The sequence below is a fragment of the Mesorhizobium sp. M4B.F.Ca.ET.143.01.1.1 genome, from assembly GCF_004792275.1.
Lineage (GTDB): Bacteria > Pseudomonadota > Alphaproteobacteria > Rhizobiales > Rhizobiaceae > Mesorhizobium > Mesorhizobium abyssinicae.
This window is the reverse complement of the sequence record NZ_SRSR01000009.1, coordinates 191,470-248,198: the sequence shown is the minus strand read 5'-3', so window position 1 is coordinate 248,198 and position 56,729 is coordinate 191,470. Positions and strand designations below refer to the sequence as shown.

Sequence of the window (56,729 nt, the reverse complement as noted above, 5' to 3'; positions counted from 1 at the left end):
CCTTATGCGCCTTCATCTCTTCCGGCGACCAATAGGCGAAGGGCGGCATGATATAACCGAAGGAGCGGATGAAGGCGTCGGCTTCGCGGATGATGTCGTTGATTTTGGAGCGCTTCATGGGTTCCCTTCCTTCCGGCCGCTGACTGCTGCAATCTGCCAATCCGAATAGCTCAATGCCGGTCGGCTGTCGACGCAAACCGACGGCTCTGGCCTCGTGACATCCGGCCGGATCGGGGCCATAACGCGACCGGTTTTTGTGGTGGTGACAATCTCATGCCAAGCATAGACGACCTCGATACGCCGGCGATCCTGATCGACGCCGCACGCGCCGAAGCCAACATCAGGAAGGCGCAGGCGCATGCCGATCGTCATGGCCTGAAGCTCAGGCCGCACATCAAGACCCACAAGCTGCCCTATTGGGCGAAGAAGCAGGTGGCGGCCGGGGCGGTCGGCATCACCTGCCAGAAGATCGGCGAGGCCGAGGTGATGGCCGATGCCGGCCTGACCGACATTTTTCTCCCCTACAACATTCTCGGGCGCACCAAGCTGGAGCGGCTGAAGGCGCTGCATGGCCGGGTGACGCTTTCGGTGACGGCGGACAGCAAGGAGACGCTGGAAGGTCTTGCCGCGACCTTTGCCGATGCCGGTCACCCGCTTCAGGTGCTGGTTGAGTGCGATACCGGCATGGGCCGCTGCGGCGTCCAGACGGCGGCCGAAGCCTTGGCGCTGGCGAAGGCGATCGACAGCGCCAAGGGACTGACCTTCGGCGGGCTGATGACCTATCCGGCTGCCGGCAAACAGGCGGAGGCGGAGGCATGGCTGGCAGGGGCCAAGCAGGCCCTTGCCGCGGCGGGGCTCGAGTGCCAGCGCATCTCCAGCGGCGGCACGCCGGACATGTGGCGCTCGGGCGACGATAGCGTCGTCACCGAATACCGGCCTGGCACCTACATTTACCTGGACCGCTACCAGGTCGCCAAAGGCGTCGGCAGCCTCGACGATTGCGCGCTGACGGTGCTCGCCACCGTGGTCAGCCACCCGACGCCGACCCGCGCCATCCTCGATAGCGGCAGCAAGGCGCTGTCCAGCGACACGCTGGGGCTGGCCGATTTCGGCGAGTTGCTGGGAATGCCGGGCGCGAGGGTGACGGGCCTCAGCGAGGAACACGGCAACGTCACGCTTTCCGGCGATGCAAAGCTTCGCATCGGCGAGCGCGTTCGCGTGGTGCCGGACCATTGCTGCGTGGTGACGAACCTGTTCGACCAGGTGCATCTGATCGACGGCGACAAGGTGCTGGAAACGCTGCCGGTGGCGGCGCGGGGACGGATGGGTTGATCAGTTAGCCTGGCGCGCCGCGACCCTGCGCATCGCGATCACCCGGCGCCGGAAAATCTCCGTGCGCATCGCCATCAAATGCAGGGCGAAGAATAGCACGGTGAAGCCGAGCGCCATCACCAGCAGCGGCCTCAGCATAGAGGCGTCGATGGTCGAGCCGCCCATGCGGAACACCGAGGCCGGCTGGTGCAGCGTGTTCCACCAGTCGACCGAGAATTTGATGATCGGGATGTTGATGAAGCCGACCAGGGTGATGATGGCGGCGGCCCAGGCGGCGCGGCTGACGTCATCCAGCGCGCGGGTCAGCGCGATGATGCCGAGATACATCAAGAACAGCACGAAGACCGAGGTGAGCCTTGCGTCCCACACCCACCAGGTGCCCCACATCGGCTTGCCCCAGATCGAGCCGGTGACCAGTGCAAGCGCGGTGAAGGTGGCGCCGATGGGGGCCGCCGATTTCAGGGCTACGTCGGCCAGCGGATGGCGCCAGACCAGCGTGCCGAGCGCAGAAACCGCCATCAGCGAGTAGCACATCATGGCGAGCCAGGCGAAAGGCACGTGGATGTACATGATGCGCACCGTGATGCCCTGCTGGAAATCCTCTGGCGCGGTGAAACTCATATAGAGTCCGGCGGCAAGAAGGAGCGCCGCGGCCGCGGCCAGCCAAGGCACCAGCCTGTCGGCCAGCCCGACGAAGCGCGTCGGGTTGGCGAGGTCGGCCCAGCCGCTCAGGCGTGAAGTGGTGTCGCTCATGCGGCTTTAAATAGACCGGCGGCGTGTGTTGGGCAATCGAGCGGTTGTCGCAGCCTCCCCTTCTCCCCTTGTGGGAGAAGGTGGATCGGCGCGCAGCGCCGAGACGGATGAGGGGTGTTGGAGGAAATGAGGCGGTTTGCCGCAAGGCTATGCCAAGCTGGAGCACCCCTCATCCGGCCGCTCCGCGGCCACCTTCTCCCACAACAAGGGAGAAGGGTAAGGCGCTTGGTTACGCCGCTTCCGTCACCGTGCGGCTGAGGCGGCGGACTTCCTCGTCGTTGAGCAGGCCGCCGGCGCGCAGCAGGCTGGCGAAGCGGCCGTTGCGGAGCGACAGCTCGGCGAAGCCTCCCTGCTCGACCACCCTGCCCTTGTCCATGAACACGACCAAGTCGGCGTCGCGAACGGTGGTGAGGCGGTGGGCGATGATGAAGGTGGTGCGGTTGCGGCGCAGCTCGTCGATCGCTTCCTTGACGCGGTCCTCGGTCTCGACGTCGAGCGCACTGGTCGCCTCGTCGAGCACCAGGATCGGCGCATCCTTGAGCACGGCGCGGGCAATGGCGATGCGCTGGCGCTCGCCGCCCGAAAGCTGGCCGCCACGCTCGCCGACGACGGTGTCGTAGCCGCTGCTCTTCGACAGGATGAAATCCTGCGCGGCGGCGGCGTTGGCGGCGGCGTGCACCTCATCGTAGGTCGCTTCGGCGCGGCCGACGCGGATGTTGTCCTCGATCGAGCGGTTGAGCAGGCCGGCATCCTGGAACACGGTGGCGATCGAGTGGCGCAGCGACTTGCGGGTCACCGAGCGGGTGTCGATGCCGTCGATCAGGATACGGCCGTCGGACGGCGTGAAGACGCGCTGCAAGAGGTTGATGAGCGTCGTCTTGCCGGCGCCGGTCGGACCGACGATGGCGACCGTCTGACCGGCCTGGACCTCGAAGGAGACGTCGTCGACGCCCTGGCCCGAATTGGCGAACTCGAAGCCGACATTCTCGAAGCGGACGTGGCCGGTGACGTTGGCCAACTCGCGCAGGCCGTCCGGCTCGGCGGTGTCAGCGGCAGAGTCCTCGAGACGGTAGAAGTCCTCGAGCTTGGCGCGCGCCTCGGAGATCTGACTGGAGAAAGCCGACACCTGATCGAGGCGGGCGATCAGCATCCCTGCAAAGCCGATGAAGGCAACGACGTCGCCGACGCGGAGCTGACCACGGGTGACGAGGTAGGCGCCGATCGAGAGCACGATCATCATCGAGATGGTCGACGACAGCCGGTTCAGCGCACTGGCGATCGCCCACCAGTCGAGCACAGGCTTCTGGGCGTCCAGCAGATCCTTGACGTAGCGCTTCAGCGTCGCGGTCTCATGGCCGATGCGGTTGTAGCTCTGCAGCACGGCGACATTGCTGACGCTGTCGGTCACATGGGCAAACACGGTGTGGTAATGGCGCTCGACGGCGGTCTGCCCGGACTTGGTGCGACGCATGACGATGCGGCCGATGGCGACATAGAGCACGCCAAGGCCAAGCAGCACGAGCGACATGCGAATGTCCATGGCAAGCGCGGTCGGCACCAAAAGCACCAGCGCGATAGCCGTCGAGAGATGCACGCGCATGAATTCGAGCCACAGGCTGAACAGGGTCTCGATGGCGCGCAACAGCGTTTGCAGGGAATTGGACGTGCCGCGCTGGTGATGCCAAGCGAGCGGCATAGTGATGACGCGCTCGAAGGACTGGCACAGCACCTCCGAGCGGCGGGCATGGGCGAAGCGGTCGGCGCCGCGCGCCACCAGCACGACAGCGATGACGTTGAACGCGCCGAGAGCAGCCCAGACGGCGAGCGTCGAAAACACCGGGCCGTTTTCAGAGATGGCACCGATCACCCGGCCCAACAGGATCGGTTCGAGGATCGCGATCGCGGCGAGGGCGACGTTGGCGGCGCAAATCAGCGCGACGCGCTTCTTGTCGGCAGCCAGATAACCCAGGGCTCTCCAGTAGATCTGCAGAAGTGACACTTCAGCTACTCCGCCAAACTTTCATTGTGCAGTGCACCATTTCTTGACACGTACCGGTTAACGGGTCGCAAAACAATGCCCGTCTAGCTCTTCCGTTCCCATTCTGCGAACAAAAGATGACGACGCTGCGAAATCTGCCGTGATCACCTAACGGTTTGAGATAAAAGGTGAAATGTCAGCCTTGCGGCGAAATCATGGCAGCAGCCGGGAGCTGCCACATTTTTAATCACCAAGAGCTTGCGTAGCGGAAGCTAATGCGCCCGCCCGCATGCCGGCAAAGCGCATGCGCAAATAACGGCGCAAAAAGAACGCGCGCCCCGAAGGGCGCGCGCTTCTAGCATCAAGTCATTGATTTTACGCAGGTATCTTGACGACAACCTCACTCGCCTCGCCGGCCTTCGGCTCGAAAGACGAGGATTTTGTCTTGGTTCCATTGACTTCGAGCGAGATGGATTTGGTCTTTTTGTCGCGGATGACGCGAACCTTGACTTCCGCCCCCAGCATCTTGAGCGTCGCCGCATAGCCGTCCCAGTGGCCAGGCAGCTTCGGCCGGAATGTGATGTGCTTGCCGCGCCGCTCGATGCCGAGAATGCCCTCGACCGCCGCGCGGTACAGCCAGCCGGCGGAACCCGTGTACCAGGTCCAGCCGCCGCGACCGCCCTTGCCTTCGCCGGCATAGATGTCGGCCGCCACGACATAGGGCTCGACCCTGTAGTGCTCGGCCGCCGCCTCGTCCGAGGCGTGATTGACCGGGTTCAGCATCGAGAAGCAGCGATAGGCGTCGTCGGTGCGGCCCATCTCGGCCAGCGCGATGACGAACCAGGTGGCCGCGTGGGTGTACTGGCCGCCATTCTCGCGCACGCCGGGCGGATAGCTCTTGATGTAGCCGGGATCCTTCTCGGTCTTCGAGAAGGGCGGCGTGAACAGCTTGACGATCTTGAGCTCGTCGTCGACCAGCATCTTGGTCGCCTGGTGCATGGCCGTGGTCGAACGCGCCGGGTCGCCCTCGCCTGAAAGCACGCTCCACGACTGGGCGATGGAGTCGATCTTGCATTCCTTGGAGTCATGCGAGCCGAGCGGCGTGCCGTCGTCGAAGCTGCCGCGCCGGTACCACTGCCCGTCCCAGGCTGTGGTCTCCAGCGCCCGTTTCAGCACGTCGGCATGCTTGTTCCAGGCCTGCGCCCGCTTGGCGTCACCTTGCGCCTTGGCCACCGGGGCAAAGTCGCCCAGCGTCTTCAGCAGGAACCAGCCCAGCCACACGCTCTCGCCCTTGCCGCCCTCGCCGACGCGGTTCATGCCGTCGTTCCAGTCGCCGCCGAGGATCAGCGGCAGGCCGGCGGGGCTGCTGCGCTTGATGGCGAGATCCAGCGCCCGCGCGCAGTGATCATAGAGCGAGGCGGTGGTCTTGGAGACCTCCGGCGTGAAGAAGGCATCGTGCTCGTCCTCGCCGAGCGGCTGCCCGTCGATGAAGGGAAGCTGCTCCTTGAGGATGGCGGCATCGCCGGTCACGTCGATGTAGCGCGCCGTGGCGTGGGCGAGCCAGACGACGTCGTCCGAGATCATGGTGCGCACGCCAGCGTCGGTGCGTGGCAACCACCAGTGCTGCACGTCGCCCTCGGGGAATTGCCGGCGCGCCGCGTTGAGGATCTGGTCGCGCGCCAGTTTCGGATCGTGCGCCAGCAAGGCCAGCGTGTCCTGCAACTGGTCGCGGAAGCCGAAGGCGCCGCTCGCCTGGTAGAAGGCGGAACGGGCGCGGATGCGACAGGCAAGACTCTGATAGGGCAGCCAGTGGTTGACCATGGCGTCGAGCGCCTTGTCGGGCGTCTCGACCTGGATGGTGTCGAGGAAGCTGCGCCAGACGCGTTCGTTGTCGGCCAGCCGCTGGTCGAAATCCTTGCCGCGATGGGCCTGAACCAGCGCGCTCGCCTCGGCGGGCGTGGCCGCGTCGCCGAGCAGCCAGATGAGCGTGACGTCGCCACCGGCGGGGATGTCGATGTCGCTGGCAATCGCCGCGCAGGGATCGTCGCCGGCCTCGACGCGGTCGGACAGGACAGCGCCGGCAAGCACGGCCTGCGGATATTCGCTGCTGCCGTGCCGGCCGATGAACTCACCACGGTCGGTTGTCACCGACTGGACGGCGCCGGCAGCGGCGAGGAACGCCACCCGCTCGCTGAAGTCGAGCCCATACGGGTTCTGCGCCAGGAGGGCGCCGGTCGTCGCATCCCTGGTCGGCACGATGGTCGCCGCCGTCCGCGAGCGATGGCCGCCCAGCACCCATTCGGCATAGGCATAGACGCGCAGTCTGGCCGGCACGGGCCCCGCATTCTGGATGCGCAGCCGGGTGATCTTGACCGGGTCGACCGGGTCGACCACCTGGGTCAGGTCCATCGACAGCGGTCCGCGTTTCGAGCGGAACGTCGAGAAGCCCTGGCCATGCCATGTCTCGTAGGTCATCGCCGGATCGCGCACGATCGCCGCCATCGGCGAGAACGCCTTGCCGCTGGCCTGGTCGTAAATGTAGATGCCCTCGCCCGGCCGATTGGTGACCGGGTCGTTCGACCATGGCGTCAGCTGGTAGTCGCGGCTGTTGCGGCTCCAGGTGAAGCCGGCGCCCTCGGCCGAGACGTGGAAGCCGAACGAGGCGTTGGAGATGACGTTGATCCAGGGCTGCGGCGTCGTACGCCGGCCGGTGAGACGCGTCACATAGTGGCGGCCGTCGCCGTCGAAGCCGCCAAAACCGTTCCAGAGGCTCAACCCGCCGCCATCGGCGCTGGCGCTCGCCGGCCCTGGCGCCGCGAATGGCGGCGGCGCAATGGCCGGCAAGGTCGATGCAGCTCCGACGCCACCGGCCTGCTGCAGGGCGTCGCGCGCCTGCAGTGCCGCCGCCTCGGCGCGCTCGATCTGGTCGAAGATGGTGCCGTTACGCGTGTGTAGAACGACGCGGGCGACCGCCAGCAGGGTCTTGTAGGTGGCCTCGTCCATCAGGTCGCGGCGCACGGCGAAGATGTGCTGGCGCGGGCCGAGCTCCTTGCCGCGCAGGCGGCTGTTCTCGCACAGCGTCTCGACCGCGCGCTGCAGGTCCTGCACGTAGGACGATGCCTGCTCGTTGACTACGACGAAGTCGATCATCATGCCGCGCGCCCGCATGTATTCCTGGAAGCGCAGCGCCTGGGCGACGATCTCAAGGTCGGCGACGTCGCCGATGCGGACCAGGAAGATCGGGAAGTCGCCGGAGATGCTGGTCGGCCACAGGCTCGACTGCTTGCCGAGCCCGGAGGCGATGGAATCCGCCGGCAGGCGCAGGAACGGATCGGGATAGAGCAGATAGCGCGCCAGCTTCTGCACATTGGCGGCATCGGTCAGACTGAGGCCGAGATGGCGGGTCTGCACCTGGCTGCGGGTCCAGGCCAGCATCGCCTGACGGGCGAAACTTTCCGGATGGTCCAGCCGAGTGACGGCTTCATCGAGTTCCGCGCGGCTGGTGCCGACGATGGTCCAGAAAGTCAGCGAGATCTTCTTGTTGGCGGGCACGCGCACCTGGCGGCGAAGCGAGGCGACCGGGTCCAGCGTGAAGCCGGAATGGCCGCCGAGCTTGGCGCCCGGATCGAAAGCGGCCGCGTCGACGATGGTGCGGCCGCGGCCGATGAAGGCGCGCCGGTCGGTCTCGGCCTCGGCATCGCGCGACGGCCCCGAAGGATCGGTGACGAAATGCGCCATGGCGATGTCGGGGTCGTTCTTGTCGCGCTTGCGACGGATGGCAAAGATCGCGCCATTGTTGGGCGCAATCTCGGTCTCGACGAACATCTTCGAGAAAGCTGGATGGGCGTTGTCGGAGGCTTCGTTGCCCAGCACCAGCTCGGCAAAGGAGGTCACTTCGATGTGCCGGTCGGTTGCGCCGTCATTGTAGAGCGTGACGCGCCGGCCCTCGCCGTTGCCTTCCGAGATGACGATGCATTCGACCTCGGAGCGCAGCGATCCGACCGATTTGACGAAGCTCGCCTTGTCGTCGGAGAACAGGGTCTGGACGCGCTCGTGGTCGGCGCGCCGCGGCTCCGACGTCGCCGACCACCAGTCGCCGGTGCCGGCATCGCGCAGGAAGATGTAGGAGCCCAGCCGGTCCTCGCTCGGATCCGGCTGCCAGCGGGTGACGGCAAGCTCGCCGAAGCGGCTGTAGCCGGAACCGGTGGCGGTGACCATGACCGAATAGCGGCCGTTGGACATGACATTGGTGGCGCGCAGTGCCTTGGCCGGGTCGAGGATGACGCGCGTGTCCGGGCTCTCGGTCTCGGTCTCGTCCTTGGCGCGCTCGTCGGCCTCGGTCCTGACGGTGGCGGCCGGAATGTCGCGCGGCGCCTTCTCCTGCAGCAGCAGTTCGGCCGACTCGATCACCGGATCGCTGTGGAAGCGATCGCGCAGGCGGCCCTCGAAGATGGCGTCGGCGACGGCAGCGATCGACATGCCGGAATGGTGCGCCATGTAGTTGAGCACCACGGCATGGTCGGTGCCCTCCGGCACGCGCTGCGGGGTGAAATCGACCGCGTCGTAGTAACCGTGCCGGCCGAGCGCGCCGATCGCCTTCAGCCGGGCGAGATTGTGCACCGCCTCGCGCGGATTGAACTGCGCCGCCAGGATCGTCGCGTAGGGTGCGATCACCGTGTTCTGGCCAAGGCCGCGCTTGAGGCCGAGACCGGGCACGCCGAAATTGGTGTACTGGTAGGTGAGCTCGCGGTCGCGGGCGTTGTAGGCCGCTTCCGAAATGCCCCACGGCACGTTCTTGGAGCGCGCGTACTGGATCTGGCGCCTGATGATCAGCTTGCTGGTCTGGTTGAGGATCGAGCCATGCGGCTCCTTCATCACCAGCGGCGGCATCAGGTACTCGAACATCGAGCCCGACCAGGACATCAGCGCGCCCTGGAAGCCGATCTCGACGATCGGCCGGCCAAGCCGGAACCAGTGCTCGGTCGGGAGGTCGCCCTTGGCGATGGCGAACAGGCTGGTCAGCCGCGCCTCCGAGGCGAGCAGGTCGTAGCAGCTCTCGTCGAGCTGATGCTCCTCGACCCTGTAGCCGATCGACAGCAGCTTGCGCTCCTGCCGCATCAGGAAGGAGAAATCCATCTCGAAGGCGTAGCGACGGGTGCGCTCGCGCAACGCGAGCAGCTTGGCGCGCAAGGCTTCGACCGCGTTCTCGTCATTGTGCGAGTCGTGCACATGCGCCTCGCAGGTGGCTTCCAGCCTTGCCGCCCAGTCGGCGATGACGTCGCTCTTCGGCGACGCCGCCTCGGTGTGGATGGCGGCAGCGAGCTTGCGGATTTCGCCTGCCAGCACCGCCAGGTTGATGGTGCGGATCGACGCCATCTCGGGCTGTGCCTTGATGGTCATGACGGCGCGGCGCATGCCGTCGAGACGGTCGGCCAGCCGCTGGCGCAGCGGCCGGAGCTGCCGGCGGTCGTCGGGCAGTTCCTCGAGGCTCTCGTCGAGGATGGTCACCGTGTCGAGGATGCCCTCGAAATCGCCCTGCAGGTGGACGGAGGGCGCTTCCGCCCATTCGGCGCAAGCCGCCGCCACGGCCACCAGGTGGCCGGCGAGATTGCCGCTGTCGACCGCCGAGATGTAGAGCGGATAGAGCGGCTTCAGCGTTGTCGTATCGTACCAGTTGAAGAGATGGCCGCGGTCGCGCGGCATGCTCTCGATGGTCGTCATCGTCGCGTCGATGCGGGTGATCGCGTCGGACAGGCTGATCCAGCCGAAGTCGCGCGCCGAAACCACCGACAGCAGATAGACGCCGATATTGGTCGGCGAGGTGCGCGGCGCCACCACCGGCGCCGGGCTTTCCTGGAAATTGTCGGGCGGCAGATGGTGATGCTCGGCCGTCACGAAGGTCTCGAAATAGTGCCAGGTGCGGCGCGCGATGGTACGCAGCGTATGGATGTCGGCGGCCGAGATGCGCAGCCGGTCCTCGGTCTCGGCCGAGCGGCTGATCCAGCAGGCGACCGCCGGCGAGCCGATCCAGAACAAGGCGAAGAAGAAGGCGACGAAGGCACCGGTGGAATCGGCAAGTACGGGGATGGCAAGGCCGACGACACCGATGATCACCGCGCCGTACATCATGCCGTAATAGGCGGCGAGGTCGCTGCCGCCGCTCTTGTGCGCCTGCGAAGCGGTGCGCCATTCGAGCAGGTTCTGCCGGCTGACGAACAGTCGGTAGAGCGTGCGCACGATGGCATCGCCCATCATCCAGGCGAGATGCGCCATCAAAAGCACCTTCAACGCCACCAGGGCGGTGCCGAAGATGGTGTCGCGCGCCAGCGCCGAGAAATGGCCGCGCGGCGTCTGGTCGCCGCTCTTGGGCAGGATGCCGTTGACGATGTCGAAGGTCGGCGCCATGAACAGGCTGAGGATCAGCAGCGCCTGCCATTGCGCGGCCTGGGTGAAGGGCAGCAGCGTCCAGCCGGCGATCGCCGCCATCACCCAGAAGATCGGAGTGAGCGAGCGGCGCAGATTGTCGACCATCTTCCAGCGCGACAGCGCCGGCACGCCGGAGCGCGGGTCGAGGATGAAGCCGAGGAGCTGCCAGTCGCCCCGCGCCCAGCGATGGTGGCGCGACGCGTCGACCGAATAGCGGGTCGGATAGTCCTCGACCAGTTCGACGTCGGTGACCAGGGCCGAGCGCGCCAGCGCGCCTTCGAGCAGATCGTGGCTGAGGACGGTGTTTTCCTCGATGCGGTCCTTCAGCGCCGCCTCGAAGGCATCGACATGGTAGAGGCCCTTGCCGGTGAAGGAGCCATCGCCGAAGACGTCCTGGTAGACGTCGGAAACGGCGAACACATAGGGGTCGAGGCCACGGTTGGCGGAGAAGACGCGCTGAAAGAAGGAGGCGTCGTCGCCGCTGGTCAGCGAAGCAGTGATGCGCGGCTGCAGAATGGTGTAGCCGGCGGTGACGACGCGCTTGGCGGCGTCGAAATGCGGGCGGTTGAGCGGATGGCAGAGCTTGCCGGCCAGACTGGCCACGGCATCGCGGGTGGTGCGCGTGTCGGCGTCCAGCGTCATCACATGGACGACGTTTTCCGGCAGCGGCACGTCGAGCGGCAAATAGGTGGTGTCGCTATCGCCGCGCAGCAGAAGGTTCAGCTCGTGCAGCTTGCCACGCTTGCGCTCCCAGCCCATCCAGCAGCCTTGCGCGGCGTTGTAGAGCCGGCGCCGGTGCAGGACATAGAAGAGCGGCGCGCCTTCGGTGGGATAGCGGGCGTTGAGCCTGGCGATCTCGTCACGCGCATATTGCAGAATCTCGATGTCGGCGGCATCGATCTCGGTGTTCGAATCCGGCCAGTCCGAAAGCAGCGCGAAATGGATTTCGCCCGCCGAATTGGCGAGGTGATGCACCTCGATGTTGCGGATGTTTTCCTCGACATCGTCGCGCGAGCCGATCAGCGAGGGCACCACGACCAGCGTGCGCGCCTCGGCTGGCACGCCATGCTTGTAGTCATAGCCGACCAGCCGCGTCGGCTTCAGGAACAGCGACGCGACGGTGTTGAAGAAGGCGAGCGCGCCTTCCGAGGCCGGCACGGCAAAAAGGGCCAGCATCAGGACGATGGACGGCAGCGACAGGCCGAGATGGTCGAGGGCGTTGCCGGCGAGCGCCAGCAGCAGCACCGTCAGCGCGAAGACCGGCACGACGACGCCCAGCCAGCCGGTGCTGGTGAAGGCGCGTTTGGCCGTGACACTGATGGTCGGCCGGTAGCCGATCGCTTTTTCCAGCTCCAGCCGACGCGGGCCGACAAGGAAGAAGCCGACATCGGTATGCACCATGCCGTCGGCGTCGGTCGCTTCGGCCTGGGGGACCTCGGCGCCGGAGGCGTCGGCGATGACGACATGGCCGGCAAGTTCGATGGCCTTTTCGGCAACGCGGAATTCGGAGAGCTCCGAGCGGCGCGCCAGCTCTTCGATGGCCGTGCGGTACTGGTCGCGCGAGAAGAAGTCGAGCGCGGCGAAGTCGGTTTTCTCGCGCAGCAGCGTATCGATGCGGCTGACGCCCTCGAACCAGACCGTCCAGTCGACGTCGTTGATGAGGCGCAGGCCACGGATGATGTTGCCGGTGGTGACATTGCCGCTGGACAGCGTGTGATGCTCGGAGATGATGATCTCCTCGGCATCGGAGCCGCTCTTCTCCAGCTCGCTTTCCAGCCATTCCAGCGCCCGGCCGGCGTTCTGCGAACCGTCGCGCAGACGGTAGAGCAACTGAGTGGCGAAGGTGGTGTCCTGCGCATGGGTGCCGTAATGCGACAGGATCTTCTGCCGGTCGGCATTGTCGTCGGTCGCCAGCACGCGGTCGGCGACCTCGTTGGCGATCTGGCGCATCTGCCTGGTGCGGTTGACGCGCACGGCTATGCGGCGAAGATTCTCGATCAGCACGAAGCGCAGCAGCGACGGCAGCGCCCAGAGCTCGCCGATCTTCAGCGGCTCGACCGACTGGAAGCCCTCGACGATCGCCTTGAACATCGTCGCCGAGACCGAGCTGTCGGAATGCGCGACATAGGTCCAGGCCACAGCCAGCGCGCGCGGGACGCTGGTTCCGTCCGCCAGTTTCAGCGTCGGCAGCTGGCGGTAGAAGCGGCGCGGCAGGTCGCGCTTGACCTGAAAGATCGTCTCCTCGACCAGATAATTGTTGTCGAGCAGCCATTGCGCCGCCGGCGTGATGGTTTCGCCCTTGGCCTGCGCGGCATTGGTCGAGCGGTAGACTTCGAGGATTCGCTTGGCGCTGTCGCGGATGCGGCCCTGGAATTCGAACGGCGCTAGGCCGAACAGATCCTTGACGTCTCCCTTGGCGAGACCCGCGCCAAGCTCACGCAGCCGGTCTTCCGGCATGAAATTGGAGCGTATCGGCGCTTCGGTGATGACCGGGAAGCTGGCGCTCGTGAGTTCGATTTTGGCGGGATTCGTCTGTATGTTCATTTATAATTCCGTATGGCGGGCACGGTGCGGCGTCCCCGCCACGGCAATGGCCCTAAAACCTGCTCAAATGCAATTGGTTGCATGTCAACTTAGGCCGAAAGTTCGTTTTCCGCACCACCCAGGGCGTCATCTCTCAGCAACGCGGTGGACGAGCGCCCCACGCTCCCCGTCCCATATCTGATCGAGGCAAGGAATCCGGCTTTTTCGTGATGCGGGCAAGAGCTTACGCCAATTTTCGCCGGCGTCGCGATCATGTTTGGCAACAGGCGTTAATGGTTGCTGCCAGCCCGATCGATGCGGATCACGAACAGGATCGTGCTGGCGGCCGGCTCCAGGCGCTGTCTCGAGGCGCCTCGATCCAGCACCAGCGCATCGAGCGGGCCGAGGCGCTCGGGAGCGTCGCTGGCGAGCACGATCTCGCCATCGAGGGGCAGCACAAGGGTCGTATCCGCCCTGGCCTCGATTTCCAGAGGCGTCGCGAGCGTCAGGCGCTCGACGGTGTGCGTCATGCGGCCGCGCCGGGTCATGACATTGAGGTCGGTGATCGGGCCGGAGATCAGCGCGGCTGCGGTCGGCACATCGGCGGCAAAGGAAAACGGGGCGGAGGGCCCGATCAGTTCAGCCGGTGGCTCGCCGGCAATATCGAGCACGATGCCCTGCCCTTCCAGCACGCAAAGCGTGCGGTCGATGCCGGCAAAGCTCGAGAACGGCCCGCCCGTCTCGACGCGCGCCATGGAGACGCGCCAGTCGAAATCGTCGAGGCCGGCGCCGTCGGGCGAAACAGTGATTTCGGTCGTCGTGCCGCCGCCGTTCTTCCACGGCATGACGCGGTAGCCGGCGGCACGAAGGATGCGCATGCTCAGCCCAGGATGCCCGGCAGGTTGAGCTGGTGCTCTTTGGCGCACTCGATGGCGATGTCGTAGCCGGCATCAGCATGGCGCATGACGCCGGTCGCCGGATCGTTCCACAAAACCCGCTCCAGGCGCTTGGCGGCGGCCGGCGTGCCGTCGGCGACGATGACCATGCCGGAATGCTGCGAGAAGCCCATGCCGACGCCGCCGCCGTGGTGCAGCGACACCCAGGTCGCGCCCGAGGCGGTGTTGAGCAGCGCGTTGAGCAGCGGCCAGTCGGAAACGGCGTCGGAGCCGTCCTTCATCGCCTCGGTCTCGCGGTTGGGCGACGCGACCGAGCCGGAATCGAGGTGATCGCGGCCGATGACGACCGGCGCCTTGAGCTCGCCCTTGGCCACCATCTCGTTGAAGGCGAGACCCAGCCGATGGCGATCGCCAAGGCCGACCCAGCAGATGCGCGCCGGCAGGCCCTGGAAGGCAATGCGCTCCCGCGCCATGTCCAGCCAGTTGTGCAGATGGGTGTTGCCGGGGGTGAGCTCACGCACCTTGGCGTCGGTCTTGTAGATATCCTCCGGATCGCCCGACAGCGCCGCCCAGCGGAACGGGCCGATGCCGCGGCAGAACAGCGGGCGGATATAGGCCGGCACGAAGCCGGGGAAGGCAAAGGCGTTCTCGAAGCCCTCTTCTTTAGCGACCTGGCGGATGTTGTTGCCGTAGTCCAGCGTCGGCACGCCGGCGTTCCAGAACGCCACCATCGCCTCGACATGCTCGCGCATCGACGCGCGCGCCGCCTTCTCGACCGCCTTCGGATCCGACACGCGCTTCTCGCGCCACTCGGCCATGGTCCAGCCCTTCGGCAGATAACCGTTCACCGGATCGTGCGCCGAGGTCTGGTCTGTGACCATGTCGGGGCGGATGCCGCGCCTGTACATTTCCGGCACGATCTCGGCCGCATTGCCAAGCAGGCCGACCGACTTCGCTTCGCCGGCCTTGGTCCAGCGCTCGATCTTCTCCAGCGCCTCGTCCAGCGTCTCGGCCTTCTCGTCGACATAGCGGGTGCGCAAGCGGAAATCGATCGAGTCCGGGTTGCATTCGATGGCGAGGCAGCAGGCGCCGGCCATGACGGCCGCCAGCGGCTGGGCGCCGCCCATGCCGCCGAGGCCGGCGGTCAGGATCCACTTGCCCTTGAGGTTGCCGCCATAGTGCTGGCGGCCGGCCTCGACGAAGGTCTCGTAGGTGCCCTGGACGATGCCTTGCGTGCCGATATAGATCCAGGAGCCGGCCGTCATCTGGCCGTACATCATCAGCCCCTTCTTATCGAGCTCGTTGAACTTCTCCCAGTTCGCCCAGTGCGGCACGATGTTGGAGTTGGCGATCAGCACGCGCGGCGCATCGGCATGCGTGCGGAACACGCCGACCGGCTTGCCGGACTGCACCAGCAGCGTCTCGTCGTCGCCGAGCGTCTTCAGCGAGGCGGCGATGCGGTCGAAATCGTTCCAGGTGCGCGCGGCACGGCCGATGCCGCCATAGACGACCAGCTCGTTGGGGTTTTCAGCGACGTCGGGATCGAGATTGTTCATCAGCATGCGCAGCGGCGCCTCGGTCAGCCAGCTGCGGGCGTTGAGCTCGGCGCCGCGCGGGCTGCGGATTTCGCGGATATTGTGACGAGGATTGGTCATCATTGTCCCTTTCGAGTAAGGCGGCGCGTCAGCGCCCGGCCCAGTCAATGGCGGTTTCGAGAATGGTCTTCAGCGTGCCGCGGATCGGCGCCGCGTATTCGGGGTCGTAGGGCACCGGCCAGTTGTCCGGCGCGCCTCTGCCTTCGGGCTCATGCATGTAGCCGCGGTTGGAAAGCTCCATCTGCAGCGCATGGACGCCGTTTTGCGGGTGGCCGAAATTGCGCGTGATCCAGCCGCCCTTGAAGCGGCCGTTGACTACCCAGGTCTGACCGGTACCAGCCATGATCTCGGCAACCTTGGCCTGCAGCGCGGGATCGGTGCTTTTGCCGTCATTGGTGCCGAGGTTGAACACCGGCAGCGTGCCCCCGAACAGGCGCGGCAGCACCGAGCGGATCGAGTGGCAGTCGTAGAGGACGATTCTTCCGTGCATGCCGTGCAGCCGGTCGATCTCGGCCTGCAGGGCGGCATGGTAAGGCTTGAAGTAGGTCTCGCGGCGCTCGTCGATTTCCGAAGGCGTCGGCTCCTCGCCCATATGGTAGAGGGGATCGCCGTCGAAGGTCTCGGTCGGGCAAAGGCCAGTCGTCGCCTGGCCGGGATAGAGCGAGACGCCGGACGGGTCGCGATTGACGTCGATGACTGTGCGTGAGATCGCGGTGTGCACCACCGTCGCGCCGAGGTCGGCCGCAAAATCGTAGAGCTTGTCGATCCACCAGTCGCAGTCGCGGCGGCCGAGCCAGGGCGAGACCAGCCGGCTGTCGAGACCGGCAAGGTCGATGCCGGTGTGCGGGATCGAGACCAGCAAGGGTGCGGTGCCTCGGGTTACGCTGAGCCAGGAGGGCGTGGCCATCACGCCGCTCCCGCGATCGCCGGCAACGCCACGGCGCTCGCCGCACTCACCGCGGCGCCGCTGCGCACCATGGCGATGGCCTTTTCCATGTCGGGATGGAAATGGCGGTCATTGTCGAGATGCGGCACTTCGGCCCGGACCAGCTTGCGCACCGCTTCAAGCGCTTCGCTAGACGCCAGCGGCGCATGGAAATCGCAGCCTTGAGCGGCCGCCAGGAGTTCGATGCCGATGACCGCGGTCGCATTCTCGATCATGCCGAGCAGCCGGCGGGCGCCGTGCGCGGCCATCGAGACGTGGTCTTCCTGGTTGGCCGAGGTCGGGATCGAATCGACGCTTGCCGGATAGGCCTTCTGCTTGTTTTCGGAAACCAGCGCCGCCGCCGTCACCTGCGGGATCATGAAGCCGGAATTCAGTCCGGGCTTGGGCGTCAGGAAGGCCGGCATGCCGGACAGCGCCGGATCGACCAGCATGGCGATGCGGCGCTCCGACAGCGAGCCGATCTCGCAGACGGCAAGCGCGATCATGTCGGCGGCAAAGGCCACCGGCTCGGCGTGGAAATTGCCGCCGGAGAGCGCGGTGTCGTCCTCGGCGAAGATCAGCGGGTTGTCGGTGACACCATTGGCCTCGGTCTCAAGCGTGTCGGCCGCCTTGCGCAGCACATCGAGCGCGGCGCCCATCACCTGCGGCTGGCAGCGCAGGCAATACGGGTCCTGCACGCGCTCGTCGCCGACGCGGTGCGATTCACGGATGGCGCTGCCTGCCATCAAATCGCGCAGCGCGTCCGCCGTCTCGATCTGGCCGCGATGCTTCCTGAGCAGATGGATGCGCGGGTCGAAGGGCGCGTCCGAGCCCTTGGCGGCGTCCGTCGACAGCGCGCCGGCGACCAGCGCCGACTGATAGAGCGTCTCGGCCTCGAACAGGCCGGCGAGCGCGAAAGCCGTCGAGAACTGCGTGCCGTTGAGCAGCGCCAGGCCTTCCTTGGCGCCCAACGTCACCGGCTCCAGCCCGTGCGAGACGAAGGCAACCTTGGCCGGGAAGCGGCCATGCGGGGTGAAGCATTCGCCGACGCCGATCATGACCGCCGTCATATGCGACAGCGGCGCGAGATCGCCGGAGGCGCCGACCGAACCTTGCGCCGGCACGACCGGAATGACGTCGTTGGCAAGCATCGCTTCCAGCAGCGCGATGGTCTGCGGGCGCACGCCGGAGGCGCCCTGCGCGAGGCTTGCGAGCTTCAGCGCCATCATCAGCCTGGTGACGGCAACCGGCATCGGCTCGCCGACGCCGGCGGCATGCGACAGCACGATGTTGCGCTGCAGCGTTTCGAGATCGGCGGCGGGGATGCGCACGCTGGCCAGCTTGCCGAAGCCGGTGTTGATGCCATAGACCGGCTCGCCCTTGGCGACGATCCGCTCAACCGCCTCGGCGCTGGCCTTGATCCTGGGCTTGCAGGCGGCGTCCAGCTTCGGCACCGCGCCGCGATAGATGGCGCGCCAGTCGGCCAGCGTTGCGTTGCCGGGCTTCAGAACGAGTTCGGTCATTGTCCTCTCCAGATGCGGGCATGCAGCGGGTTGAAGCCCATGCGGTAAACGAGTTCGGCCAGGCGCTCGATGTTCCAGATGGCGAGGTCGGCGGACTTTCCCGCCTCGAGCGTGCCGGTCTTTTCCTGCAGGCCAAGCGCACGCGCGGCCTCGCGGGTGACGCCGGACAGGCATTCCTCGACGGTCAGGCCGAACAGCGTCGCGGCCATGTTCATGGTGAGCAGCAGGGAGGTGAGCGGCGAGGTGCCTGGATTGCTGTCGGTGGCGACTGCCATCTTCACGCCATGCCGGCGGAACAGCTCGACCGGCGGCTTCTTGGTCTCGCGGATGAAGTAATAGGCGCCGGGCAGGATCGTCGCCACGGTTCCGGCGCCGGCCATCGCCGCCGCGCCCTCGTCGTCGGTGTATTCGAGGTGGTCGGCCGACAGCGCGCCATAGCGCGCGGCAAGCGCCGCGCCATGCAGGTTCGACAACTGGTCGGCGTGGAGTTTTACCGGCAGGCCGAGCGCCTTGGCCTTGTCGAAGACGCGCGCCATCTGCTCCGGCGAGAAGGCGATCCCCTCGCAGAAACCGTCGATCGCATCGGCAAGATTTTCAGCCGCAACCGCCGGCAGTATGTCCTTGGCGACGAGATCGATGAAGGCGTCCTTGTCGCCCCTGGCCTCCGGCGGCAGCGCATGGGCGGCCAGGCATGTGGTCCGGACCGTCACGCTGCGCTGATCGCCCAGGCGGCGCGCGGCGCGCAGCGACTTCTTCTCATTGTCGACATCGAGGCCATAGCCCGACTTCACCTCGATGGTGGTCACGCCTTCAGCCAGCAGCGCATCGAGGCGCGGCAGCGTCTGGGCGACCAGTTCGTCCTCGCTGGCCGCGCGCAGTGATTTCACCGAGGAGACAATGCCGCCGCCGGCCCTGGCGACCTCTTCATAGGTGGCGCCGGCCAGCCGCATCTCGAACTCGTTGGCGCGGTTGCCGGCGTAGACCAGATGGGTGTGGCAGTCGATCAGGCCAGGCGTGATCCAGCGACCCTCGCAGTCGGTGATGTCAGCGCCCTGGACGAGCGCCGCAGGCATGGCGGCTTCGGACCCGGCATAGGCGATCAGGCCGTCGCGCGCGACGATCGCGCCGTTCTCGACGATGCCCAATCCCGGCGCGCCTTCGGCCATGGTCGCCAGGCGCGCATTGCGCCAAAGGTGAAGGCCCCCTGCCCGGCTTTCGATTTCTGCCGCCATCATCTTTTCCGTTTGATTAGATGGCAATTATGTATATACATATTGAGACGCACTGCAAGTGCTATTGTCATCGGAAAGCGGGATTCGGAGAAAATCGTGACGGCGATCTTCGCGGAACAGGCACTTCTGCCGGGCGGCTGGAACAACAATGTCAGGATCACGCTGGCGGGCGGCCGCGTCGCGGCGGTCGAACCGGGCGCCTCATTGCTGCCCGGCGACGAGCGCCATGCCGTCCTTGTCCCCGGCATGCCCAATCTGCACAGCCACGCCTTCCAGCGCGGCATGGCGGGGCTCGCCGAACTGCGCGGTCCCTCGGCCGACAGTTTCTGGAGCTGGCGCGAGGTGATGTACCGGTTCGCGCTGTCGATGACGCCGGACCAGGTCGAGGCGGTGGCGGCGCAGCTCTATATAGAGATGCTGGAGGCCGGCTTTTCGCGAGTCGGCGAGTTTCACTATCTCCACCACGATCGCGACGGAAAGCCCTACGGCAATATCGCCGAGATGGCGGAGCGGATTGCCGCAGCGGCCGGCGCAACCGGCATCGGGCTGACGCTGCTGCCCGTATTCTACGCTCATTCCTCTTTCGGCGGCGCGGCGCCCAATGAGGGCCAGCGGCGATTCATCAACGATGTCGAGCGGTTCGGACGCTTGCTTGAGAAAAGCCGCGAGAGTGTTCGCTGGCTCGATCAGGCCGTTGTCGGCGTCGCCCCACACAGCCTGCGCGCCGCGACGCTGGACGAACTCAATGCGGTGACCGCAATGGCGCCGGACGGCCCGATCCACATTCATATCGCAGAGCAAACAAAGGAAGTGGAAGACTGCATCGCCTGGTCGGGCGCGCGGCCGGTCGAATTCCTGCTTGGCCATGCCGAGGTGGACCGGCGCTGGTGCCTGATTCACGCCACGCACATGACCGAGACAGAGACGTTCCGCATGGGCGAGAGCGGCGCCATCGCCGGCCTCTGTCCGATCACCGAGGCCAATCTCGGCGACGGCACCTTCGCCGCGCCGCTGTTCGTCGAACATGGCGGACGCTTCGGCGTCGGCTCAGACTCCAACGTGCTCATCGGCCTGCCGGACGAGCTCAGGCAACTTGAATATTCGCAACGCCTGGCGCACCGCGCCCGCAACGTGCTGGCAGTGGCGGGCGGCTCGACCGGCCGCGCCTTGTTCGATGCCGCGCTCGATGGCGGCAGCACCGCGCTTGGCACCGGCCCGGCGCGGATCGCTGCCGGTGCCTCGGCCGATTTTGTCTCGCTCGACCAAAACCATCCTTCGCTCGCCGGCAAGACGGGCGACGCCATCCTCGATGCCTGGATCTTCGCCAACGGCACCAGCGTCGATTGCGTCTGGGTGCATGGCAAGAAGCAAGTCAGCCGCGGCAGGCATATCGGGCGCGAGGCGATCGCCGAGCGGTTCCGTGCCGTCATGACCGCGCTGTCGGCAGCCTAGCTCGTTCAACAGGCGAACCGCGACATGAGCATGATCGAGACAATGGAGGCGGAAGGAGGCGAGGCTGTCTCGCTGCACCAGCGCATCCTGTCCGACATCAGCGAGAAGATCCTGTCCGGCGCCTGGGCGCCCGGTCACAGGATCCCGTTCGAGCACGAGCTGACGACCGAGTACAATTGCTCGCGCATGACGGTGAACAAGGCGCTGTCGCAGCTGGCGAAGGCCGGGCTGATCGAACGCCGTCGCCGGTCCGGCAGTTTTGTCCGCCAGCCGCAGTCGCAGGCGGCGGTGCTGGAACTGCACGACATCCGGATCGAGGTCGAGGCGCTCGGCCTGCCCTACCGCTACGAAAGGCTGGCTCGGCTAAAGCGGCGCAGCAGCGCCGACGACCGGGCGCTGCTCGGGCTTTCCGCCCCAGGCTTGGTGCTTTCGCTGGAATGCCTGCATTTCGCCGGCCAGCGGCCCTTCGCGCACGAGCAGCGGCTGATCAACCTCGCCGCCGTCGCGGAAGCCGGCGAGGAGGAATTCCTGGGCATAGCGCCCGGCCCCTGGCTGATTGGCCGCGTGCCGTGGAGCCAAGCCGAGCACCGCATCCGCGCCACGGCCGCGGACGACCATGTCGCCGACGCGCTCGACATCGAAACCGGCGCGCCCTGTCTGGTGGTCGAGCGCCGCACCTGGAGCGCGGAGCACCCGGTGACGCATGTGCGTTTCATCTATCCGGCGGAGAGTCATACGCTGGTGGCGCGGTTCACGCCGTCGCAGGGGTAGTGCCTCTTTACCCTCCCCCATGCGGGGAGGGTCGCTGCGCAGCAGCGGGGCGGGGGTCGGCGCAGCCCCCACCCGGACCTTCGGTCCGACCTCCCCACAAGGGGGAGGTAGAAGGCAGGCGCTAGATCGCCGCCGTAATAATAATCTCGACCAGATATTCCGGGCCGGCCAGCTTGGCCTCGCCGGTGGCGCGGGCGGGCGTGTGGCCCTGCGGCACCCACTTGTCCCACTCCGCGTTCATCTCGGCGAAGGTGCTCATGTCGGCCAGCCAGATGATGGTCTGCAGGATCTTGGTCTTGTCGGTTCCGGCCTTGGCCAGCAATTCGTCGATGGTCTTCAGGATGTCGCGGGTCTGCGAGGCGACATTGCCGCCGGGCTCGCCGACCTGGCCGGCCAGGTAGACGGTGTTGCCGTGGATGACGATCTGGCTCATGCGCGGGCCAACATCGATGCGACGAATGCTCATGGGGCGTTCCTTCCTATTGTCGGTTGCGCCTCTTTAGAGTCCGCGCCGGTTTCGGGCAAGGCCGGCAGGGGCGAAACCAATTGAGCCAATTGTGTGCCCCCTGCCCGTTGCGTACACGGCGAGTTGACCGGCCGCGACCAAATTGCGTCGGGCCATCTTGTTGACTAATGTAATAACATCACATATCGACTTGAGCCGCCCCGCACAATGGGCCGCCGCTCTTACGGACCGCCGATGACCAATGCCTGCCTGACCTTCCGTGACCTGACGCTCGGCTATGGCAGCCACCCGGCGATCCACCATCTCAACGGCACGATCCGCAAGGGATCGCTGACGGCCGTGGTCGGCGCCAACGGCTCGGGCAAGTCGACGCTGATGAAGGGCATTGTCGGCGTGCTGAAGCCGATGGAAGGCGCGGTCACGCGCGCGCCCGACGTACGCACCGCCTATCTGCCGCAGCAGTCGGAGCTCGACCGCTCCTTCCCGGCCCGGGTGGTCGACCTGGTTTCGCTCGGCCTGTGGCCAAAGCGCGGCCTGCTCGGCCGCTACACCAAGGAGGACCGCGAATCCGTCAGCCAGGCGCTGATGGCGGTCGGCCTCGGCGGCTTCGAGAAGCGCCCGATCGACACGCTGTCGGGCGGCCAGTTGCAGCGCACGCTGTTTGCTCGCGTGCTGTTGCAGGATGCCGACCTCATCCTGCTCGACGAGCCGTTCAACGCCGTCGACGCCAAGACCGTCGGCGACCTGATCCAGCTCATCAAGCGCTGGCATGGCGAGGAGCGCACGATCATGGTCGTCGTCCACGATCTCGATCTCGTGCGACAGAATTTCCCCGAGACCTTGCTGCTTGCCCGCCAGCCTGTTGCCTGGGGCGAGACAAAAGAGACACTGCGGCCGGAAAACCTTCTCAAGGCACGGCGCTTCCACGAGGCCTGGGAAGAGAACGCGCCCTGGTGCGAGCCGGACGACCATGACCATCATGGGCACGATCATCACGACCATGCCCACGGCCATGCGCATGATCACGACCACCAGCACGGCTCCGGACCGAGGGCCGCCTGATGGATTTCCTCTACAACCTGTTCATCGCGCCTTTCGCCGATTTCGCCTTCATGCAGCGGGCGCTGTTCGGCTCGCTGCTGCTGTCGCTCGGCGCCTGTCCGGTCGGCGTCTTCCTGATGCTACGGCGCATGAGCCTGTCGGGCGACGCCATGGCGCATGCCATCCTGCCAGGTGCCGCCGCCGGCTTCCTGCTCTACGGCCTGGAAATCCTGCCGATGACCATTGGCGGGCTGATCGCCGGCATCATCGTCGCGCTCGGCGCGGGCGCGGTCTCGCGCTTCACCATCCAGCGCGAGGACGCCTCGATGGCGGCCTTCTATCTGATCTCGCTCGCCGTCGGTGTGCTGATGGTGTCAATTCGGGGCTCCAGCGTCGATCTCATGCATGTGCTGTTCGGCACCGTGCTTGCGCTCAACAACGAGGCGCTGACGCTGATCGGCGGCATCGTGCTGGTAACTTTAGTCAGCCTTACCATCTTCTGGCGGGCGCTGGTCGCAGAATGCCTCGACCCGCTGTTCCTGCGCTCGGTGAGCCGCATGGGCAGCCCGGTGCATTTCATCTTCCTCGGCCTCGTCGTGCTCAACCTCGTCGGCGGGTTCCAGGCGCTGGGCACGCTTTTGTCGGTCGGGCTGATGATGCTGCCGGCCGCCGCTGCCCGCTTCTGGACGGTGCGGGTCGAGCCGATGTGCGTGCTGGCGGTGCTGATCGGCTTTGCCTCCTGCATCGCCGGGCTGCTCTTGTCCTACCACGCCTCGCTGCCGTCCGGCCCGGCCATCATCCTGTCGGCCGGTGTCGTCTACTTCTTCTCGATCGTGTTCGGCTCGCGCGGCGCGTTGCGCGCCCGCATCGTCCACCACCGCCACCGCACCGCCTGATCCCCAAGCAAGGAGACCCGCCCAATGCTGAAATCCTTCCGTGCCGCGCTGACCCTGAGTGTTATAACATTAACCGCTCTCGGAACATCGTCGGCCCTCGCCGCGCCGCTCAAGGTGGTTGCGAGCTTCACGGTGATTGCAGATTTCGCCAAGAATGTCGGCGGTGACCGGGTCAGCATCACCACCATCGTTGGGCCGGATGGCGACGCGCATGTCTACGAACCGAGCCCGGCCGACGCTGTCGCAATGGCCGACGCGGACGTGGTGCTGGTCAACGGCCTGCATTTCGAAGGCTTTTTGCAGCGCCTGGTCGACGCCAGCGCCACCAAGGCCGCGATCGTGACCTTGACCAAGGACGTCACCCCGATCGACTTCAAGCCGGAATTTGCTGACGCGGATGCTGCCGAAGGCGCCGGCAAGACCGTTACCGACCCGCACGCCTTCCAGTCGATCGCCAACGCCAGGATCTATGTGAAGAACATCGCCGAGGCCTTCTGCGCCGCCGACAGCGAGGGCTGCGTCGGCTACCAGACCAATGCCGCGGCTTACACCAAGAAGCTCGATGCACTGGAAGGCGAAGTGAAGGCCGCGATCCAGTCGATCCCCGAGGAGAAGCGCGTCGTCATCACCTCGCACGACGCGTTCGGCTATTTCGAGCACGAATACGGCCTGACCTTCCTGGCGCCGCAGGGCATTTCGACGGACTCCGAGCCGTCGGCCGCCGATGTCGCCAAGCTGGTCAACCAGGTCAAGCAGGACAAGGCGGCGGCGATGTTCATCGAGAACATCACCAATCCGCGGCTGATCGAGCAGATCGCCAGCGAGACCGGCATCAAGGTCGGCGGCACGCTCTATTCGGATGCGCTGTCGCAGCCCGACGGCCCGGCCTCGACCTATATCGACATGATGCACAACAACATCGCCCAGATCAAAGGCGCGATCCTCGGCAGCTGAAGTCGGCTCATCCAGCTGGATCGCGACGATCCGGCTGGATTTTCCGCCGCGAATGTCTATCTGCAAAGACGACGCCGACGGCGTGCGACGATACGCGATCGGCGGGAGCAGTTGCCGGCCGCGTCAGGGGATGGCAAGACTGCCGCCGAAGCAGATTGCGAGGACGACCATGGAATACCGAGAGATCAGCGACGACTATTCCGTCTCGGGCCAGATCCAGCCCAGCGATATCACCGCCATCAAGGAGGCCGGCTTCAAGAGCGTGATCTGCAACCGGCCGGACGACGAGCAGCCCGGCCAGCCCTCGGCCGAAAGCGTCCAGGCGGCGGCCGAGGCGGCGGGCCTCGCCTTCCGCTTCATCCCGGTCATCAGCGGCCAGATCACCTTCGAGAATGTCCAGGACCAGGCCGCGGCGCTCGACGAGCTCGAAGGCCCGGTGTTCGCCTACTGCCGCTCCGGCGCGCGCTGCACCAATCTCTATGGGCTGATTCAACAGTCGAGGGGCTAAATCGGCAGCGCGCCGGTCTCCTTCAGCGTCTCCAGCACGATAGCCGTCTTCACATGCTGGACGGATTCATGCGGCAGGAGCACGCCGTTGACGAACTCCGACAATGATTTGAGGTCGGGCGTCACCACCTTCAATATGTAGTCCATCTCGCCGGTCAGCGCGTGCGCCTCCTGTACTTCGGGCAGCCGCGCCACCAACTCGCCGAAGCGGCGGGCATTGTCGCGATTGTGGGTGGCCAAGGTCACCGAGATGACATTGACCAGCGAAAAGCCCAGCCGATCGCGGTCGAGCACGGCGCGGTAGCCCTTGATGTAGCCGTCCTCTTCCAGCCGCTGGCGGCGGCGCGAGCACTGCGACGCCGACAGGTTCACCCGCTCCGAAAGGTCGTTGTTGGTGAGCCGCGCATCGCCTTGCAGAAGCGCCAGTAACTTGCGATCAAATTGGTCAAGCCGCGCATCATCCACGGATTTTCCTCCATTCATGCACATTCCACGCATGATATGAGCATTTCAGGCGTTCAAATGCAAGCACCGTGCGGCCCTCAGGCGCTATCATGCGCAAAGATGGCCAGGAACGGCCGCAACAGCTTCGGAGAACCGCCATGGGCCCCTTCCCGCACGACGCGCCGCCCGCCAGGATCAGCAAGGCGAACCCCGCCGGCACAGACGGTTTCGAATTCGTCGAGTTCGCGCATCCCGAGCCGGAAAAGCTCGCCGAGCTCTTCACCCGCATGGGTTATGTCGCGGTGGCCAAGCACCGCACCAAGGACATCACGGTCTGGCGGCAGGGCGACATCAACTACGTCGTCAATGCAGAGCCCGGCTCGCATGCGATGAAGTTCGTCGACAAGCACGGACCTTGCGCAGCCTCTATGGCGTGGCGCGTGGTCGACGCGAAACACGCCTTCGACCATGCCGTGTCGAAGGGCGCGACGCCCTATGAGGGCACCGACAAGGCGCTCGACGTGCCGGCCATCGTCGGCATTGGCGGCTCCCTGCTCTATTTCATTGAGGCCTATGGCGAGAAAGGCTCGGCCTATGACGCCGAGTTCGCATGGCTGGGCGAGCGCGATCCAAAGCCCGAGGGCGTCGGCTTCTACTTCCTCGACCACCTCACCCACAATGTCTATCGCGGCAATATGGACAAGTGGTGGGACTTTTATCGCGACCTGTTCGGCTTCAAGCAGATCCACTTCTTCGACATCGACGGCAAGATCACCGGTCTGGTCAGCCGTGCGATCACCTCGCCCTGCGGCAAGATCCGCATTCCGCTGAACGAGTCCAAGGACGAGACCAGCCAGATCGCCGAGTACCTGAAGAAGTACAATGGCGAGGGCATCCAGCACATCGCGGTGGGCACCGACGCGATCTACGAGGCCACCGACAGGCTTGCTGCCAACGGCCTGAAGTTCATGCCCGGCCCGCCCGACACCTACTACGAGATGTCGCACGAGCGTGTGCACGATCACGACGAGCCGGTCGAGCGGATGAAGAAGCACGGCATCCTGATCGACGGCGAAGGCGTCGTCGACGGCGGCATGACCAAGATCCTGCTGCAGATTTTCTCGAAAACAGTGATCGGCCCGATCTTCTTCGAGTTCATTCAGCGGAAGGGCGACGAAGGTTTTGGCGAAGGCAATTTCCGCGCGCTGTTCGAGTCGATCGAGCAGGACCAGATCAAGCGCGGCGTGATCAAGCTGGACGGCAAGGCGGCGTAAGGCCCAGGAGGGCGAGCGGTTCAAAGACCGAGCCGCTCGACCTCGTCCTTCCTGAGCTTCAGATCATAGTCGAGCAGAAACTCATCCAGTTGCGGCGGCGGAGCGGAAGTGCCGGCGAGCATGGCGTGCACCTGGCCACGGTGATGGATGTCGTGCAGGAAAACATGGGCGAGGATGTCGGCGATCTTTTCAGGGATCATGCCGTCCTCGCGTCTATCGGTGATGACGCGACGGTCTAGATCGGCCTCGGACAGGGCATCACAGAAGGCGATAAGTTTGCGGTCGAAGGTGATCTGCGCCACTACCAAATCGGCGACATTGTCGAACGGCACGAAATCATCATAGGCGGCAGCGCCGACACCACCCTCCGTGAGAAAATCGAGATAGAGATGGTCGACAGCGAGGATGTGGTTCAGCGTCTCCTTGATTGACGGAAAGAAGCTGGTGCGCGCGGCCTCAAATTCCCCAGGCTCGAGGGACAGCACGGCGCGGTACAGGCGGTCGTTCGACCAGCGATTGTTGCGCGCCATGCGGCGCAAGTGATCAAGCAGCGTCATGGCGTCCTGTCGACAAGGCCGATGCCGACCGCCATAAGCGCGAAGCCGGCGACAACGACCAGCAGCAGCCGGATCATTTTCCGCCGCAGGCCTTGCGTTTCTTCATCCCGCGCGACGCTGAGATTGGTGATGGTGTGGAACATCATCGCGTTGCGCGGCACGCCGCTGCGGTTGGTAAGATCAGGCGAGCGCGCCTCGATGCGGTAGCTCAGGCGGATCGCCTGGATGAAGACCGCCAGAATGGCCAGCGCCCACACGCCAAACAGCAAATAGACGGCTTCGCCTGGCATCCCCTCACCCCGCGTATTTCTCGACCTTCTGCTCGATGGCGCCGAAGATCGAATGGCCGGCCTTGTCCTTCATCTCGATGCGCACCGTGTCGCCGAAATGCAGGAACGGCGTCTTGGGCTCGCCGCTCTCGATGGTTTCGATCATGCGCAGTTCGGCGATGCAGGAATAGCCGGCGCCGCCGGCCGAGACAGGCTTGCCCGGCCCGCCGTCCAGCTTGTTGGAGACGGTGCCCGAGCCGACGATGCTGCCGGCGGCGAGCGGCCGCGTTTTCGCGGCGTGCACAATCAGCGCCGGGAAATCGAAGGTCATGTCGACCCCTGCGTTCGCACGGCCGAACGGTTTGCCGTTGAGATCGGCGAGCAGCGGCAGGCTGACCTTGCCACCGTCCCAGGCGTCACCCAACTCATCCGGCGTGACCGCAACCGGCGAGAAGGCGGAGGACGGTTTCGACTGGAAGAAGCCAAAACCCTTGGCAAGCTCGGGACCAGTCAGCGCCCTCAGTGTCACGTCGTTGACCAGCATGACCAGCCGGATCGCGTCCCGCGCCTGGTCGGGGCTGGCGCCCATCGGCACGTCGTCAACGATGACGGCGACCTCCGCCTCCATGTCGATGCCGAAGGCCTCGTCGGCCATGCGTATCGGATCGCGCGGCGGAATGAAGCTGTCCGAGCCGCCCTGGTAGATCAGCGGATCGGTCCAGAAGCTTGCTGGCATTTCTGCGCCGCGCGCTTTGCGCACCAGTTCGACGTGGTTCACATAGGCCGAGCCGTCGGCCCACTGATAGGCGCGCGGCAGTGGCGAGTGGGCGTCATGCTCGTGGAAGCGCGCCGAGGGCACGGCATTGTTCTCTAGCGATTCCGCTATTGTCGCCAGATGCGGCGAAATCCGCCGCCAGTCGTCGAGCGCGGCTTGCAGCGTCGGCACCAGGAAGGAGGCGTCGGAGAACCGCGTCAAATCGCGCGAGACGACGACCAGCTTTCCATCGCGGGTCCCGTTCTTCAAAGTTGCAAGCTTCATGCGGTTTCCTCTCCTTGCGCGGCTTGTTCGCCGCTTTGGTCTTTGTCTGTCGCATGATCTTTTCCGAAAACCGGGTCCCACTTTTCGGGATCATGCTCTAACCCCACAACAAGGCCGTCGCGGGCGATCGTCAAGTCGCCGGCCCAAGTTTTCCTGACGGCGGCGATCCAGTCGGCCTCGCCGATCGCGGCATCGTCGGCCGGGATGAGGTGGTTCAACACCAGCCGCCCGACCCCGGCATCGCTGGCGATGCGCCCTGCCTCCTCGGCGAAACTGTGGCTGGCGAGCAGATGTTCGCGCAGCCGCGCGCCGTTGCCGGTCTTCGCCACCAGCCGCTCGATCCCTTCCTCCAGCATGGCTTCGTGGACGAGGATATCGGCACCCTTGGCAAAGTCGGCCAGCGGCGGGAAGAAGGCCGTGTCGGCGGAAAACACGATGCTCCTGCCGCCATGCTCGACGCGCAGCGCAAAGCAGTCGGTCACCGGCGGATGGTCGACGCGCAGCGCCGTCACCTTCAGCCCGCCCTCCTCCACAACCAGTCCCTCGCCGAACTCCTCGACCGAGACCAGATCCCTGATATCCGGCCGGCCTTCGTCGACGATGCGGATTTCGATGTCGAAATCCATCGCCTGGCAGAAGCGCTGCCAGTAGTGGCCGGTGCCGGGCGGACCGAAGATGGTCACCGGCGAGGCGAGGCCCGCCGTCCAGGCGGTGTGGATCAGCGGTCCGAGTTCCAGCAGATGGTCGGAATGGAGATGGGTGATGAAGACCAGGTCGAGCGTCTTCAGGCCGAGCCCGGCATCGGTCAGCGCGCGGGTGACGCCCAGCCCGCAATCGACGACGATAGCGCGGCCGCCGATCTCGAGCAGCGAGGAACTTGGCCACGGCCCACCCGGCCGGATCGCCGGGCCGCCCTTGGACCCGAGCAGGACGAGGCGGTCCAGACTCAAGACCAGTCGCCCTCGGGCCTGCCGTTGAAGCGTTTTTTCAGCCCGGCCCAGCAGTCGATGTAATTGTCCTGCCGGGTTTCGACCTCGGCGGCATAGCGGGTCAGCATCTGCGGGAATCGGGTCTCGAACATGAAGGCCATGGTGTTGTCGAGCTTGACCGGTTTCAGCTCCGTGCGCGAGGCCTTTTCGAAGCCAGTCGCGTCAGGCCCGTGGGCCAGCATCAGATTGTGCAGGCTGATGCCGCCGGGGACGAAGCCTTCCTCCTTGGCGTCGTACTGGCCGTGGATCAGACCCATGAACTCGCTCATGATGTTGCGATGGTACCAGGGCGGACGGAACGTATCCTCGGCCACCAGCCAGCGCGGCGGGAAGATGACGAAGTCGATGTTGGCGGTGCCTTCCTCGCCGCTCGGCGCCGTCAGCACGGTGAAGATCGACGGATCCGGATGGTCGAACAGGATGGCGCCGACGGGCGAAAACGTCGCCAGATCATATTTGTAGGGCGCGTAGTTGCCGTGCCAGGCGACGACGTCGAGCGGCGAATGGCCGATCTCGGTGACATGGAAGGAGCCGCACCATTTGACGATCAGCCGGCACGGTGTCTCCCTGTCCTCGAACCAGGCGCAGGGCGTCTTGAAGTCGCGCGGATTGGCGAGGCAATTGGCGCCGATCGGCCCGCGATCGGGCATGGTCAGCTTGGCGCCGTAGTTCTCGCAGACATAGCCGCGCACCTCGGCATCGGCGAGCTCGACCTTGAAGACGAGGCCGCGCGGCAGCACGGCGATCTCGCCGGGTCTGAGCTCGATGACCCCCATCTCGGTGACGAAGCGCAAGGCGCCGACCTGCGGCACGACAAGCATCTCGGCGTCGGCGTTGAAGAAGTGGTCGTCGGTCATCGAGCGGTTGGCGACATAGATATGCGCCGCCATGCCGGACTGCCCGAGCACGTCGCCGGCGGTGGTGATGGTGCGCATGCCCTCGATGAAGTCGGTCGGCTCCTTCGGCATCGGCACCGGGTTCCAGCGATACTGGCCGAGCGCCAGTTCGTGGTCGCCGAGATTGGGTGCGGTCTTCCAGAGCGGATAGAGGGTGGACTTGAAGCGCCCGGTGTGGCGGACGCTCGGCCGGATCCGGTAGAGCCAGGAGCGCTCGTTGGTGCCGCGCGGCGCGGTGAAGGGCGAGCCCGAAAGCTGCTCGGCATAGAGCCCGTAGGCCGGCCGCTGCGGCGAGTTGCGCCCCTGCGGCAGCGAACCCGGCAGCGTCTCGGTCTCGAAGTCGTTGCCGAAGCCCGGCATGTAGGAAAAGCCCATCCGATCCTCCCTGATCCCGGTTCTCAGCCTCGCTAGGCGCGGCCTGCCGGCGATGTTGACCAACTTGGTTTCATTTGTAACCATCGAAAATGTAACTATCAACGGCGAACGTCGCATCCACGGTGCATCATGGAATCGGAAATCCTCGAACTCGAAAGCTTCCTGCCCTACCGGCTTTACCGGCTGGCCGATGTCGTCAGCCGCGAATTCTCGAAAATCTACCGGGATCGCCACGGCCTGACCCGGCCGGAATGGCGCACACTTTCGGGGCTCGGCCAGCATGGCACGATGACAGCGACGGCGCTCGGCGAGCAGTCGGCCATGCACAAGACCAAGGTTTCGCGAGCGGTGGCCGAACTGGAGCGGCGGCGCTGGCTGACGCGGACGGCGGACGAGCACGACCGGCGGGTGGAGCGCCTGGCGCTGACCAAGGCGGGGCTTGCCGCCTATCGCGAAATGGTGCCGCTGGCGAAGGCGTTTGAGAGGGAGTTGCTGGAGAGGCTGAGCGCGGAGGAACGGGCGGCGATTGCTAGTGGGGTGGCGGCGCTTGAAGCCTGTTTGGGACAAGACAAAGTTGGTGCTATCACGTTGGACTAAAGGGCTGAAATCAGGGCATTTGGATGGCTTGGCTCCCAAAGAGATTTCCTGCCGGGGGGCCACCCGGATCCGGTGACTCTAACAACTTCTATCGAAAATCGGTCTACACCAAAGAGCTTGGTGAGCCCCAAAGCATCTTCCCGCGCAATGGGTCTGACGACGTTGAGGTTCTTGCGTTTCCCAGAGACTTCTCGCTCATCGATCCGGCAGGCAACGGCTTTGTACTCCTAACCAACGGTATGAGCGACCGGCGTATGGCTACCCCGTCAACGGCAGGCGAGAACATTGAGCGGCGAGCCGAACTGATGTGGTATGTTCGCGAGCCTGACTCAAACATCATCAGCAATCTCAAATGGCTGGCGGAGTATCCCTTTATCGACAATACATGGTTGGGCTTTGGTCACCGCATTGAAATGCCTTGGTCGCCCGTCTCGGGCACGGATTTCAGAATTTTCATGTTTTTGACCCCTATCATTGCACCGGATAAACGCATTGCAGAAGCGCTGACCATTGACGACGATGACGTCACCATCCTTTGCGTCCATTTGATCTCCGCTGCCGAGTATGAATTCATCAAGACGGTCGGGTTGGACCCATTCTTGGACATGCTCGACAAGCGTCATTATCCCACCGTTTTAGACCCCAAACGGACTTCCTATGTCTAGCGGCAGGTGCCTGCGGCGCTTTGCTTTCGCTTTCGCCCAGGTAGCGCTCACCAGTCCATCACAACCTTACCCGAATTGCCGCTCCGCATCGCATCGAACCCGACCTGAAAATCGTCGATGCCGATGCGATGGGTAATCAAGCCCGACACGTCGAGCGGACCCTGCACCAGGGCAATCATCTTGTACCAGGTCTCGAACATCTCGCGGCCGTAGATGCCCTTCAGGTGCAGCATCTTGAAGATGACCTTGTTCCAGTCGATCTCGAAGCCGGTCGGCGCGATGCCGAGGATGGCGATCTTGCCGCCATTGTTCATGGTATCGATCATGTCGCGGAAGGCGGGGGCCGCGCCCGACATCTCCAGGCCGACGTCAAAGCCCTCGGTCATGCCGAGCTTCGGCATGACGTCGCGCAGCTTTTCCTTCGAGGCGTCGACGACGTGCTGGACGCCGAGCTTGCGTGCCAGGTCCAGCCGGACCGGATTGATGTCGGTGATGACGACCTTTCGCGCGCCGACGCATTGCGCCACCAGCGCGCCCATGATGCCGATCGGCCCGGCGCCGGTGACCAGCACGTCCTCGCCGACCAGATCGAAGGACAATGCGGTGTGAACCGCATTGCCCAGCGGATCGAAGATCGCCGCGATCTCGTCCGGCACGTCGTCGGGGATCGGCACGACATTGTGCTGCGGGATCGCCACGTACTCGCCGAAGGCGCCGGGGCGATTGACGCCGACGCCGAGCGTGTTGCGGCAGAGATGCCCCCTGCCCGCGCGGCAGTTGCGGCAATGGCCGCAGACGATGTGGCCCTCGCCGGACACGCGCTGGCCGAGCTTGTATTCGGTGACCGCGGCGCCGAAGTCGGCGACGGTGCCGACGAATTCATGGCCGGTCACCATCGGCACCGGTACGGTCTTTTGCGCCCACTGGTCCCAATTGTAGATGTGCACGTCGGTGCCGCAGATCGCGCTTTTCCTGACCTTGATCAGCACGTCGTTGGGGCCGATCTCCGGCACCGGCACCTCTTCCATCCAGATGCCCGGTTCGGCCTTGGCCTTCACCAGCGCTTTCATCATGTTGGACATTCTTTTGTTCCTTGATTCTTTTGATCCGGAATCGTTTTCGGCGCTCAGGAAATCACGCCGAGCTCGCGTCCCACGGCGCCAAATGCCTCAACTGCCCTGTCGATATCGGCGCTGGAATGCGCCGCCGACATCTGGGTGCGGATACGGGCTTGGCCCTTCGGCACCACCGGGAAGGAAAAGCCGATGACATAGATGCCGCGCTTCAGCATGCGTGCCGCCATCTCCTGTGCCAGAGCCGCATCGCCCAGCATCACCGGGATGATCGGATGATCTGCACCAGCCAGCGTGAAGCCAAGCTTGCCCATCTGAGACCGGAAGCGTTGCGCATTGGCATAGAGGCGCTCGCGAAAGGCGCCGCCATTGCGGATCATGTCGAACACCTTGATCGAGGCGCCGGCGATCGCCGGCATCAGCGTGTTGGAGAACAGGTAGGGCCGCGAGCGCTGGCGCAGCCAGTCGACCACCTGGGCTTTGCCTGAGGTGTAGCCGCCGGACGCGCCGCCCAGCGCCTTGCCGAGCGTGCCGGTGATGATATCCACCCTGCCCTCGACGCCACAATGCTCGGCCGAGCCGCGGCCGTTCTTGCCGACGAAGCCGACGGCGTGGCTGTCGTCGACCATGACCATGGCGTCGTATTTCTCGGCGAGATCGCAGACGCCTTTGAGGTTGGCAATGATGCCGTCCATAGAAAACACGCCGTCGGTGGCGATCAGCCGGAAGCGGCAATCCTTCGCCTCCTTCAGCCGCGCTTCGAGATCTGCCATGTCGTTGTTGGCGTAGCGAAAGCGCTTGGCCTTGGACAATCTGACACCGTCGATGATCGAGGCATGGTTCAGCGCGTCGGAGATGATGGCGTCCTCCTCGCCGAGCAGCGTCTCGAACAGGCCGCCATTGGCGTCGAAGCAGGAGCCGTAGAGGATGGTGTCGTCCATGCCGAGGAAGGACGAGATCGTCGCCTCCAGCTGCTTGTGCTCCTCCTGCGTGCCGCAGATGAAGCGCACCGAGGCCATGCCGTAGCCATAGCGGTCGAGCGCCGCTTTGGCCGCCTCGCGCAGTTCGGCGCTGTCGGCGAGGCCGAGATAGTTGTTGGCGCAGAAATTCAGCACCTTGTCGCCGCCAACCTCGATCTCAGCCGACTGCGTCGAGGCGATCACCCGCTCGGATTTGTAGAGGCCGGCCGATTTCAGCCCGGCAAGTTCGTTGTCGATGTGGGAAAGGAATGCTGTGCTCATGATCCAGCCCTGTTCGGTTCGAGCCGGACTGTCGCCCCGCACGACCGAAAAATCCACCGCAAAAGCGACGGCTTCGGTGGCGCGGCGAAAGCCGCATGGCTCTCAATTTCAGCGGTGCGAGCGACGATGCGTTCAAATGCATCGACGCGGTGAAAGAACATGATAACCATCTCCGCAGCTTTCCCTCTCTGCCCGCGCAACCGGCCGGGCCGCTTGCCTGCCTGTTAACCCTTTCAAGTCAATGGTGTTCGCAGAACGAAACCAAGGCGGGATTCCGTCGGCGGGAGGGGTCGCCCTGAAATGTCGCAGCAGCCGGTGCAGAGCGTTTCGCGCAAGCTGATCTTGCTGATCAAGAGCGGCTACTGGCTGGCGCTGCTGATCATCGCCGCCATGGTGATGGGCTCGTTCGTGCTCTTGCAGCAGATGATGGCGGCGCAGCAGAACAACGACACGCTGATCAACATCGTCAGCATGCAGAAGGCGCTGTCGCAGCGCATCGTCTTCCTGGCCGGCGCGACCGGCGCCGCCTCGCGCGACAAGCAGCCGGCCCTCGTTGCCGCGCTCAAGCAGGCGACCGTCGAATTCGAAACCAATTACGACCTGCTCCTGGACAAGACGGGAGCCGATCCGATGTCGCCGGCGCGCTTCGATCCGAAGTCGATCGAGAACGTGCTGTTCGCCAAGCCGTTCCATCTCGACTACTTCTCGGTCGGCCTGATCGCCAATGGCAAACGCCTTATCTCTTCATTCGAGACCAAGCTGACGACGGGCGTCGACGGCTACAAGGGCGGCGCCGACCGGGTCGATCTCGACGCTTCCGTGGCCAATGCGACGCTGTCGGGCTATGCCGCGCTCGGCCAGCGCATCAGTGCCTTCGCCGACGAGCGCTCGGGAAAGCTGCTCGATCTCCACCGCACCCTGTTCTTCGCCACCATCGGCGTCATCGTGCTGGTGGCGCTGTTCATCTTCAGGCCGATGTCGAAGGCCATCCTGCGCAAGACGCATGAGCTGGTCGACGCGCGCAACTCGATGGCCTTCATCGCCGTGCATGACGGGCTGACCGGACTGCACAACCGCACCTTCCTGACCGATCATTTCGACACACTGATCAAGGGCGCGCATCGCCGGCGCGAGCGGCTGGCGGTGATCCAGCTCGACCTCGACCGGTTCAAGCAGATCAACGACACGCTAGGCCACGCGGCCGGCGACTACGTGCTGGTCGTAACCGCGCAGCGCATGCGCGACTCCTGCCGCGCCTCGGATCTGTGCGCCCGGCTCGGCGGCGACGAATTCGTGATGATCCTCAACGGCGCCGGCGGCACCGAGGACATCAACATGCTGGCCAGGCGCATCCTGGAGCAGATCAACGAGCCGATCACCTTCCAGGGCACGACCATCCTGCCTGGCGCCAGCGCCGGCATCGCGGTCTATCCGGTCGACGCCGACAATGCGGAGGACCTGCTTGTCCACGCCGACCTTGCGCTCTACTCGGCCAAGAAGCTCGGCGGCGGCAATTTCTCGTTCTTCTCCGAGGAGCTGCGGCGCGAGCTCGACTACCGCAAGCAGCTCGAGCACGACATCCGCGCGGCCATCGCCGACAAGACGTTCGAGGTCTATTTCCAGCCGCAGGTGTCGCTGACCAGCGGCAAGATCAGCGGCATCGAGGCGCTGGTGCGCTGGAAGCATGCCTCTCGCGGCATGATCTCGCCGGGCGAATTCATCCCGGTCGCCGAGAAATGCGGCTTCATGCCGGAGATCGGCCGGATCGTCATCACCAAGGCGATCAACGAGGCGGCGGAGTGGGACCGGGCCGGCATCGATTTCGGGCGGCTCGCCGTCAATGTCTCCGGCACCGAGCTGCGCGAGCCGGACTTCGACAAATTCCTGTTCGGAACGCTGGAAAAGGCCGGGCTGGCGCCGCAGAAACTGTCGCTGGAAATCGTCGAGTCCGTCATTCTCGACGACGAGAAGACCGGCATCGCGGCCAAGCTCAGGCACATCCGCGCCGCCGGCGTGCATCTCGAACTCGACGATTTCGGCACCGGCTATGCCTCGCTCAGCCATGTCAACCCCAACGAGATCGACCGGCTGAAGATTGACCGCCGCTTCGTCCAGAACATCAACGAGAACGGCGACAACTCCAAGATCGTGCGCGCCATCACCGAGCTTGCGCGCGGGCTGGGCATCTCGATCGTGGCGGAAGGTGCGGAGACCGAAGCCGAGCTCGATTCACTGATGGCGATCGGCTGCGACCAGGTGCAGGGCTATTCGATCGCCTTCCCGATGCCGCAGGACAAGGCGCGCGACTGGCTGCTGGCGCGCAGCCCGAAGAAGGCGAAGCTCAAGGTGCTGCAGGGCAGCCTGGCTTAGCTCGATCGTCGACAAACTTCACAAGGCCGGTCCGGCCATGGCGGCCTGCGGAGATCGCAAACGGATCTCGCGGATGCCGCCTCGTCTCGTTCTGTTGTTCCTGCTGCTCATCCCGTGGCCGGCACTGGCAGCGGACCGCACCATCTATCTCACCTTCGACGACGGCCACTGAACGGCACCAGCAACATTCAGGCCGAGCAGGTTCCGGCCACGCTGTTCATGGTCGGCATTTACGTTGCCGGCAGAGGCGGCAAAGCCTTTAGCGGATTGAGCATCGGCACCCCGAGAGGGGCGAAATGACGCTCGTTGTCGGTCAATATCGTCAAGTCATGAACTTCCGCCGTCGCGGCGATCGCAATGTCCTCGAACCCTGGCTGATAGGCCCTGGCCCGATCCAAGATAGATCCCGCCGCATGCGCGGCACGCAGATCGAAGGGGAGTATTCTTTCGTTGTAGAGATATTCGACCGCCTGCCACCACTGGCGAAGCAGAGCCGTCCTTTTCTTAGCGCCTTCGCGCTCGGCCTTCGCTATTCCCGCGGTAATTTCGGATGCCGTAACCACAGACAGGAACAGGTAGTCGCTGGCCCGATCAAGCCAATCCGCCAAGGCCGCTTGCTCGACCGTTTTGGAAGGCGCCAGCGCCGAAATGATGTTGGTGTCCAGCAGGAACATCAAACGCAAAGCCCGCGTTAGAGGTCAACCGTGCGAGCTGGTTTTCGGGAGCGAGGCGGAATGTCAGCTTCTGCGCCGGGAAAAGCCGCCAGCAATCGCCCAAAGCTGGGCACCCGCGACAGCCGTTCATAGTCCTTGAATGACAGAATGACAGCCTGTTTGCGACCATGCCGCGTGATGACGGCAGGCTTTCCGGCGACCGCCTGATCGACCACCGCCGAGAGCGTCGCCTTGGCATCCTTCAATTGAATCTCTCGCATGGCCAAACTCCGCTTATGACTATTGTAGTCATATAGCACCTCTGACCGGCGGAAACAATCCGACTGGTCAGCCGCCGACATTCGCCCGCAGCGCCGCCAATACTTCCGCGAACTCTGCCAGCCGCTCGTCCGGCAATCCCACCCGCAGCCGCTTGTCGAAGGCGACGGCGGCCAATCGCAATTTCTCGAACATCGCTTCGCCGGCCTCGGTCAATGCCACCTGATGGACCCGGCGGTTTTGCGGATCGCGTCGCCGCGTCAGCAACCCCTGCGCCTCCATGGCGTTGAGATGATGCGTCAGCGTCGCGCCCTGGATGCCGATCATGCCGGCGAGTTCGCGCTGGTTGGCGAGTTCCTTCGACTTGACCGAGAGCAGCGTCAGCCACACCGGCAGCGTGCCGCCGGCCTCGACCAGGGCGGCGTCAAAGGCCTGCGCCACCGCCTTGGCGGTGCGGGCAAGGTTCATTCCGACGGGCGGGCGGTCAAAGGGTGTCATGATCCGACAGTAGAACAAGCCATGGGGCGTTGGAACGCGCCATTATACATTGACATCAAATCATTCGATATCTAATTATTCGGTTGGCGGGCGGAAAGGAAGGAATGCGGTCATGCAATATGTCTACATCATCGTCATCGGCCTTCACGTCATGGCTGGCGTGTTCTGGGCCGGCACGACAATCACGCTCGCCCGCGATCCCGAGATCAAGGCTGAGCGCTTCATCCGGCCGCAACTCGGCGCATCTGGCATGGTGTTTCTGACCGGCGCGCTGCTTTGGTATTTCTTCCACGAGGGCAGCTTCGGCTCGATGGAGATCGTGCTGGCAATCGGCATCGTGGCGGCCATCGCGGCCGCCGGCGTCCTCGGCGCCATGGTGCGCCGGCCGAGCAGCCAGTTGGCCGGTGCCGATGCAGCCACCGTACCTATGCTGCGCGCAAAGATGGCCGTCGGCGAACGCATCGCCGCCTGGCTGCTGGTGCTCACCGTGCTGTGCATGGCAACCGCAAGGATGTTCTAGCCCGCAAAGAACCGCTCGGCGCCGGCGCCAAGCCGGTGTCGGGCGCGGCGCGCACCGGACCGGAGCGGCAGGTGGCTCTCCTTGCGAAGGTCCGGTGCGCGTGCCTCGCTAGAGCGGTTCATCGTTTCACGGAAACGCAGAACCGCTCTTTCCCTTTGTTTTGGCGCAACTCCGGACGGAAACCGCTACGCACTTTTCCTGGAATTGCGCTGGCGGCGGCACGGCCGTCAAAGCACCTCCACCCGGGCTCCGCGCAGCTTGTCGCGGCGCAATTTGAGGTAGTTGCGCACATTCGGCGCAATGCGAAAACCTTCCAGTCTGCTATCCTCGAGCGCAGCCGCCCACCCCAGCGCCGCATAGCGGCTGCCATAGGCTTCGATCGTGGCTGCAAGGCTCTCGCGGCCGATGCGCCGGGCCAGAATGGCGCAGGCAGCCACCCGCGATTCAATCGACCGGCCATATTTGGGCGCGAATGCCAGCCCGCCATCCGCCATATCGTCGACATCATGCGCAAGGACGAGGAAAAGGATGTCCTCGTCGCCGGCCGGCACGCCTTGCGCCACAAGGCGCTCGGGATCCCCGGTGTCGAACTTCATCGCGCCGACCCTGGCGACAAGACCTTCCACCCGGGGTCCGAGCTTCTGCTCCAGCCACTTGCGGTGGGTCTCGCTGCGCCGGCTGGATTTGCCGTCCGGATATTGGGCGCTGTCATAGGCGGCGTGGAACATCGCGGCGACGACAAGATCGAGATCCTTGTCGAAATGCGCGACCGATGACGCGGCGCCGACGGCATGGCAAATAAAGGGTCGCCCGGTCTTGCGGTAGCGGCCATTGAACATGGCGCAGGCCACGCCGTAGGCCCTCTGGACGCGCAGGATATCTTCCACCGGGTGCCCGGCGTCGTGCAGCTGGATGTAAAGCGCCGTATTGGTCTGGCGCGGAACGAACAGGTCTTGTGCGGTCAAGCAAGCCCCCGGCTGTGCGGACCCTTCAGCACAGCCTGTGCCAGCCCCGGATCGGCGACAGAAAATTGCAAATATGACAGCCCAAGTCCAGTCCGGCCATCAGCCACCGCGGCCTAGATCCTCAAGCCGAATCGGATGCCGTCGTAGATGGCGGCATGGATGTTGCGCGAGGCGACCGCGTCGCCAATCCGGAACACGACGAAGCCGCCCTCCGGATTGCGCTTGGGGAAAATATCGCCGCCGCTCACCAGCCGCTCGTAGTCGACCGCGCCGCCATTGTTCGACAGCGGTTTCAGCGACAGATAGAGGTCGTCTAGCGGCGCGGTGCCATGCTCGACCACCACCTGGTCGACCCGCCGCTCGACGCGCCAGCCGTCGGCGAAGTCCGAGGCGAGCTCGGCGACGAGCTGGTTGCCCTCGCGCCGCACCGAACGCAGCCTGGTGTTGATGGTGATGGTGACACCCTTCTCCTGGAAAACGCGCATATAGGGCACATGGTTCAGGCCGCCCATTTCCGGCGCGAAGAAGCGCTCCGGCGAGACCAGCTCCAGCCTGGAGCCGCCATTGGCGATGAGTTCGGCAGCCCCCATGCCCTGATGGCCGCCATTGTCGTCATAGAGCAGCACGCTCTCGGCCGGTTTGACGGCACCCGCCATGATGTCCCAGCTCGAGGTGACGAGGTTATCGCCGGCCGTCAGCGGCGGATTCTGCGGTAAGCCGCCGGTGGCGACGATCACCACATCCGGCGACAGTGCCAGCACATCATCCTTCTCGGCCCAGGTGTCGTAGCGGATCTCGACGCCGAGACGGTCCAGCTCCGCCAGCCGCCAGTCGATGATGCCGATCAGTTCCTTGCGGCGCGGGTTCTGCGTCGCCAGCCGCACCTGGCCGCCAGCCTGGCTGGAGGCTTCGAGCACCGTCACCTGATGGCCGCGCTCCGCCGCGACGCGCGCCGCCTCCAGGCCGCCGGCGCCGGCGCCGACCACGACCACCTTGCGCCTGGGCCCGCCGCTCTTCGCGATGATGTGCGGTATCTCGGCCTCGCGGCCGGTCGCGGCGTTGTGGATACACAGCGCCTCGCCGCCCTCGTAGATGCGGTCGAGGCAATAGGTGGCGCCGACGCAAGGCCGGATCTCATGCTCTCGGCCCTCCATCACTTTGCGCATGATGTGCGGATCGGCGATATGGGCGCGGGTCATGCCGACCATGTCGAGTTTTCCCGTCGCAATCGCGTGGCGCGCGGTCGCTACGTCGGAAATGCGTGCCGCATGGAAGGTCGGGAACTTCGTCGCCGCCCTCACCTCGCCGGCGAAATCGAGATGCGGCGAGGAGCGCATTCCGGTCACCGGGATGACCTTGGTCAGTGCTGCATCGGTCTCGATCGAGCCGCGGATGATGTTGAGGAAATCGACCTTGCCCGAGGAGGCGAGCCGCCTGGCGATCTCGACGCCCTCCTCCTTCGACAGGCCCTTCTCAAAATCCTCGTCGGCGACCATGCGGATGCCAACGACGAACTTTTCGCCGACCGCGGCGCGCACGGCGTCGAGCACCAGGTTGGTGAAGCGCAGGCGGTTGTCGAGCGAGCCGCCATATTCGTCGTCACGATGGTTGGTGGCCGGCGACCAGAAGCCGTCCATCAGGTGGCCGTAGGATTCGAACTCGATGCCGTCGAGGCCGGCCGCCTGGCAGCGCTGCGCGGCGGACGCATAGTCGGCGACGATGCGCTCGATATCCCAGTCCTCGATGGTCTTCGGAAAGGCGCGATGCGCCGGCTCGCGCACCGGCGAAGCCGACAGCACCGGCAGCCAGTCGGCCTTGTTCCAGCCGGTGCGGCGGCCGAGATGGGTGATCTGGATCATCACCTTGCAGTCGTGCTCGTGGCAGGCATCCGCGAGTTCGGCGAGCCACGGCACGATGCGGTCGTCATAGACATGCAGATTGCCGAAGGCGGCCGGGCTGTCGCGCGAGACGATGGCCGACCCGGCGGTCATGGTCAGCGCCATGCCGCCCTTGGCCTTCTCGGCATGATAGAGCCGGTAGCGCTCTTTCGGCATTCCATCCTCGGAATAAGCCGGCTCGTGGCTCGTCGACATCACCCGGTTCTTCAGCGTCAGGTGCTTGAGCTGGTAGGGCTGGAGAAGCGGGTCGTTGCTGGTCATCGTCTTCCTGCTGGTTCAAGATTGTGGTTGAGCAGCGCGCGCCGCCCAGCGTCCATTTCTCGCATCGGATCGGTCCGAAAACCGCTGCGCGCCTTCCGGTCCGGTGCTAATGAGCGGCAAAACTCAAGGAACTCGGACCCATGATCGACACCAAAAACCTCACCCAGCTCGGCGCGCACGTCGAGACGCCACAGAGCCCTGAAACAGCGGTCCTGGAGACCGTGCCGTTTACGCGCGGTGACGGGCCGCCGGCGATCGTGCGCTTCACCTGCCCGGAATTCACCTCGCTCTGCCCGGTCACCGGCCAGCCGGATTTCGCCCATATCGTCATCGACTATGCGCCCGATGCTCTGCTGGTGGAATCGAAGTCGCTGAAGCTGTTCATGACCTCGTTCCGCAACCACGGCGCTTTCCATGAAGACTGCACCGTGATGATCGGCCGCCGCATCGTTGAAGCGACCAAGCCGCTCTGGCTGCGCATCGGCGGCTACTGGTTCCCGCGCGGCGGCATCCCGATCGACGTGTTCTGGCAGACCGGCGCGCCGCCGGAAGGCGCCTGGCTGCCCGACACCGGCGTGGCACCCTATCGCGGGCGCGGCTGAGCGGGATGGCGTGATCGCGCTCATTCGCACTGGTACTGGCTGAGCGCCCATTCGCCGGTGACCGACAGAAGGTCGGAGATCTTCCAGTCGCCGCCGACCTTCTTCAGCTTCCATTCCAGCCGGTGCGCGTTGTTTGCGACGACGAAGGCGACGACCACCTTGGCCTCGTCGCCCCTGACCGCCTCGATCGTCTTCAGGCTGCCTTCGATCGCCGCCTTGTCGTAGTCGGCATTGTCGAGCGCCATGTTGGGATCGAGGCATTCGCCCTGCCCTGAGTTGCGCAGCGCATCGCTCTTGTCGAGCACCGTTTTCGCTGGGTCGATGAAGTTCTTGCGCTCAGCCGGATCGAGCTCAAGCCCGAGATGCTCGTAGAACGGCTTCACCAGCGCCGTCGGCGAATCCGGCAGCACCGGTGCTGCAGGTGCACTTTCCGCTGGCGGCGATGCGGCCGGCGGGGTTGCCGTGTCGTCGGAAGGCGCGTTGTCGGCCGGGGCATTTGCCGGTGGCGCGCCGAACAGGCCCTGGGCGCAGGCGCCGCTCACACCCGCCGCCAGCATCGAAATGGTCGCAAACGCCAGGACAATGCCACGCACCATGGCATTACTCCGGCGCCTTGTCGGGCATGCATTCCAGCGCGCTCAGCGTCCAGCCGCTGGTCTTGGAGGCGATGTCGGCAATCTTCCATTTGCCGTCGACCTTCTTCAGCGACCAGACCATTTCGCGTTTGGAATCATCGCCTTCCGGGAACAGGCTGAAAGTCGCCGTGACCTCGGCGCTATCGCCGTTGACGGCTTCGGCAAGCTTCAGCGTTTTCGCCAGGGTTTTCTGATCGAAGTCCTGCGCGTCGAGGCCCGGATCGAAGTCGAGGCAGGCGACCTCGTCCGGATTGTTCTTGGCGGCCTGATCGTTGAGGGCAAACAGCTTGGTCACCGGCTCGGTGAAACGGTCGCGATATTGCTCGTCGCCCTCGAACCTGACCTCGGGAACATAGAAGAACTTCACGGCGTTGGAGGCCGGGCCCGCCAGAGCGGCGGCGGGCAAGGCAACGGAAAGGACGGCGGCCAGCACTATCGGTCTCATCGAGGATCTCCGGGCATCGGCAAAAATGGCAAGACGCCCCTTGCATATCGGCTTTTTTGCGGCTCATGAAGTCCCGGAGCGCCGCCCTCGGGCGGCCCGCCGGATGTCGCGGAGGGTCGCAATCGCCGACGATGCTGGCCATATGCAATCGCCGCGACCGTCACTGTATTCTCAGCCTCCGAACGTCGCGACAGGCGCTTTGAGTTGGGAGCGCTCAGGCTTGACGCCGAGCCCTGGCATCTGGGGGACACGTATATGCCCGTTTTCGATAATGATCGGGTTTGCGGGGTCCATGTGCCCTTCGATGTATTCCTGCGCGATCCAGGCCCCCTCAAAACGCCTCGGCTCGACGGTAGCGGCGAGGTGCACGCATGCCGCGGCGATGATGTCCCCACCCCAGGCATCATCGCAGCTGTGCGGCAGCGATCGTATCGCGCACAGGTCGCGGACCGTGACCATCTTGGTGAGGCCGCCAAGGCGGGTGACCTTCAATCCGAATCCGTCCGCGATGCCTGAAGAAATTGCCAGCAGGACGGCATTCAAATCCTCGGTATTCTCGTCGAGGTAGACCGGATGGGTCACGCGTCCCTTGAGGCTCGCGACTTCCTCCATTGTGTTGCAGGGCTGTTCGAACACGAACGGGATTGCCTGGCAGAGCCGGTCGATGTGCAGCGCCGCCGCGGTGGTGAGGCCACGATTGGCGTCGACCGCGATGCGGGCCTTGAAGCCCACCGCCTCCCATACCTTGTGCACGGTGGCGACGTCCTGTTCGATATCCCCTCCGCCTATCTTGATCTGAAGCCGTTTGTATCCGGCCTTGACCTTGTCCGCGGCAATACGCGCCGTCTCGTCGGGCGCACCGACGATAGTCGAGTAGTAGGAAGGCACACGATCGGTGAGCGCGCCGCCCAGGAGTGTTGAAACCGGCACGCCCAGCCGCTGGCCGGTGAGGTCGAGGAAGGCTATGTCCAAGGCCGCCTTGGCATAGTTGTGGCCGTTCAGCCGCTCGTCCATTCGCTTCGCAAGGCGGCGCATGGACGCGGTGTCCTCGCCGATGAGCCCGGGCGCCATTTCGGCAATTGCCGCTCGCGCACCCAGGGCGTGTTGGGGCTGGTAGACAGGGCCGACCGGGCACGTCTCACCCCAGCCTGACAGTCCATCCTCGGTGGTGACTTCAACCAGCGTGCTGTCCAGATCCCGCACGGTATCGCTGGCCATCCTGTAGGCACCGCCTTTGACAGGCAGGAGCACCTGATAGACCTTGATCGACGCGATGCGCATGCGGGCGTCAGCCCCCTTCGAGCCAAGCGATTTTGGCCACCCAGCCGACCTCACGCCTGACGTTCACAAACCCGGATCGCATCGCTGTGCTCAAGTCCGCACATTGTGCTTGCGCTTCATGAAGTCCTTGGCGGTCTCGACCGCCACCGCCGCGTCGCGGCAGTAGGCGTCGGCGCCGACCGCCTTGCCGAACTCCTCGTTGAGCGGCGCGCCGCCGACCAGCACGACATAGTCGTCGCGGATGCCCTTTTCCTTCATCGTGTCGATGACGACCTTCATGTAGGGCATGGTGGTGGTGAGCAGCGCCGACATGCCGATGATGTCGGGCTGGTGCTGCTCGATCGCCTCCAGATACTTCTCGACCGCATTGTTGATGCCGAGGTCGATGACGTCGAAGCCGGCGCCCTCCATCATCATGCCGACCAGATTCTTGCCGATGTCGTGGATGTCGCCCTTGACGGTGCCGATCACCATCTTGCCCTGCTTGGGCGCGCCGGTGGCGGCGAGCAGCGGGCGAAGGATGGCCATGCCGGCCTTCATGGCGTTGGCCGACAGCAGCACTTCCGGCACGAACAGGATGCCGTCGCGAAAATCCTCGCCGACGATGCGCATGCCTTCGACCAGCGCCTCGGTCAGCACCTTGTAGGGAACCCAGCCGCGCTCGAGAAGGATGTTGGTGCCTTCCTCGATCTCTTCCTTCAGCCCGTCATAAAGGTCGTCGTGCATCTGCTGCACGAGCTCGTCGTCGGAAAGCTCGGAAAGGATGATCTCGTCGTCGGACATTTTTTCTCGGCGCCAATTGCTCATGAGTGAATTACGGGCCGGCACCTCTTGTCAGAGGTGCCGGCGGCAGTTGCTTGCAAGTCTCGGGAGTTGTTCAGGCGTCCAGCCAGACGTTCTGGAAATCCATTTCGTAGGTCTGGTGCATCGAATAGTTCTTCACCTTCTTGCTCATGTGGCAGTAGAGCTTCTGCCAGAAGGGCTGGATGATGACGCCGGAATCCTGCAGAATCTGCTCGACGTCCTTCATCACTTCCTTGCGCTTGGCGGGATCGGCCAGCGAGAGCGCCTCCTTGAGCTTGGCGTCGAAATCCGGGTTCGCGAACGCCGTCTCATTCCAGGCCTCGCCAGAGCGATAGCCCAGCGCCAGCACCTGGACGCCGAGCGGACGCATGTACCAGATGGTCATCGAATAGGGATACTTCGTCCAGTCGTTCCAGAAGGTCGAGCCCGGCAGCACCGTACGCTTCACCTTGATGCCGGCATCGCGCAGCTGGCCGGCGATCGCATCGCCGGTGTTCTTCTGCCATTCGTCCTCGACGGTGATCAGCTCATGCTCGAAGTCGGCCTGCCCGGCATCCGCCATCAGCTTCTTGGCGGCGGCGGCATCGCGTGTCTTCTTGGGCAGCGGATAGTATTCGGGATGGATCGGGCTGACGTGGTGGTTCTCGCCAACGGTGCCGCGCCCGGCGTAGCCGAGCTGCATGACGGCATCGTTGTCGACCGCCATCTGCAGCGCATTGCGCACCCGCTGGTCGTCATAGGGCTTGTGGGTGATGTTGGTGCGGGCGACGAGGGTGGTCGCAGTCGCGACCTCCGATTTCACCAGATCCATCTTGTCGAGGGCATCGATGAAGTCGGCCGGCGTTTCGAAGTCGAGGTCGATCTCGCCGGAATCGAAGGCGTTCAGCGTGGCGTTGAAGTCGGTGCCGTAGTCGATGAACTCGACACTGTCGAGCGGCGTTTCGCCACCCCACCATTTGCCGCTCTCGCGACGCTTGACGACTGCCTTCTGGCCAACGTCGTAGGATACCAGCTCGAACGCTCCGGTGCCGATCGGCTTCTTGATTGGGTCGGCGCCATCCTTGTCGAAGTCGCGATGCACGACCAGCGCCGGATAGTCGGTGAAGCCCGGTATGATCGCGATATCGGCTTCGCTGAGCTTCAGCTTGACCGTATGGTCATCGACCTTGGTGATTGCGCCATCCCTTGCCTTGCCGGTCTTGGCGTCGACCAACGCGCCGACGCGGGCGGCCATGGAATTGCCGGACGCCCCCTTCTCGCACCAGCGATTCAGGTTGAAGACCACGTCATCGGCGTTGAAGGCATCGCCATTGTTCCAGGTGACGCCCTTGCGCAGGTGCAGCGTGTATTCGGTGGCGTCGTCGTTGATGTCCCAGCTCTCGAGCAGCACCGGCTCGAAGGTGAACTGGTGCGTGTAGCGGACGAGCGGCTCCAGCCAGCAACGGGTGACGTTCGCCATCTCGGTCCAGTCATAGGTGCGCGGATCCTTCTGCGCCTTGACCGACATCGAGACGTGCAGCGTGCCGCCTTTCTTGGGCTCGTCGGCCAGTGCTTTAGTCGGCACGGCAAGGCCGATCATGCCATAGGCGAACGCCGTCGACGCGCCGAAGGCGCTGGCCAGGGCCAGGAATTCACGCCTGTCCATGCGGCCCGCCCGCGTTTCTTCTGCCATTGCCTCGATAGCGCCCGGCACGCGGTCGCCATTGCTTCTGAAGAGTGCCATTTTTTCCTCCCTTATGGTTCGTCAGGTCTTCGCCTGTTTTACTAACTAACGCTGTCCGGCAGTTTTTCCTCACGCCGCGCGATCAAATCCTTAAGACCCTCGGCGATGCCCTCGTCGAGCTTCGGCTCCTCATAGTCGGCCAGCATGTTGCGCGCCTTCTCACGGCCGCGCGTGTCGTGGTCCTTCGCGCCTTCGGCGTTCCATTGCTCGTACGAATTGAAGTCCATGATCGAGGGCATGAAGAAGGCGGACTCGAAATGTTCGAGCGTGTGCTGGGTGCCGAGGAAATGGCCCTGCGGCCCCACCTCGCGGATCGCCGCCATCGCTTCCTTGAAATCGTCGAAGGGAAGGCCGCCGGCATATTTGTACCAGCCGACAAGCTGCTCGCAGTCGGTGGCGAATTTCGAATAGCCGCAGGTCAGCCCTGCCTCCAGCCATCCGGCCGAGTGCCAGATGTAGTTGGCGCCGGCAAGGATGGCGGCATGCATCAGCATGTTCGCCTCGTAGCCGGCTTGGGCGTCGTTCAATTTGGAGCCGACATGGAAGCCCGAGGTGCGCCACGGCAGTTTATATTTCCTGGCCAGCGCGCCCATCAGATACATCATCTGCGCCGCCTCCGGCGTGCCGCCCATCGGCGCTCCGGTCTTCATGTCGACCGTCACCATGAACTGGCCGTAGATCTGCGGCGACCCCGGACGCAGCAGCTGGGTGAAGGCGACGCCGGCCAGCGCTTCCGCATTGACCTGCGCCACCGCGCCGACGGCGGAGGCGGAGGTCGAGGCGCCGCACAGCGCGAAGGGCGCCAGGATCAGCGGCTGGTTGCTGCGCGCATAGACCTTCATCGCGTCCAGCATGGTGGCGTCCCACACCAGCGGCGAGTTGCAGTTGGTGATCGCCACCAGGACCGAATTGTCGCGGACATAGTCCTCGCCGAAGACGATGCCGGCCATCGCCATCGTGTCTTCGGCGCGTTCCTTCGACGTCACGATGCCCATGAACGGTTTGTCGGAGTGCTTCAGCGCCGAATGGATGATGTGCAGATGACGCTTCGGCACAGCGATTTCCATCGGTTCGCAGATGACCGAGCTCGACGAGTGCAGCGCCGGCGCCATGTAGGCGAGCTTGTGGAAATTGTTGAGGTCGGCGAGCGAGCCGTAGCGCCTGTTGTTGTCGAGGTCGCGGATATAGGGCGCGCCATACATCGGCACGAAGATGGAATTCTTGCCGCCGACGCGGACGGTGCGCTCGGGGTTGCGGGCATTGAGCGTGAATTCCGATGGAACCTTCGAGACCAGTTCCATCAAGAGCGCACGGTCGATACGCACGCGCGTTTCGGAGACATCGGCGCCGGCGGCCTTCCACAGGGCGATCGCCTCGTCGTCGCGGAACTCGCAGCCCACCTCTTCGAGGATCGAGAGCGATTCCTGGTGGATCAGTTCCACCGCCTCGTCGGGGACCATCTGATAAGCCGGGATCTGGCGCACCAGCGTCGGAAACGAGGCCACGGGAGCGCCCCGTATCGCCTTGCGCCCCAGGCGGCCGCCGCTTCTGCGGTTGGCATGTTCGGTCACTGCAACGGCCGGTGCATTCATGGTAATTCATCCTCCAACAGCCCGTCAACTTAACGAGGCGGAACATAGCTGTGACGCTGGAAAATCCTGATCTCTTGTATAAACTCCGCTTATGCGAAGTCTGCGCCACCTGCTGCCCTCCGCCGGCAGCCTGATCGTCTTCGAGGCGGCCGGCCGGCTGTCGAGCTTCACCGCCGCCGGTCGCGAGCTCGGCATGACGCAGGCGGCCGTGTCCTACGCCGTGCGCGGACTGGAGGAGCAGCTCGGCGCCAAGCTGTTCCAGCGCCGCCATCGCCAGGTTCTCCTGACCGAGGCCGGCGAGCGCTTCCACGCCGACGTCTCGCTCGGCCTTTCCCATATCCGCAAGTCGGCGGAGGACCTGCGCCTGCAGGCGACTGGCGGCCATGTGACGCTTGCCGCCTCGACCGCCTTCGGCTCATTCTGGATGATGCCGCGCCTGCAGCAGTTCCGCGACGAACTGCCGGGCGTCGATCTGCGCATCCAGACCGCCGATCGCGATCTCGACATCATCGCCGAGGGCATCCCGCTCGGCGTGCGCGGCGGCATGCCGCGCGACTGGCCGGACTATCATTCGATGTCGCTGTCCGACGAGGAGATCTTCCCGGTCGCAGGCCCCAGCTACCTCGCCAAATTCGGCAAGCCGAAAACGGTCGAGGAACTCGCCACGCACCGGCTCATCCATCTGGAGGAGCCCTACCGCGAGGCCCCGAACTGGGACGAATGGTTCGCGTCAGCCGGAACCAGCCTGCGCAACGCCGAGCGCGGCTTGCGCATCAATGATTATGCGCTGGTGATCCAGGCGGTGATGGAAGGGCAAGGCATCTCGCTCGGCTGGCGGCACCTGGTCGAGCGCCTCGTGGCATCGGGGCTTCTGGTGCCGGTGACGGATCATGTGCTGAGAACCGGCATCGGGTTCTACGTCATCTGGCCAAAGAACCGCGAACTCAGCGACAACGCGCGCAAGGTAAGGGACTGGCTGGTGACACAGGCGTGAGGTCGCCAGCTTCTGCGCGGCAGCGGAGCGCGAGGGGATCGTGACGGTAGCTGTTGCCAACTGTATTCCGCCCCTCCCCCAACGCTGTCGAATCCGCCTATAATCTCCGGATGCCCATCCGCCAGCTTTCCGAAACGATGATCAACCAGATCGCCGCCGGCGAGGTCATCGAGCGTCCGGCGAGCGTGGTGAAGGAACTGGTCGAGAACGCGCTCGATGCAGGTGCTACGCGCGTCGAGATCGTCACCGCGGGCGGCGGCCTGAACCTGATCCGCGTCACCGACGACGGCTCCGGCATCCCGGAGCGGGAACTGGCGCTGGCAATCGCACGCCACTGCACTTCCAAGCTTTCAGACGACATCCTCGACATCCGCTCACTCGGCTTCCGCGGCGAGGCGCTGCCCTCGATCGGCTCGGTGGCGCGGCTGTCGATCCGCTCGCGCACGGCCGCAGGCGACAGCGCGGCCGAGATCGGCATCGAGGGCGGCCGGGTCTCGGCGGTGAAGCCGGCGGCGGCCAACCGCGGCACCACGGTCGAGGTGCGCGACCTGTTCTTCGCCACGCCCGCACGGCTCAAATTCATGAAGGGCGAGCGGGCCGAAAGCTCGGCGACCAGCGACGTGGTGAAGCGCATCGCCATCGCCTTCCCCGGCGTGCGCTTCACGCTTGCCGGCACCGACCGCTCGACGCTGGAATTGCCGGCGACCGGCGACGATCCGGAGGGCCGGCTGCAACGCGTGGCGCAAGTGATGGGCGCCGAGTTCCCCGACAATGCCATCCCCATCGATGCCACGCGCGATGGCGTGCATCTTGCCGGCCACGTCTCCATTCCATCCTTCACGCGGGCGAACGCGCTGCAGCAATATGCCTATGTCAACGGAAGGCCGGTGCGCGACAAGCTGATCGCCGGCGCAATCCGCGGCGCCTTCGCCGACGTGCTGCCGCGCGACCGCCATGCGGTGACCGTGCTGTTCCTTTCGCTCGATCCGGCGACCGTCGACGTCAATGTCCATCCGGCCAAGGCCGATGTGCGTTTTCGCGATCCGGGCCTGGTGCGTGGGCTGATCGTCGGCGCCATCCGCGAGGCGCTGGCTGGCGCCGGCATCCGCGCCGCGACCACGGGCGCCGCCGGCATGATGGCGGCGTTCCGGCCGAGCGCCGCTCCCTTCGGCCATGGCGGGCCGGCCAATGGCCACCGCAGCTACGAGGCGGCCTACCGCGCGTCGGGTTTCGCCGGCTTCGAGCATTCGCCGCAGCGGCCGCTCGACATGGGATATGGCGACGCCCAGCAGCAAAGGGCCGGCTTCGGTGAACCCGACCAGGCGGCGTTCGATGCCGGGCCGCTTCACAGCGCCGACGCGCGCGCCAGCCAGGACGAGCCGGCCGTGACGTTGCTCGGCACGGCGCTGGGCGCGGCGCGGGCGCAGGTACACGAGAACTATATCGTCGCCCAGACCAGGGATTCGCTGGTCATCGTCGACCAGCACGCCGCGCATGAGCGGCTGGTCTACGAGGCCCTGAAGAACGCGCTGCACTCGCGTGCGGTGCCCTCGCAGATGCTTTTGCTGCCGGAGATCGTCGACTTGGCCGAAGAAGACGCCGAGCGGCTGGCCATGCATTCCGAGACGCTGGCCAGATTCGGCCTCGGCCTTGAGCGCTTCGGCCCGGGCGCGGTGGCGGTGCGCGAGACGCCGTCGATGCTCGGCGAAACCAATGTGCAGCAACTGGTGCGCGACCTCGCCGACGAGATCGCCGACAACGACACGGTCGAGACACTGAAGGAGCGGCTGCACCACATCGCGGCGACCATGGCCTGCCATGGCTCGGTGCGTTCGGGGCGGCTGCTGAAGCCCGAAGAGATGAACGCGCTGTTGCGCCAGATGGAGGCGACGCCCGGTTCCGGCACCTGCAACCACGGCCGCCCGACCTATATCGAGCTGAAGCTCGGCGACATCGAGCGGCTGTTCGGGCGGCGGTAGGATCGTACGACGCAGCCCCCGCCCCGCTGCTTCGCGGCGACCCTCCCCACAAGGAGGAGGTAAGCGCGGTGCCCTACCTCCCCCTTGCCGGGAGGTCGGATCGAAGGTCCGGGTGGGGGACATGAAAAGAGCCGCTCGATGCGGCTCTTTTCCTGACTCGGGAATGCTAGATCCCTGACTTACCGCTTCAAATTCACCACGATGACGCCGCCTAGCGCCAGCGCGCCGCCGAGGATGCCGAGCAGCGTCGGCACTTCGCCCAGCCAGAAGAAGCCGATCAGGGCGGACATCGGCGAGACCAGATAGAGGAAGTTCGAGGCACGCGCAGCCGGCAGGCGCGACAGCGCGGTCGCCCAGGCGGCGTAGGCGATCAGGCTGGGCACGATGCCGAGGTAGATGACGGCGCCGAGACCGGCTGTGTCGGCAACTGCCGCCTGCGAGATCGCTTCCGGCAGGAAGGGCGCTAGGCAGAGCGCGCCGAGCACCATGTTGGAGGCGGCGATGGTCAGCGGATGATGGCGGGCAAAGAGCGGCTTCTGGACGATGGTGTTGACGGCCGAGCAGAGCGCGGAACCCAGCACCAAGAGGGCACCGGTGTTGAAGTGCAGCCCCTGCCCGTCGGCCATGGCGATGATGCCGATGCCGGCGAACGAGATCAGCGTGCCGAGCCAGGCCATGCCCGAAAAGCGCTCGCCGAGCAGCGCCATCGCCATGATGGCGGTGAAGATAGGGCTGACGTTGATGATGAAGCCGGCGGCGCCCGCCGACACGGTCAGCTCGCCGAAATTGAGCATCGCCGTGTAAAGCGCGACGAAGATGGCGCCGCCGAAGCCGAAGCGCCACAACTCGTCGACCTTGGGCAGCGCCGGGCGCTTGACGGCCAGGAAGATCGCCGCCGGCACGGCGGCGATGGCAAAACGCAGCGCGCCGAGCTCCAGCGGCTGGAAGGCCTCGAGGCCTGCACGGATCGCCGGGAAGGCGGAGGCCCAGCCGACCACTGTGAGCGCGACCGCGATGGCCGCCGTGGTGTCCATTCGCTGTGTCTGATTCAACGTACCGGCATAGGCGGTCATCGCTATATCCTCGTTGCTTGGCTCCATGGGGCTAGAAGACCGCATCAACCGTGGATTGACAAACGACCAATTCGAGGGTCACCTGTGAGCATGGATCACAGCTCGAACCAGTTACTCCCGTTGGAGACCTTGCGCGCTTTCGATGCGGCGGCGCGAACGGGGAGCTTTTCGGCGGCGGCCGAGAGGCTGAACCTCACCCACGGCGCCATCAGCCGGCAGATCGCCAAGCTGGAGGACTGGCTGGGGCTGAAAGTGTTCGAGCGCAACGCGCGCGGCGTGACGCTGACCAATGAGGGCAACCGCCTGCATCTGAGAACCACCGAGGCCTTCGCGCTGATCTCGGTCAATTCCGACCGCTGGGTGGAGCCGCGCGGCACCGCGGTGGTGCGGCTGGCCTCGATCCCCTCGGTCAGCGGCCTGTGGCTGATGCCGCGCATGGCGGCGCTCGAGAACAGCCCGACCCGGCTGCGCATCGTGCTCGATGTCGACAACCGCCAGGCGGACCTCGCCGACGAAGGCATCGACCTTTCGGTGCGTTGCGGGCGCGGTCGCATTCCCGGTCGCGTCTCGGTGCAGCTGTTCGAGGAGTACATCTTCCCGATCGCTTCGCCGGAACTGGCGGGGGAAATAGGGCACGGCGACCCTGCCCGGCTGCTCAAGTTCCCGCTGATCAACGATTCCGACGCATCCGCCTGGCGCGCCTGGCTCGCGGCGCAGGATATCGACTACCGCCCTCGTCCACAGGATCGACGCTTCGAAGATTACAATCTGGTGCTCGACGCTGCGGCGCACGGGTTGGGCATCGCGCTGGCGCGGCCGCCACTGACGCAGGCGCAACTCAAGACGGGCTGGATCGTCGCCGTCGATGACCGCACCGCGCTCAATCCGGTGTCCTACTGGCTCGACCGGCCCGTCGGTCGCCCGCGCGCCGCCGCGGCAGACCTTGCGCGGCGCATTGCGGCACAGGCAGGCCTTGCGACTGAAAAACTCGAAGCCTTCCTGCAGGACGACGCGTAGAGCCGGTCAGACCTGGTCAGCGAAGCAGCAACAGCGCGATGGTGGTGATCGTCGCCGAGAGCAGCGCCGTTAAGATCGACATCATCCACAGCGGCGGCTGGCTGGGTTGCGACGATCGAGCGCTACCCGGTCGGGCGGCCGCGCCGGGTGGCCTGGGCGCGTTGGAATTGGCAGCAACCAGCACTGAAGAGGAAACCGCGATCGTGGACACAGGCAATGTCGGTGCCGCCGCAGCCCTCGTCATGCTGTCGGCTATCGCCGTCTGAGGCGAGGTCGGGCCGCGCGAAGCCTGTTCGGCTTCCGCCGCCGGCCTGCCTGGCCGAACGCCCGCCGAGGCACGATCCGCTTCCGGTTCCATGACCGCCCTGTAGGCATCCTCGATCTGGTCGGAAGACAGGCGTTGAGTCGCGTGGGCGGGCGGCCTCGGCAACGAGCCGTTGAAAGCCTGGGCGGCGAACTGGGCCGAAGTCGCGGCCGACGGCGCCGGCGGTTGGACAAGCGCCTTGACCAGCGCCGCGGTCGCCGGATCGGCCTTGGCCGTTGGCACCGGCTGCGGCGTGAGCGCCTCCTTCAGTGTCAGGCGGGTGGAGGAAATGTCCATGCCGGTTCCCATCAACCATTATGCTGATCGAGCGATACTCCACGAGCATTGCGTCAAGCTTGACCTTGCCTGCGATTTGTGGCGATTGAATCTCATGAACCCAAGCGTCATTTCATGATGAACCGTTTTGAAGGCCCGGGCGGCAAGGAAGCCCGCATCCGCTATCTCGACGGCGACTTTCAGGTCACCAGCCCAGGCGCATTCGTGCGCTGTGCGGTGACGGGCGAGAGCATTCCGCTGGATGAGCTCAAATACTGGAGCGTCGCCCGGCAGGAGCCCTACGTGAACGCCACCGCCTCGCTGCGCCGCGAGATCGAGATGCACCCGGAGCTGCGCAGCCGAAAGTAGGTCTTATCATCCCCGCAGCTTGCGCTGCCGCCAGGCATCCAGCGTCTCGTCGATGATGCGTTCGGGCGCATGGTCGAGCTCGAAGACGGCGTCGATCTCCAGTACGTCGAGCTGCTCCAGGAACTCTTGCGACGCGCCATGGCGCAGCCGGGCGGCGTCCTTGGCGGTGGTCGCCAGGCGAAGCCCATCGCGCTTGGCGGTCGCCGCCAGTTCGGCAAGTTCGTCCTCGGCGTAGAAATGATGGTCGGGGAAGGATTTGGCGAGCACGACCTCGCCGCCGGCCTCGCTCAGCGTGCGGAAGAACTTGTCGGGATGGCCGATACCGGCGAAAGCGAGAAAGCGCTTGCCGGCGAAGCGCTTGCGGGCGCGAGGCTCGGTATGCGCCTCGAAGATCGGCCGGCCGGCGCGCGCCGCCTGGCGCACCACCGCGTCGGCGGCCGTCCCCTCGCCCATCTTGAGCAGCGCGCTGGTGAAGACCAGCTGGTCGACGATGTTTGCTCTCAGCGGTCCGCCCGGGATGACGCGGCCGTTGCCGATGCCGTAGCGCGCGTCGACGACCACCAGCGCGAAGTCGATATGGAGGCGCGCGCTCTGGAAGCCGTCGTCCATGATGAGGAAGTCGCAGCCGAGCTTTTGCTTCAGCAGCCTGGCGCCGGCGGCACGGTTCGGCGTCACCGCCACCGGCGCATGCTCGGCCAAAAGCAGCGGCTCGTCGCCGACATGCTTGGCGGCGTCGTGATGCGCATCGACGATGTGCGGCTCACCGAAGGAGCCGCCGTGACCGCGCGACAGGAAGCCGGGATTGAGCTGCATGCGCTTGGCTTGCCTCGCGAGCGCGATCGCCACAGGCGTCTTACCGGTGCCGCCGACGGTGAAGTTGCCGACGCACAGCACCGGCGCCTCGACCTTTTCGCGCGGTGCCCGCCGCATGCGGCGGCCGGCGACGACCGCATAGGCCGCCGACAGCGGCGACAGCGCCAGAACGCGCCAGTCCGGTTTTTCCCACCAGAAGGGCGGTGCTTCGGAGGTCACGCTACCTCCCGTCTGCGCCCTTCAGGCGCGACTTGACGATCAGCGGCTGGATGTAGGGCTCCAGCGACTTCAGCGTGCGTGCCAGCGCGCCGCGCATCTCGTCGACGGTGGCCGCTCCCGCCGCCATCATCTCATGGCGCGCCACCTCGTTGGTCAGCAGGAAATTGACGGCGCCGGCCAGCATGTCGCGGTCGCGCACCAGCTTGGCGCCGCCGCTGTCGAGCAGGCGCTGATAGGCCTCGCGGAAGTTCTGCACGTTGCGGCCGGCGAGCACCGCCGTCTCCAGCATCGCCGGCTCGAGCGGGTTCTGGCCGCCCTCGGAGGTCAGCGAGCGGCCGACGAAGGCGATTTCCGTCAGCCGCAGGTAGAGACCCATCTCGCCGATCGTGTCGCCAAGCAGAATGTCGGTGTCGGCCGTAATCCTGTCGCCCCTGCTGCGGCGGGCGAGCTTCAGGCCCATGGCGGAAATC

51 protein-coding genes (2 of these 51 only partly in view) are annotated in these 56,729 nt (G+C 65.1%); 18 read left to right on the top strand and 33 right to left on the bottom strand.

The annotated features are described in order from the left end of the window. On the bottom strand, window positions 1–118 hold the beginning of the coding sequence (locus EN786_RS22935) for a D-lyxose/D-mannose family sugar isomerase (protein ID WP_127287325.1). Its footprint begins 569 nt before the window's first position; only the first 118 of its 687 coding nucleotides appear in the window; it begins with the start codon at window positions 116–118; the stop codon falls past the left edge of the window. Window positions 119–273: 155 nt separating this feature from the next. Here EN786_RS22935 and EN786_RS22930 point away from each other — a divergent pair, with 155 nt between their 5' ends. Continuing rightward, window positions 274–1,332, top strand: coding sequence for a D-TA family PLP-dependent enzyme (locus tag EN786_RS22930; RefSeq protein WP_127310220.1), 1,059 nt, complete (start codon window positions 274–276; stop codon window positions 1,330–1,332). On the opposite strand, the gene EN786_RS22925 is transcribed toward EN786_RS22930, so the two are convergent. The 8 genes from EN786_RS22925 to hutI form a co-directional block, all read right to left on the bottom strand. Further along, window positions 1,333–2,085 (bottom strand): heme ABC transporter permease, encoded by a 753-nt coding sequence (locus EN786_RS22925; protein ID WP_127286087.1) that lies wholly within the window; start codon window positions 2,083–2,085, stop codon window positions 1,333–1,335. 229 nt (window positions 2,086–2,314) lie between these two features. Further along, window positions 2,315–4,084, bottom strand: coding sequence for a glucan ABC transporter ATP-binding protein/ permease (locus EN786_RS22920; protein ID WP_127310221.1), 1,770 nt, complete (start codon window positions 4,082–4,084; stop codon window positions 2,315–2,317). A gap of 354 nt (window positions 4,085–4,438) precedes the next feature. Beyond that, window positions 4,439–13,033, bottom strand: coding sequence for a glucoamylase family protein (locus EN786_RS22915; protein ID WP_127310222.1), 8,595 nt, complete (start codon window positions 13,031–13,033; stop codon window positions 4,439–4,441). Between the two features lie 269 nt (window positions 13,034–13,302). Continuing rightward, window positions 13,303–13,890 (bottom strand): HutD family protein, encoded by a 588-nt coding sequence (locus EN786_RS22910; protein WP_135908891.1) that lies wholly within the window; start codon window positions 13,888–13,890, stop codon window positions 13,303–13,305. A gap of 2 nt (window positions 13,891–13,892) precedes the next feature. Beyond that, window positions 13,893–15,563 carry a urocanate hydratase gene (hutU, locus tag EN786_RS22905; RefSeq protein WP_127312089.1) on the bottom strand — a complete coding sequence of 557 codons (1,671 nt, stop codon included), beginning with the start codon at window positions 15,561–15,563 and terminating at the stop codon, window positions 13,893–13,895. 28 nt (window positions 15,564–15,591) lie between these two features. After that, window positions 15,592–16,410, bottom strand: a complete 819-nt coding sequence (gene hutG, locus EN786_RS22900) for an N-formylglutamate deformylase (RefSeq protein ID WP_127312090.1) — start codon at window positions 16,408–16,410, stop codon at window positions 15,592–15,594. Further along, window positions 16,410–17,951 (bottom strand): histidine ammonia-lyase, encoded by a 1,542-nt coding sequence (hutH, locus tag EN786_RS22895; RefSeq protein ID WP_135908889.1) that lies wholly within the window; start codon window positions 17,949–17,951, stop codon window positions 16,410–16,412. Before hutH ends, hutG begins: the two co-directional genes overlap by 1 nt. Next, window positions 17,948–19,183: an imidazolonepropionase gene (gene hutI / locus EN786_RS22890; RefSeq protein ID WP_135908887.1), complete on the bottom strand. Its 1,236-nt coding sequence runs from the start codon at window positions 19,181–19,183 to the stop codon at window positions 17,948–17,950. Before hutI ends, hutH begins: the two co-directional genes overlap by 4 nt. Before the next feature lie 96 nt (window positions 19,184–19,279). On the opposite strand from hutI, the gene EN786_RS22885 reads away from it, so the two are divergent. Beyond that, window positions 19,280–20,635, top strand: a complete 1,356-nt coding sequence (locus tag EN786_RS22885) for a formimidoylglutamate deiminase (protein WP_127311494.1) — start codon at window positions 19,280–19,282, stop codon at window positions 20,633–20,635. A gap of 24 nt (window positions 20,636–20,659) precedes the next feature. Continuing rightward, entirely contained in the window at window positions 20,660–21,406 is a 747-nt protein-coding gene (gene hutC / locus EN786_RS22880; protein WP_127284609.1) for a histidine utilization repressor, read from the top strand. A 121-nt stretch (window positions 21,407–21,527) separates the two neighbouring features. On the opposite strand, the gene EN786_RS22875 is transcribed toward hutC, so the two are convergent. Next, complete coding sequence (locus EN786_RS22875; RefSeq protein ID WP_127284608.1) at window positions 21,528–21,872, bottom strand: RidA family protein; 345 nt, start codon at window positions 21,870–21,872, stop codon at window positions 21,528–21,530. 234 nt (window positions 21,873–22,106) lie between these two features. On the opposite strand from EN786_RS22875, the gene aztA reads away from it, so the two are divergent. The 4 genes from aztA (at window position 22,107) to EN786_RS22855 (ending at window position 25,271) form a co-directional block, all read left to right on the top strand. Beyond that, entirely contained in the window at window positions 22,107–22,934 is an 828-nt protein-coding gene (gene aztA, locus EN786_RS22870) for a zinc ABC transporter ATP-binding protein AztA (protein ID WP_127311493.1), read from the top strand. After that, the gene (gene aztB / locus EN786_RS22865; protein ID WP_127311492.1) at window positions 22,934–23,809 is read left to right on the top strand and encodes a zinc ABC transporter permease AztB; all 876 of its coding nucleotides are present in this window, start codon (window positions 22,934–22,936) and stop codon (window positions 23,807–23,809) included. The genes aztA and aztB overlap by 1 nt, the downstream gene beginning before the upstream one ends. 24 nt (window positions 23,810–23,833) lie before the next feature. Continuing rightward, entirely contained in the window at window positions 23,834–24,763 is a 930-nt protein-coding gene (aztC, locus tag EN786_RS22860) for a zinc ABC transporter substrate-binding protein AztC (protein ID WP_127311491.1), read from the top strand. A gap of 169 nt (window positions 24,764–24,932) precedes the next feature. Further along, a complete protein-coding gene (locus EN786_RS22855) occupies window positions 24,933–25,271 on the top strand; it encodes a TIGR01244 family sulfur transferase (protein ID WP_127311490.1) in 339 nt (112 codons plus the stop codon). On the opposite strand, the gene EN786_RS22850 is transcribed toward EN786_RS22855, so the two are convergent. Next, the gene (locus EN786_RS22850) at window positions 25,268–25,735 is read right to left on the bottom strand and encodes an Lrp/AsnC family transcriptional regulator (RefSeq protein ID WP_127284603.1); all 468 of its coding nucleotides are present in this window, start codon (window positions 25,733–25,735) and stop codon (window positions 25,268–25,270) included. The two genes, EN786_RS22855 and EN786_RS22850, sit on opposite strands and share 4 nt — an antisense overlap. Window positions 25,736–25,872: 137 nt before the next feature. Here EN786_RS22850 and hppD point away from each other — a divergent pair, with 137 nt between their 5' ends. Next, window positions 25,873–26,988, top strand: coding sequence for a 4-hydroxyphenylpyruvate dioxygenase (gene hppD, locus EN786_RS22845; protein ID WP_127284602.1), 1,116 nt, complete (start codon window positions 25,873–25,875; stop codon window positions 26,986–26,988). A gap of 20 nt (window positions 26,989–27,008) precedes the next feature. Here the strand turns inward: hppD and EN786_RS22840 are convergent, their stop codons facing one another. From EN786_RS22840 to hmgA, 5 genes are read right to left on the bottom strand one after another with little or no spacing between them, the layout of a single operon-like run. Then, window positions 27,009–27,545, bottom strand: a complete 537-nt coding sequence (locus tag EN786_RS22840; protein ID WP_127311544.1) for a DinB family protein — start codon at window positions 27,543–27,545, stop codon at window positions 27,009–27,011. Next, entirely contained in the window at window positions 27,542–27,835 is a 294-nt protein-coding gene (locus EN786_RS22835) for a hypothetical protein (RefSeq protein ID WP_127284600.1), read from the bottom strand. Before EN786_RS22835 ends, EN786_RS22840 begins: the two co-directional genes overlap by 4 nt. A gap of 4 nt (window positions 27,836–27,839) precedes the next feature. Beyond that, window positions 27,840–28,853 (bottom strand): fumarylacetoacetate hydrolase family protein, encoded by a 1,014-nt coding sequence (locus EN786_RS22830; protein ID WP_127284599.1) that lies wholly within the window; start codon window positions 28,851–28,853, stop codon window positions 27,840–27,842. Next, window positions 28,850–29,803: an MBL fold metallo-hydrolase gene (locus EN786_RS22825; protein WP_245478429.1), complete on the bottom strand. Its 954-nt coding sequence runs from the start codon at window positions 29,801–29,803 to the stop codon at window positions 28,850–28,852. The genes EN786_RS22830 and EN786_RS22825 overlap by 4 nt, the downstream gene beginning before the upstream one ends. Then, complete coding sequence (hmgA, locus tag EN786_RS22820; protein WP_135908885.1) at window positions 29,800–31,113, bottom strand: homogentisate 1,2-dioxygenase; 1,314 nt, start codon at window positions 31,111–31,113, stop codon at window positions 29,800–29,802. The genes EN786_RS22825 and hmgA overlap by 4 nt, the downstream gene beginning before the upstream one ends. A gap of 129 nt (window positions 31,114–31,242) precedes the next feature. Here hmgA and EN786_RS22815 point away from each other — a divergent pair, with 129 nt between their 5' ends. Then, a complete protein-coding gene (locus EN786_RS22815) occupies window positions 31,243–31,710 on the top strand; it encodes a MarR family transcriptional regulator (RefSeq protein WP_127284596.1) in 468 nt (155 codons plus the stop codon). Between the two features lie 23 nt (window positions 31,711–31,733). After that, window positions 31,734–32,375 carry a suppressor of fused domain protein gene (locus EN786_RS22810; RefSeq protein ID WP_127310563.1) on the top strand — a complete coding sequence of 214 codons (642 nt, stop codon included), beginning with the start codon at window positions 31,734–31,736 and terminating at the stop codon, window positions 32,373–32,375. A gap of 47 nt (window positions 32,376–32,422) precedes the next feature. On the opposite strand, the gene tdh is transcribed toward EN786_RS22810, so the two are convergent. Together tdh and EN786_RS22800 are read right to left on the bottom strand one after the other, a co-directional pair. After that, window positions 32,423–33,457, bottom strand: coding sequence for an L-threonine 3-dehydrogenase (gene tdh, locus EN786_RS22805; RefSeq protein WP_127310564.1), 1,035 nt, complete (start codon window positions 33,455–33,457; stop codon window positions 32,423–32,425). Between the two features lie 44 nt (window positions 33,458–33,501). Beyond that, the gene (locus EN786_RS22800) at window positions 33,502–34,689 is read right to left on the bottom strand and encodes a glycine C-acetyltransferase (RefSeq protein WP_127310565.1); all 1,188 of its coding nucleotides are present in this window, start codon (window positions 34,687–34,689) and stop codon (window positions 33,502–33,504) included. A 95-nt stretch (window positions 34,690–34,784) separates the two neighbouring features. On the opposite strand from EN786_RS22800, the gene EN786_RS22795 reads away from it, so the two are divergent. Together EN786_RS22795 and EN786_RS22790 are read left to right on the top strand one after the other, a co-directional pair. Further along, complete coding sequence (locus EN786_RS22795) at window positions 34,785–34,988, top strand: hypothetical protein (protein ID WP_127287251.1); 204 nt, start codon at window positions 34,785–34,787, stop codon at window positions 34,986–34,988. Between the two features lies 1 nt (window position 34,989). Continuing rightward, window positions 34,990–37,059, top strand: a complete 2,070-nt coding sequence (locus EN786_RS22790) for an EAL domain-containing protein (RefSeq protein WP_127310566.1) — start codon at window positions 34,990–34,992, stop codon at window positions 37,057–37,059. Between the two features lie 230 nt (window positions 37,060–37,289). On the opposite strand, the gene EN786_RS22780 is transcribed toward EN786_RS22790, so the two are convergent. The 3 genes from EN786_RS22780 to EN786_RS22770 form a co-directional block, all read right to left on the bottom strand. Next, the gene (locus EN786_RS22780) at window positions 37,290–37,733 is read right to left on the bottom strand and encodes a type II toxin-antitoxin system VapC family toxin (protein ID WP_127287109.1); all 444 of its coding nucleotides are present in this window, start codon (window positions 37,731–37,733) and stop codon (window positions 37,290–37,292) included. Between the two features lie 17 nt (window positions 37,734–37,750). Then, window positions 37,751–37,993 carry a type II toxin-antitoxin system Phd/YefM family antitoxin gene (locus tag EN786_RS22775; RefSeq protein WP_127287110.1) on the bottom strand — a complete coding sequence of 81 codons (243 nt, stop codon included), beginning with the start codon at window positions 37,991–37,993 and terminating at the stop codon, window positions 37,751–37,753. A gap of 67 nt (window positions 37,994–38,060) precedes the next feature. After that, on the bottom strand, window positions 38,061–38,489 hold the full coding sequence (locus EN786_RS22770; protein ID WP_127287111.1) for a MarR family winged helix-turn-helix transcriptional regulator: 429 nt from the start codon (window positions 38,487–38,489) through the stop codon (window positions 38,061–38,063). Between the two features lie 112 nt (window positions 38,490–38,601). On the opposite strand from EN786_RS22770, the gene EN786_RS22765 reads away from it, so the two are divergent. Next, window positions 38,602–39,009 (top strand): hypothetical protein, encoded by a 408-nt coding sequence (locus tag EN786_RS22765; RefSeq protein ID WP_127287112.1) that lies wholly within the window; start codon window positions 38,602–38,604, stop codon window positions 39,007–39,009. A gap of 227 nt (window positions 39,010–39,236) precedes the next feature. On the opposite strand, the gene EN786_RS22760 is transcribed toward EN786_RS22765, so the two are convergent. Both EN786_RS22760 and EN786_RS22755 read right to left on the bottom strand, forming a co-directional pair. Beyond that, on the bottom strand, window positions 39,237–39,974 hold the full coding sequence (locus tag EN786_RS22760) for a DUF6817 domain-containing protein (RefSeq protein WP_127287113.1): 738 nt from the start codon (window positions 39,972–39,974) through the stop codon (window positions 39,237–39,239). 113 nt (window positions 39,975–40,087) lie between these two features. Next, entirely contained in the window at window positions 40,088–42,133 is a 2,046-nt protein-coding gene (locus EN786_RS22755; protein WP_127310567.1) for an NADH:flavin oxidoreductase, read from the bottom strand. Between the two features lie 140 nt (window positions 42,134–42,273). Between EN786_RS22755 and queF the strand changes: the two genes are divergently transcribed. Then, window positions 42,274–42,735, top strand: a complete 462-nt coding sequence (queF, locus tag EN786_RS22750; RefSeq protein ID WP_127286854.1) for a preQ(1) synthase — start codon at window positions 42,274–42,276, stop codon at window positions 42,733–42,735. A gap of 20 nt (window positions 42,736–42,755) precedes the next feature. Here queF and EN786_RS22745 read toward each other — a convergent pair whose 3' ends face one another. The 6 genes from EN786_RS22745 to EN786_RS22720 form a co-directional block, all read right to left on the bottom strand. Further along, a complete protein-coding gene (locus tag EN786_RS22745) occupies window positions 42,756–43,331 on the bottom strand; it encodes a hypothetical protein (RefSeq protein WP_135908883.1) in 576 nt (191 codons plus the stop codon). Window positions 43,332–43,335: 4 nt separating this feature from the next. Beyond that, window positions 43,336–43,815: a DUF3828 domain-containing protein gene (locus tag EN786_RS22740; RefSeq protein ID WP_127311019.1), complete on the bottom strand. Its 480-nt coding sequence runs from the start codon at window positions 43,813–43,815 to the stop codon at window positions 43,336–43,338. A gap of 171 nt (window positions 43,816–43,986) precedes the next feature. After that, the gene (locus EN786_RS22735; protein ID WP_127311020.1) at window positions 43,987–45,096 is read right to left on the bottom strand and encodes a mandelate racemase/muconate lactonizing enzyme family protein; all 1,110 of its coding nucleotides are present in this window, start codon (window positions 45,094–45,096) and stop codon (window positions 43,987–43,989) included. Window positions 45,097–45,186: 90 nt separating this feature from the next. Beyond that, window positions 45,187–45,879, bottom strand: a complete 693-nt coding sequence (locus tag EN786_RS22730) for a B12-binding domain-containing protein (RefSeq protein WP_127311021.1) — start codon at window positions 45,877–45,879, stop codon at window positions 45,187–45,189. A 94-nt stretch (window positions 45,880–45,973) separates the two neighbouring features. Continuing rightward, complete coding sequence (locus EN786_RS22725) at window positions 45,974–47,623, bottom strand: ABC transporter substrate-binding protein (RefSeq protein WP_127286964.1); 1,650 nt, start codon at window positions 47,621–47,623, stop codon at window positions 45,974–45,976. A gap of 41 nt (window positions 47,624–47,664) precedes the next feature. Further along, complete coding sequence (locus EN786_RS22720; protein WP_127286963.1) at window positions 47,665–49,215, bottom strand: trimethylamine methyltransferase family protein; 1,551 nt, start codon at window positions 49,213–49,215, stop codon at window positions 47,665–47,667. A gap of 91 nt (window positions 49,216–49,306) precedes the next feature. Between EN786_RS22720 and EN786_RS22715 the strand changes: the two genes are divergently transcribed. Beyond that, window positions 49,307–50,209, top strand: a complete 903-nt coding sequence (locus tag EN786_RS22715) for a LysR substrate-binding domain-containing protein (protein WP_127286962.1) — start codon at window positions 49,307–49,309, stop codon at window positions 50,207–50,209. 110 nt (window positions 50,210–50,319) lie between these two features. Beyond that, a complete protein-coding gene (mutL, locus tag EN786_RS22710; protein WP_127287100.1) occupies window positions 50,320–52,188 on the top strand; it encodes a DNA mismatch repair endonuclease MutL in 1,869 nt (622 codons plus the stop codon). A gap of 179 nt (window positions 52,189–52,367) precedes the next feature. Here mutL and EN786_RS22705 read toward each other — a convergent pair whose 3' ends face one another. Continuing rightward, complete coding sequence (locus EN786_RS22705; protein ID WP_127287101.1) at window positions 52,368–53,261, bottom strand: DMT family transporter; 894 nt, start codon at window positions 53,259–53,261, stop codon at window positions 52,368–52,370. Window positions 53,262–53,351: 90 nt separating this feature from the next. Here EN786_RS22705 and EN786_RS22700 point away from each other — a divergent pair, with 90 nt between their 5' ends. Then, a complete protein-coding gene (locus EN786_RS22700) occupies window positions 53,352–54,278 on the top strand; it encodes a LysR family transcriptional regulator (protein ID WP_135908881.1) in 927 nt (308 codons plus the stop codon). A gap of 16 nt (window positions 54,279–54,294) precedes the next feature. Here the strand turns inward: EN786_RS22700 and EN786_RS22695 are convergent, their stop codons facing one another. Further along, window positions 54,295–54,879: a hypothetical protein gene (locus tag EN786_RS22695; protein WP_127285850.1), complete on the bottom strand. Its 585-nt coding sequence runs from the start codon at window positions 54,877–54,879 to the stop codon at window positions 54,295–54,297. A gap of 114 nt (window positions 54,880–54,993) precedes the next feature. On the opposite strand from EN786_RS22695, the gene EN786_RS22690 reads away from it, so the two are divergent. Continuing rightward, a complete protein-coding gene (locus tag EN786_RS22690; RefSeq protein WP_127285849.1) occupies window positions 54,994–55,227 on the top strand; it encodes a DUF2093 domain-containing protein in 234 nt (77 codons plus the stop codon). A gap of 6 nt (window positions 55,228–55,233) precedes the next feature. Here EN786_RS22690 and lpxK read toward each other — a convergent pair whose 3' ends face one another. Together lpxK and waaA are read right to left on the bottom strand one after the other, a co-directional pair. Beyond that, complete coding sequence (gene lpxK / locus EN786_RS22685) at window positions 55,234–56,259, bottom strand: tetraacyldisaccharide 4'-kinase (RefSeq protein ID WP_127285848.1); 1,026 nt, start codon at window positions 56,257–56,259, stop codon at window positions 55,234–55,236. A gap of 1 nt (window position 56,260) precedes the next feature. Next, window positions 56,261–56,729, bottom strand: partial view of a lipid IV(A) 3-deoxy-D-manno-octulosonic acid transferase gene (waaA, locus tag EN786_RS22680; protein WP_127285847.1) — the end only. Its footprint extends 848 nt past the window's final position; 469 of the gene's 1,317 nt are visible here — the last part of the coding sequence; the start codon falls outside the window, past its right edge; its stop codon occupies window positions 56,261–56,263.

Excerpts from the sequence above, each read along its gene's own strand:
- EN786_RS22930 (WP_127310220.1), top strand. The coding sequence starts at position 274 with ATGCCAAGCATAGACGACCTCGATACGCCGGCGATCCTGATCGACGCC.
- EN786_RS22925 (WP_127286087.1), bottom strand. The coding sequence starts at position 2,085 with ATGAGCGACACCACTTCACGCCTGAGCGGCTGGGCCGACCTCGCCAAC.
- EN786_RS22915 (WP_127310222.1), bottom strand. The coding sequence starts at position 13,033 with ATGAACATACAGACGAATCCCGCCAAAATCGAACTCACGAGCGCCAGC.
- EN786_RS22910 (WP_135908891.1), bottom strand. The coding sequence starts at position 13,890 with ATGCGCATCCTTCGTGCCGCCGGCTACCGCGTCATGCCGTGGAAGAAC.
- hutU (WP_127312089.1), bottom strand. The coding sequence starts at position 15,563 with ATGACCAATCCTCGTCACAATATCCGCGAAATCCGCAGCCCGCGCGGC.
- hutG (WP_127312090.1), bottom strand. The coding sequence starts at position 16,410 with ATGGCCACGCCCTCCTGGCTCAGCGTAACCCGAGGCACCGCACCCTTG.
- hutH (WP_135908889.1), bottom strand. The coding sequence starts at position 17,951 with ATGACCGAACTCGTTCTGAAGCCCGGCAACGCAACGCTGGCCGACTGG.
- hutI (WP_135908887.1), bottom strand. The coding sequence starts at position 19,183 with ATGGCGGCAGAAATCGAAAGCCGGGCAGGGGGCCTTCACCTTTGGCGC.
- hutC (WP_127284609.1), top strand. The coding sequence starts at position 20,660 with ATGAGCATGATCGAGACAATGGAGGCGGAAGGAGGCGAGGCTGTCTCG.
- EN786_RS22875 (WP_127284608.1), bottom strand. The coding sequence starts at position 21,872 with ATGAGCATTCGTCGCATCGATGTTGGCCCGCGCATGAGCCAGATCGTC.
- aztA (WP_127311493.1), top strand. The coding sequence starts at position 22,107 with ATGACCAATGCCTGCCTGACCTTCCGTGACCTGACGCTCGGCTATGGC.
- aztB (WP_127311492.1), top strand. The coding sequence starts at position 22,934 with ATGGATTTCCTCTACAACCTGTTCATCGCGCCTTTCGCCGATTTCGCC.
- aztC (WP_127311491.1), top strand. The coding sequence starts at position 23,834 with ATGCTGAAATCCTTCCGTGCCGCGCTGACCCTGAGTGTTATAACATTA.
- EN786_RS22855 (WP_127311490.1), top strand. The coding sequence starts at position 24,933 with ATGGAATACCGAGAGATCAGCGACGACTATTCCGTCTCGGGCCAGATC.
- hppD (WP_127284602.1), top strand. The coding sequence starts at position 25,873 with ATGGGCCCCTTCCCGCACGACGCGCCGCCCGCCAGGATCAGCAAGGCG.
- EN786_RS22840 (WP_127311544.1), bottom strand. The coding sequence starts at position 27,545 with ATGACGCTGCTTGATCACTTGCGCCGCATGGCGCGCAACAATCGCTGG.
- EN786_RS22835 (WP_127284600.1), bottom strand. The coding sequence starts at position 27,835 with ATGCCAGGCGAAGCCGTCTATTTGCTGTTTGGCGTGTGGGCGCTGGCC.
- EN786_RS22830 (WP_127284599.1), bottom strand. The coding sequence starts at position 28,853 with ATGAAGCTTGCAACTTTGAAGAACGGGACCCGCGATGGAAAGCTGGTC.
- hmgA (WP_135908885.1), bottom strand. The coding sequence starts at position 31,113 with ATGGGCTTTTCCTACATGCCGGGCTTCGGCAACGACTTCGAGACCGAG.
- EN786_RS22815 (WP_127284596.1), top strand. The coding sequence starts at position 31,243 with ATGGAATCGGAAATCCTCGAACTCGAAAGCTTCCTGCCCTACCGGCTT.
- EN786_RS22810 (WP_127310563.1), top strand. The coding sequence starts at position 31,734 with ATGGCTTGGCTCCCAAAGAGATTTCCTGCCGGGGGGCCACCCGGATCC.
- tdh (WP_127310564.1), bottom strand. The coding sequence starts at position 33,457 with ATGTCCAACATGATGAAAGCGCTGGTGAAGGCCAAGGCCGAACCGGGC.
- EN786_RS22800 (WP_127310565.1), bottom strand. The coding sequence starts at position 34,689 with ATGAGCACAGCATTCCTTTCCCACATCGACAACGAACTTGCCGGGCTG.
- EN786_RS22795 (WP_127287251.1), top strand. The coding sequence starts at position 34,785 with ATGGCTCTCAATTTCAGCGGTGCGAGCGACGATGCGTTCAAATGCATC.
- EN786_RS22790 (WP_127310566.1), top strand. The coding sequence starts at position 34,990 with ATGTCGCAGCAGCCGGTGCAGAGCGTTTCGCGCAAGCTGATCTTGCTG.
- EN786_RS22780 (WP_127287109.1), bottom strand. The coding sequence starts at position 37,733 with ATGTTCCTGCTGGACACCAACATCATTTCGGCGCTGGCGCCTTCCAAA.
- EN786_RS22775 (WP_127287110.1), bottom strand. The coding sequence starts at position 37,993 with ATGCGAGAGATTCAATTGAAGGATGCCAAGGCGACGCTCTCGGCGGTG.
- EN786_RS22770 (WP_127287111.1), bottom strand. The coding sequence starts at position 38,489 with ATGACACCCTTTGACCGCCCGCCCGTCGGAATGAACCTTGCCCGCACC.
- EN786_RS22765 (WP_127287112.1), top strand. The coding sequence starts at position 38,602 with ATGCAATATGTCTACATCATCGTCATCGGCCTTCACGTCATGGCTGGC.
- EN786_RS22755 (WP_127310567.1), bottom strand. The coding sequence starts at position 42,133 with ATGACCAGCAACGACCCGCTTCTCCAGCCCTACCAGCTCAAGCACCTG.
- queF (WP_127286854.1), top strand. The coding sequence starts at position 42,274 with ATGATCGACACCAAAAACCTCACCCAGCTCGGCGCGCACGTCGAGACG.
- EN786_RS22745 (WP_135908883.1), bottom strand. The coding sequence starts at position 43,331 with ATGGTGCGTGGCATTGTCCTGGCGTTTGCGACCATTTCGATGCTGGCG.
- EN786_RS22740 (WP_127311019.1), bottom strand. The coding sequence starts at position 43,815 with ATGAGACCGATAGTGCTGGCCGCCGTCCTTTCCGTTGCCTTGCCCGCC.
- EN786_RS22735 (WP_127311020.1), bottom strand. The coding sequence starts at position 45,096 with ATGCGCATCGCGTCGATCAAGGTCTATCAGGTGCTCCTGCCTGTCAAA.
- EN786_RS22730 (WP_127311021.1), bottom strand. The coding sequence starts at position 45,879 with ATGTCCGACGACGAGATCATCCTTTCCGAGCTTTCCGACGACGAGCTC.
- EN786_RS22725 (WP_127286964.1), bottom strand. The coding sequence starts at position 47,623 with ATGGCACTCTTCAGAAGCAATGGCGACCGCGTGCCGGGCGCTATCGAG.
- EN786_RS22720 (WP_127286963.1), bottom strand. The coding sequence starts at position 49,215 with ATGAATGCACCGGCCGTTGCAGTGACCGAACATGCCAACCGCAGAAGC.
- EN786_RS22715 (WP_127286962.1), top strand. The coding sequence starts at position 49,307 with ATGCGAAGTCTGCGCCACCTGCTGCCCTCCGCCGGCAGCCTGATCGTC.
- mutL (WP_127287100.1), top strand. The coding sequence starts at position 50,320 with ATGCCCATCCGCCAGCTTTCCGAAACGATGATCAACCAGATCGCCGCC.
- EN786_RS22705 (WP_127287101.1), bottom strand. The coding sequence starts at position 53,261 with ATGACCGCCTATGCCGGTACGTTGAATCAGACACAGCGAATGGACACC.
- EN786_RS22700 (WP_135908881.1), top strand. The coding sequence starts at position 53,352 with ATGGATCACAGCTCGAACCAGTTACTCCCGTTGGAGACCTTGCGCGCT.
- EN786_RS22695 (WP_127285850.1), bottom strand. The coding sequence starts at position 54,879 with ATGGACATTTCCTCCACCCGCCTGACACTGAAGGAGGCGCTCACGCCG.
- EN786_RS22690 (WP_127285849.1), top strand. The coding sequence starts at position 54,994 with ATGATGAACCGTTTTGAAGGCCCGGGCGGCAAGGAAGCCCGCATCCGC.